General features: G+C 66.7%; 70 protein-coding genes and 1 pseudogene (1 of these 71 only partly in view). 18 read left to right on the top strand and 53 right to left on the bottom strand.

Annotated features, from left to right (window positions below; all coding sequences use genetic code 11):
* The 38 genes from ABD691_RS00955 to ABD691_RS00770 all read right to left on the bottom strand — a co-directional run.
* A protein-coding gene (locus ABD691_RS00955; protein WP_344677377.1) for a hypothetical protein crosses the window boundary here: on the bottom strand, positions 1–149 show its 5' portion. Its footprint begins 46 nt before the window's first position; the window shows 149 of its 195 coding nt (coding positions 1–149); the start codon lies at positions 147–149; its stop codon lies off the left edge, out of view.
* A 45-nt stretch (positions 150–194) separates the two neighbouring features.
* Positions 195–386 carry a hypothetical protein gene (locus ABD691_RS00950; protein WP_344677376.1) on the bottom strand — a complete coding sequence of 64 codons (192 nt, stop codon included), beginning with the start codon at positions 384–386 and terminating at the stop codon, positions 195–197.
* An 87-nt stretch (positions 387–473) separates the two neighbouring features.
* On the bottom strand, positions 474–689 hold the full coding sequence (locus tag ABD691_RS00945) for a hypothetical protein (RefSeq protein WP_344677375.1): 216 nt from the start codon (positions 687–689) through the stop codon (positions 474–476).
* A gap of 82 nt (positions 690–771) precedes the next feature.
* A complete protein-coding gene (locus tag ABD691_RS00940; RefSeq protein ID WP_344677374.1) occupies positions 772–936 on the bottom strand; it encodes a hypothetical protein in 165 nt (54 codons plus the stop codon).
* Between the two features lie 303 nt (positions 937–1,239).
* Complete coding sequence (locus tag ABD691_RS00935) at positions 1,240–1,398, bottom strand: hypothetical protein (RefSeq protein ID WP_344677373.1); 159 nt, start codon at positions 1,396–1,398, stop codon at positions 1,240–1,242.
* A 113-nt stretch (positions 1,399–1,511) separates the two neighbouring features.
* Positions 1,512–1,847, bottom strand: a complete 336-nt coding sequence (locus tag ABD691_RS00930) for a hypothetical protein (RefSeq protein ID WP_344677372.1) — start codon at positions 1,845–1,847, stop codon at positions 1,512–1,514.
* Positions 1,844–2,032 carry a hypothetical protein gene (locus tag ABD691_RS00925; protein WP_344677371.1) on the bottom strand — a complete coding sequence of 63 codons (189 nt, stop codon included), beginning with the start codon at positions 2,030–2,032 and terminating at the stop codon, positions 1,844–1,846. Before ABD691_RS00925 ends, ABD691_RS00930 begins: the two co-directional genes overlap by 4 nt.
* Complete coding sequence (locus tag ABD691_RS00920) at positions 2,029–2,505, bottom strand: hypothetical protein (RefSeq protein ID WP_344677370.1); 477 nt, start codon at positions 2,503–2,505, stop codon at positions 2,029–2,031. Before ABD691_RS00920 ends, ABD691_RS00925 begins: the two co-directional genes overlap by 4 nt.
* A complete protein-coding gene (locus ABD691_RS00915) occupies positions 2,502–2,801 on the bottom strand; it encodes a hypothetical protein (RefSeq protein ID WP_344677369.1) in 300 nt (99 codons plus the stop codon). Before ABD691_RS00915 ends, ABD691_RS00920 begins: the two co-directional genes overlap by 4 nt.
* Complete coding sequence (locus ABD691_RS00910; RefSeq protein WP_344677368.1) at positions 2,798–3,049, bottom strand: hypothetical protein; 252 nt, start codon at positions 3,047–3,049, stop codon at positions 2,798–2,800. Before ABD691_RS00910 ends, ABD691_RS00915 begins: the two co-directional genes overlap by 4 nt.
* Before the next feature lie 16 nt (positions 3,050–3,065).
* Positions 3,066–3,251, bottom strand: a complete 186-nt coding sequence (locus tag ABD691_RS00905) for a hypothetical protein (protein WP_344677367.1) — start codon at positions 3,249–3,251, stop codon at positions 3,066–3,068.
* Between the two features lie 73 nt (positions 3,252–3,324).
* The gene (gene ssb, locus ABD691_RS00900; protein ID WP_344677516.1) at positions 3,325–3,765 is read right to left on the bottom strand and encodes a single-stranded DNA-binding protein; all 441 of its coding nucleotides are present in this window, start codon (positions 3,763–3,765) and stop codon (positions 3,325–3,327) included.
* Positions 3,766–3,776: 11 nt separating this feature from the next.
* The gene (locus ABD691_RS00895) at positions 3,777–4,355 is read right to left on the bottom strand and encodes a WhiB family transcriptional regulator (protein WP_344677366.1); all 579 of its coding nucleotides are present in this window, start codon (positions 4,353–4,355) and stop codon (positions 3,777–3,779) included.
* A complete protein-coding gene (locus ABD691_RS00890; protein WP_344677365.1) occupies positions 4,352–4,741 on the bottom strand; it encodes a hypothetical protein in 390 nt (129 codons plus the stop codon). Before ABD691_RS00890 ends, ABD691_RS00895 begins: the two co-directional genes overlap by 4 nt.
* Entirely contained in the window at positions 4,738–5,016 is a 279-nt protein-coding gene (locus ABD691_RS00885) for a hypothetical protein (protein ID WP_344677364.1), read from the bottom strand. Before ABD691_RS00885 ends, ABD691_RS00890 begins: the two co-directional genes overlap by 4 nt.
* Positions 5,017–5,028: 12 nt before the next feature.
* Positions 5,029–5,220: a hypothetical protein gene (locus ABD691_RS00880; RefSeq protein ID WP_344677363.1), complete on the bottom strand. Its 192-nt coding sequence runs from the start codon at positions 5,218–5,220 to the stop codon at positions 5,029–5,031.
* 79 nt (positions 5,221–5,299) lie between these two features.
* Positions 5,300–5,494 carry a hypothetical protein gene (locus tag ABD691_RS00875; RefSeq protein ID WP_344677362.1) on the bottom strand — a complete coding sequence of 65 codons (195 nt, stop codon included), beginning with the start codon at positions 5,492–5,494 and terminating at the stop codon, positions 5,300–5,302.
* Entirely contained in the window at positions 5,491–5,634 is a 144-nt protein-coding gene (locus ABD691_RS00870) for a hypothetical protein (RefSeq protein WP_344677361.1), read from the bottom strand. Before ABD691_RS00870 ends, ABD691_RS00875 begins: the two co-directional genes overlap by 4 nt.
* Complete coding sequence (locus ABD691_RS00865) at positions 5,631–5,915, bottom strand: hypothetical protein (RefSeq protein WP_344677360.1); 285 nt, start codon at positions 5,913–5,915, stop codon at positions 5,631–5,633. The genes ABD691_RS00870 and ABD691_RS00865 overlap by 4 nt, the downstream gene beginning before the upstream one ends.
* Positions 5,916–6,249: 334 nt before the next feature.
* On the bottom strand, positions 6,250–6,627 hold the full coding sequence (locus ABD691_RS00860; RefSeq protein WP_344677359.1) for a hypothetical protein: 378 nt from the start codon (positions 6,625–6,627) through the stop codon (positions 6,250–6,252).
* Positions 6,627–6,752: a hypothetical protein gene (locus ABD691_RS00855; protein WP_344677358.1), complete on the bottom strand. Its 126-nt coding sequence runs from the start codon at positions 6,750–6,752 to the stop codon at positions 6,627–6,629. Before ABD691_RS00855 ends, ABD691_RS00860 begins: the two co-directional genes overlap by 1 nt.
* On the bottom strand, positions 6,749–6,901 hold the full coding sequence (locus tag ABD691_RS00850) for a hypothetical protein (protein WP_344677357.1): 153 nt from the start codon (positions 6,899–6,901) through the stop codon (positions 6,749–6,751). Before ABD691_RS00850 ends, ABD691_RS00855 begins: the two co-directional genes overlap by 4 nt.
* Positions 6,901–7,107, bottom strand: coding sequence for a hypothetical protein (locus tag ABD691_RS00845; protein WP_344677356.1), 207 nt, complete (start codon positions 7,105–7,107; stop codon positions 6,901–6,903). Before ABD691_RS00845 ends, ABD691_RS00850 begins: the two co-directional genes overlap by 1 nt.
* Positions 7,108–7,227: 120 nt before the next feature.
* Positions 7,228–7,761, bottom strand: coding sequence for a zinc finger domain-containing protein (locus tag ABD691_RS00840; RefSeq protein WP_344677355.1), 534 nt, complete (start codon positions 7,759–7,761; stop codon positions 7,228–7,230).
* Positions 7,758–8,591 carry a hypothetical protein gene (locus ABD691_RS00835; protein ID WP_344677354.1) on the bottom strand — a complete coding sequence of 278 codons (834 nt, stop codon included), beginning with the start codon at positions 8,589–8,591 and terminating at the stop codon, positions 7,758–7,760. Before ABD691_RS00835 ends, ABD691_RS00840 begins: the two co-directional genes overlap by 4 nt.
* Positions 8,591–8,824, bottom strand: coding sequence for a hypothetical protein (locus tag ABD691_RS00830; protein ID WP_344677353.1), 234 nt, complete (start codon positions 8,822–8,824; stop codon positions 8,591–8,593). Before ABD691_RS00830 ends, ABD691_RS00835 begins: the two co-directional genes overlap by 1 nt.
* A gap of 44 nt (positions 8,825–8,868) precedes the next feature.
* Complete coding sequence (locus tag ABD691_RS00825) at positions 8,869–9,552, bottom strand: DNA cytosine methyltransferase (RefSeq protein ID WP_344677352.1); 684 nt, start codon at positions 9,550–9,552, stop codon at positions 8,869–8,871.
* Entirely contained in the window at positions 9,549–9,878 is a 330-nt protein-coding gene (locus ABD691_RS00820) for an HNH endonuclease (RefSeq protein ID WP_344677351.1), read from the bottom strand. Before ABD691_RS00820 ends, ABD691_RS00825 begins: the two co-directional genes overlap by 4 nt.
* Positions 9,875–10,246, bottom strand: a complete 372-nt coding sequence (locus ABD691_RS00815; RefSeq protein ID WP_344677350.1) for a hypothetical protein — start codon at positions 10,244–10,246, stop codon at positions 9,875–9,877. Before ABD691_RS00815 ends, ABD691_RS00820 begins: the two co-directional genes overlap by 4 nt.
* A complete protein-coding gene (locus tag ABD691_RS00810) occupies positions 10,243–10,572 on the bottom strand; it encodes a hypothetical protein (protein ID WP_344677349.1) in 330 nt (109 codons plus the stop codon). Before ABD691_RS00810 ends, ABD691_RS00815 begins: the two co-directional genes overlap by 4 nt.
* Positions 10,569–10,949 (bottom strand): hypothetical protein, encoded by a 381-nt coding sequence (locus ABD691_RS00805; RefSeq protein WP_344677348.1) that lies wholly within the window; start codon positions 10,947–10,949, stop codon positions 10,569–10,571. Before ABD691_RS00805 ends, ABD691_RS00810 begins: the two co-directional genes overlap by 4 nt.
* Before the next feature lie 352 nt (positions 10,950–11,301).
* Positions 11,302–11,502: a hypothetical protein gene (locus ABD691_RS00800; RefSeq protein WP_344677347.1), complete on the bottom strand. Its 201-nt coding sequence runs from the start codon at positions 11,500–11,502 to the stop codon at positions 11,302–11,304.
* A 110-nt stretch (positions 11,503–11,612) separates the two neighbouring features.
* Positions 11,613–12,362 (bottom strand): hypothetical protein, encoded by a 750-nt coding sequence (locus tag ABD691_RS00795; protein WP_344677346.1) that lies wholly within the window; start codon positions 12,360–12,362, stop codon positions 11,613–11,615.
* On the bottom strand, positions 12,359–13,123 hold the full coding sequence (locus ABD691_RS00790; RefSeq protein WP_344677345.1) for a hypothetical protein: 765 nt from the start codon (positions 13,121–13,123) through the stop codon (positions 12,359–12,361). Before ABD691_RS00790 ends, ABD691_RS00795 begins: the two co-directional genes overlap by 4 nt.
* Positions 13,120–13,458 carry a hypothetical protein gene (locus ABD691_RS00785; RefSeq protein WP_344677344.1) on the bottom strand — a complete coding sequence of 113 codons (339 nt, stop codon included), beginning with the start codon at positions 13,456–13,458 and terminating at the stop codon, positions 13,120–13,122. Before ABD691_RS00785 ends, ABD691_RS00790 begins: the two co-directional genes overlap by 4 nt.
* Entirely contained in the window at positions 13,455–13,724 is a 270-nt protein-coding gene (locus ABD691_RS00780) for a hypothetical protein (RefSeq protein WP_344677343.1), read from the bottom strand. Before ABD691_RS00780 ends, ABD691_RS00785 begins: the two co-directional genes overlap by 4 nt.
* Entirely contained in the window at positions 13,721–13,954 is a 234-nt protein-coding gene (locus ABD691_RS00775; RefSeq protein WP_344677342.1) for a helix-turn-helix domain-containing protein, read from the bottom strand. Before ABD691_RS00775 ends, ABD691_RS00780 begins: the two co-directional genes overlap by 4 nt.
* The gene (locus ABD691_RS00770) at positions 13,951–14,211 is read right to left on the bottom strand and encodes a helix-turn-helix domain-containing protein (protein ID WP_344677341.1); all 261 of its coding nucleotides are present in this window, start codon (positions 14,209–14,211) and stop codon (positions 13,951–13,953) included. The genes ABD691_RS00775 and ABD691_RS00770 overlap by 4 nt, the downstream gene beginning before the upstream one ends.
* Before the next feature lie 144 nt (positions 14,212–14,355).
* Between ABD691_RS00770 and ABD691_RS00765 the strand changes: the two genes are divergently transcribed.
* Complete coding sequence (locus ABD691_RS00765; protein ID WP_344677340.1) at positions 14,356–14,862, top strand: helix-turn-helix domain-containing protein; 507 nt, start codon at positions 14,356–14,358, stop codon at positions 14,860–14,862.
* Here the strand turns inward: ABD691_RS00765 and ABD691_RS00760 are convergent.
* From ABD691_RS00760 to ABD691_RS00750, 3 genes are all read right to left on the bottom strand, one after another.
* Positions 14,859–15,134 carry a hypothetical protein gene (locus ABD691_RS00760; RefSeq protein WP_344677339.1) on the bottom strand — a complete coding sequence of 92 codons (276 nt, stop codon included), beginning with the start codon at positions 15,132–15,134 and terminating at the stop codon, positions 14,859–14,861. The two genes, ABD691_RS00765 and ABD691_RS00760, sit on opposite strands and share 4 nt — an antisense overlap.
* Before the next feature lie 968 nt (positions 15,135–16,102).
* Positions 16,103–17,182: a radical SAM protein gene (locus tag ABD691_RS00755; protein ID WP_344677338.1), complete on the bottom strand. Its 1,080-nt coding sequence runs from the start codon at positions 17,180–17,182 to the stop codon at positions 16,103–16,105.
* A 360-nt stretch (positions 17,183–17,542) separates the two neighbouring features.
* Positions 17,543–18,640, bottom strand: a complete 1,098-nt coding sequence (locus tag ABD691_RS00750) for a hypothetical protein (RefSeq protein WP_344677337.1) — start codon at positions 18,638–18,640, stop codon at positions 17,543–17,545.
* A 261-nt stretch (positions 18,641–18,901) separates the two neighbouring features.
* Here ABD691_RS00750 and ABD691_RS00745 point away from each other — a divergent pair, with 261 nt between their 5' ends.
* Positions 18,902–21,568: an AfsR/SARP family transcriptional regulator gene (locus ABD691_RS00745; RefSeq protein WP_344677336.1), complete on the top strand. Its 2,667-nt coding sequence runs from the start codon at positions 18,902–18,904 to the stop codon at positions 21,566–21,568.
* Positions 21,569–21,575: 7 nt separating this feature from the next.
* On the opposite strand, the gene ABD691_RS00740 is transcribed toward ABD691_RS00745, so the two are convergent.
* Entirely contained in the window at positions 21,576–22,472 is an 897-nt protein-coding gene (locus ABD691_RS00740) for a serine/threonine-protein kinase (protein WP_344677335.1), read from the bottom strand.
* Positions 22,473–22,784: 312 nt separating this feature from the next.
* On the opposite strand from ABD691_RS00740, the gene ABD691_RS00735 reads away from it, so the two are divergent.
* From ABD691_RS00735 to ABD691_RS00705, 7 genes are all read left to right on the top strand, one after another.
* On the top strand, positions 22,785–24,182 hold the full coding sequence (locus ABD691_RS00735; RefSeq protein WP_344677334.1) for a PD-(D/E)XK nuclease family protein: 1,398 nt from the start codon (positions 22,785–22,787) through the stop codon (positions 24,180–24,182).
* Complete coding sequence (locus ABD691_RS00730) at positions 24,179–25,231, top strand: pPIWI_RE_Y domain-containing protein (RefSeq protein WP_344677333.1); 1,053 nt, start codon at positions 24,179–24,181, stop codon at positions 25,229–25,231. The genes ABD691_RS00735 and ABD691_RS00730 overlap by 4 nt, the downstream gene beginning before the upstream one ends.
* A 16-nt stretch (positions 25,232–25,247) precedes the next feature.
* On the top strand, positions 25,248–28,586 hold the full coding sequence (locus tag ABD691_RS00725) for a pPIWI_RE_Z domain-containing protein (protein ID WP_344677332.1): 3,339 nt from the start codon (positions 25,248–25,250) through the stop codon (positions 28,584–28,586).
* Positions 28,587–28,588: 2 nt separating this feature from the next.
* Entirely contained in the window at positions 28,589–31,312 is a 2,724-nt protein-coding gene (locus ABD691_RS00720; RefSeq protein WP_344677331.1) for a pPIWI_RE module domain-containing protein, read from the top strand.
* A gap of 164 nt (positions 31,313–31,476) precedes the next feature.
* Complete coding sequence (locus ABD691_RS00715) at positions 31,477–31,809, top strand: hypothetical protein (RefSeq protein WP_344677330.1); 333 nt, start codon at positions 31,477–31,479, stop codon at positions 31,807–31,809.
* A 240-nt stretch (positions 31,810–32,049) separates the two neighbouring features.
* Positions 32,050–35,535: an NB-ARC domain-containing protein gene (locus tag ABD691_RS00710; protein ID WP_344677329.1), complete on the top strand. Its 3,486-nt coding sequence runs from the start codon at positions 32,050–32,052 to the stop codon at positions 35,533–35,535.
* 89 nt (positions 35,536–35,624) lie between these two features.
* On the top strand, positions 35,625–36,935 hold the full coding sequence (locus ABD691_RS00705; protein ID WP_344677328.1) for an amidohydrolase family protein: 1,311 nt from the start codon (positions 35,625–35,627) through the stop codon (positions 36,933–36,935).
* Positions 36,936–36,944: 9 nt separating this feature from the next.
* Here the strand turns inward: ABD691_RS00705 and ABD691_RS00700 are convergent.
* From ABD691_RS00700 to thiE, 9 genes and pseudogenes are all read right to left on the bottom strand, one after another.
* Positions 36,945–37,352, bottom strand: a pseudogene (locus ABD691_RS00700) (transposase); the annotation flags it as partial.
* Positions 37,353–37,355: 3 nt separating this feature from the next.
* Positions 37,356–38,120, bottom strand: a complete 765-nt coding sequence (locus ABD691_RS00695; protein WP_344677327.1) for an HAD-IIA family hydrolase — start codon at positions 38,118–38,120, stop codon at positions 37,356–37,358.
* A 2-nt stretch (positions 38,121–38,122) separates the two neighbouring features.
* Complete coding sequence (locus ABD691_RS00690) at positions 38,123–38,593, bottom strand: nucleoside 2-deoxyribosyltransferase (RefSeq protein WP_344677326.1); 471 nt, start codon at positions 38,591–38,593, stop codon at positions 38,123–38,125.
* 1 nt (position 38,594) lies between these two features.
* Positions 38,595–39,338, bottom strand: a complete 744-nt coding sequence (locus tag ABD691_RS00685) for a class I SAM-dependent methyltransferase (RefSeq protein WP_344677325.1) — start codon at positions 39,336–39,338, stop codon at positions 38,595–38,597.
* Positions 39,339–39,348: 10 nt separating this feature from the next.
* Positions 39,349–40,317 carry a thymidylate synthase gene (locus ABD691_RS00680; RefSeq protein WP_344677324.1) on the bottom strand — a complete coding sequence of 323 codons (969 nt, stop codon included), beginning with the start codon at positions 40,315–40,317 and terminating at the stop codon, positions 39,349–39,351.
* Positions 40,318–40,355: 38 nt separating this feature from the next.
* The gene (locus tag ABD691_RS00675; RefSeq protein WP_344677323.1) at positions 40,356–41,366 is read right to left on the bottom strand and encodes an ABC transporter substrate-binding protein; all 1,011 of its coding nucleotides are present in this window, start codon (positions 41,364–41,366) and stop codon (positions 40,356–40,358) included.
* A gap of 7 nt (positions 41,367–41,373) precedes the next feature.
* Positions 41,374–42,141, bottom strand: a complete 768-nt coding sequence (locus ABD691_RS00670) for an ABC transporter permease (RefSeq protein WP_344677322.1) — start codon at positions 42,139–42,141, stop codon at positions 41,374–41,376.
* Entirely contained in the window at positions 42,138–42,908 is a 771-nt protein-coding gene (locus ABD691_RS00665) for an ABC transporter ATP-binding protein (RefSeq protein WP_425564936.1), read from the bottom strand. The genes ABD691_RS00670 and ABD691_RS00665 overlap by 4 nt, the downstream gene beginning before the upstream one ends.
* A 242-nt stretch (positions 42,909–43,150) precedes the next feature.
* Complete coding sequence (thiE, locus tag ABD691_RS00660) at positions 43,151–43,819, bottom strand: thiamine phosphate synthase (protein ID WP_344677320.1); 669 nt, start codon at positions 43,817–43,819, stop codon at positions 43,151–43,153.
* Between the two features lie 67 nt (positions 43,820–43,886).
* On the opposite strand from thiE, the gene thiO reads away from it, so the two are divergent.
* From thiO to ABD691_RS00635, 5 genes are read left to right on the top strand one after another with little or no spacing between them, the layout of a single operon-like run.
* Entirely contained in the window at positions 43,887–44,960 is a 1,074-nt protein-coding gene (gene thiO, locus ABD691_RS00655; protein ID WP_344677319.1) for a glycine oxidase ThiO, read from the top strand.
* Positions 44,957–45,154, top strand: coding sequence for a sulfur carrier protein ThiS (gene thiS, locus ABD691_RS00650; RefSeq protein WP_344677318.1), 198 nt, complete (start codon positions 44,957–44,959; stop codon positions 45,152–45,154). Before thiO ends, thiS begins: the two co-directional genes overlap by 4 nt.
* On the top strand, positions 45,147–45,908 hold the full coding sequence (gene thiG / locus ABD691_RS00645) for a thiazole synthase (protein ID WP_344677317.1): 762 nt from the start codon (positions 45,147–45,149) through the stop codon (positions 45,906–45,908). Before thiS ends, thiG begins: the two co-directional genes overlap by 8 nt.
* Positions 45,905–46,708, top strand: a complete 804-nt coding sequence (gene thiD / locus ABD691_RS00640; RefSeq protein ID WP_344677316.1) for a bifunctional hydroxymethylpyrimidine kinase/phosphomethylpyrimidine kinase — start codon at positions 45,905–45,907, stop codon at positions 46,706–46,708. Before thiG ends, thiD begins: the two co-directional genes overlap by 4 nt.
* Complete coding sequence (locus tag ABD691_RS00635; protein ID WP_344677315.1) at positions 46,705–47,451, top strand: tyrosine-protein phosphatase; 747 nt, start codon at positions 46,705–46,707, stop codon at positions 47,449–47,451. Before thiD ends, ABD691_RS00635 begins: the two co-directional genes overlap by 4 nt.
* Here the strand turns inward: ABD691_RS00635 and ABD691_RS00630 are convergent.
* Positions 47,420–48,544 (bottom strand): MFS transporter, encoded by a 1,125-nt coding sequence (locus ABD691_RS00630; protein ID WP_344677314.1) that lies wholly within the window; start codon positions 48,542–48,544, stop codon positions 47,420–47,422. The genes ABD691_RS00635 and ABD691_RS00630 overlap by 32 nt on opposite strands.
* A 133-nt stretch (positions 48,545–48,677) precedes the next feature.
* Here ABD691_RS00630 and ABD691_RS00625 point away from each other — a divergent pair, with 133 nt between their 5' ends.
* From ABD691_RS00625 to ABD691_RS00610, 4 genes are read left to right on the top strand one after another with little or no spacing between them, the layout of a single operon-like run.
* Positions 48,678–48,986, top strand: coding sequence for a hypothetical protein (locus ABD691_RS00625; RefSeq protein ID WP_344677313.1), 309 nt, complete (start codon positions 48,678–48,680; stop codon positions 48,984–48,986).
* A gap of 35 nt (positions 48,987–49,021) precedes the next feature.
* Positions 49,022–49,345, top strand: a complete 324-nt coding sequence (locus tag ABD691_RS00620; protein ID WP_344677312.1) for a hypothetical protein — start codon at positions 49,022–49,024, stop codon at positions 49,343–49,345.
* A gap of 11 nt (positions 49,346–49,356) precedes the next feature.
* Entirely contained in the window at positions 49,357–50,109 is a 753-nt protein-coding gene (locus ABD691_RS00615; RefSeq protein ID WP_344677311.1) for a WXG100 family type VII secretion target, read from the top strand.
* Positions 50,110–50,122: 13 nt separating this feature from the next.
* The gene (locus ABD691_RS00610; RefSeq protein ID WP_344677310.1) at positions 50,123–50,563 is read left to right on the top strand and encodes a hypothetical protein; all 441 of its coding nucleotides are present in this window, start codon (positions 50,123–50,125) and stop codon (positions 50,561–50,563) included.
* A 33-nt stretch (positions 50,564–50,596) separates the two neighbouring features.
* On the opposite strand, the gene ABD691_RS00605 is transcribed toward ABD691_RS00610, so the two are convergent.
* Entirely contained in the window at positions 50,597–52,630 is a 2,034-nt protein-coding gene (locus tag ABD691_RS00605; RefSeq protein WP_344677309.1) for a restriction endonuclease, read from the bottom strand.
* Between the last annotated feature and the right edge of the window lie 127 nt (positions 52,631–52,757).

Raw genomic sequence — 52,757 nt, 5'->3', positions numbered from 1 at the left:
AGCGCGGTCTCAAGCTGGGCCGCTCGATCGGAATAGCCAGCGGTCATGAGGTTCCGTGCCATCTCCAGCAGCACGCGATCAACCGCGTCGCGGCTGTCGTGGTCTACGTGGATGCCACACAGTTCGCTCAGCACCTGGGACTCGCTCACTTCTCCTCCTCGTAGTGGTGATGGCGCGTTGGTCAGCACGAGCTATCAGTGGTGCCGCTGGAACCCAGCCGCTCCGCCGGGATAGTGCTCTTCGATCGCTTCGACGATGTCCCGATCCGACGCGGACCGAGGATTGATCATCAGAACGTCGGAGCAGACCTCATCCTCAAGCCAACTCAGCATGTCCTGAAGGGTGCTTTCGTCGTTCAGCAGCGTCGTGATCTCGTTCTCGTCCATTGATGTCCCACTCCTTCTTGCTCTCGATGGCCTCAGCCCGGTTGGCAGACAACTCCCAGCAGACTGGGTGCTCTTGTGACCGCCGGGTCAGTGCTTGAGCGCGGCGAGTTCGTCGGCGCCCAGGTGCTCACCCAGCAGTGCGTCGATCTGCTCGTTGTCCAGCGCCTCCACAATCCCGGTGATCTCCGACTCCAGTTCGTCGGCCGACATCTCCCGGATCGCCTTCTCGGCGTCTGCGGTCGAGGCGTAGTTCCACTCCAGAAGCTGAAGCTTCGCTGCGTTGCTGAGTTCCGTCTTGGCCATCGGGACTCCTGTGGTCGGTGAATGTGGCCCGGTTGGGCAGAAAACCCGCACCGCTGGTGCGGGCTCTCGTGACCGCCGGGAGCTACGCCAGTTCGACCCAGTCGGCGGGGATGTCGTCGACTTCGTCGCCGTGGTCGTCGGCCATGTCGATTTCGCGGATCGTGGCCGGTTCGTCGTCGCCCGGGTTCTCGTAGACGACGACGCGCAGGACGTCGGGGTTGTTGGGATCGCGGAAGATCTTCAGCATTTCGGGCTCCTTGGTTGGTGGTGTTGACCCAAACGGCTCTCATCTCAATCAACACAACCATGATTACACATGTGGATATCCACAGGCAAGATGCTTTTTGGCGCCCGGGCAACTAGTGGATACCCACATGTGATACTTGACCCATGACAGACCGACACCGGCAGCCCAGCATCCTCATCCGCTGCGACCCCGACCTCCGCGACCGCTTCACCACAGCCGCCCAAGAGCGAGGCATCGACCGCGTCGCCCTGATCCGTCAGCTCATGCGCTGGTACGTCGGCGACGGTCCGCTACCCGAGCGACCTACAGGCGCCGCTCCACGAGATCCCCATGCGGGGTCATCCACACATCCGGGTGAGTAGACCGCAGGTACCGCTCGGCATGAGCCCTGACGTACGGGCCGGCGAACGCCACCGCGACCTTGATCTTGTCGTCCCAGTCGAGGAACACCGGGACCGCCACCGGGTCGCCACAGTCTGGGCATGGCACCTCAACGACTTCGGTTTCGTGTTCCTGGGGGTACGGGGCGTCACCATCCATGATCGGAGAGTCCCGCACCCCACCGACATCACGCCTCACTCAACGGGCCCTCGGAGTCGAGCAGGTAGAACCACGGACGCACGCCTTCGAACTCTTGGCTCGTTCCGATACTTCCGCCGATCGTTCGACGACATCCGGTACATACCTTGCCCCGACTTCTGGTGCAACCACACCGCACCATCGAGGTCGGTGACCTTCTTCGGCGGCGGCAACGGAAGCTCGTCACCTGGTCCCCAATGGCGACGGTCGGGATCACGCTCACGACGACGCTGCGCGATCAGAATGCGGGCATCCCGCTGTGCCGTCTCTGAGTCGCTTCCAGCGTCGATGGCGGCGAACACCAGATGGCCCCATTCCTGCGCGTCGTTCACGCCGCCCTCCTCTGCGCGCCCTCGGCCGGGTTAAGCCCGAGCATGTCCAGCAGCATCGCCAGATCCCCCGCGTCCGTAGCCAGCATCGCCGCCTGACGCGTCGCCTGACGCCGATCCGCGGGCGTTACCGGACGAGACGGCGTCTGCGACAAAGCGTCCTTGTCGTACCAGCACTTTCCAGTCACGCTGCTGACTCCTCGCTCGTCCCGTACCCCGCTGCGATGAGCAGCGGCACCAGATGCCCCAGCTCCATGCGCACCGGACGGGTCGCTGAGGCACCCATGTACTCACCCGAGCTACGAGGCAGATCCATCAGCTCGGACACCATGAGCCACGCCCACCAACGAGCCGGATCCGCCTTGCCCGGACGGCGCTGCACCAGAATCCCCACTGCGGCATCAGACTTGAACGACTGCTCGGCGACTTCCTCCATCCATCCGGCGATGTCCTCGCGAGCGGTGTTCTTCACCTGAATCACCACGCCGGGGATACCAGCAATGTCGCCCGGATCAGCGACTTTCCGGCCGCCGGCGTTGAACCCGGTCCGCACAGCCCGCTCCGCCTGCGGGAAACCCACGGTGCGGAGGTAGCGGGCCACAGCACGCTCAGCATCAAGGCCACGACGGCGGTTCGACCTTCCGCGCTCCGACGCGTTCACGATTCCATCTCCCGATCCAGGCGCTCCAGTTCCCACGAGATCTCCGTCATCACAGGACCAACCCAGGCATTCGCCCGCCCTTCCGGCAACTGCCGAAGCAGCCGCAGGTACAGGTCGCGCCCTCGTTCAGTGATCCGGCACGCCCAGATGTCACCGCTGTACTCGATCAGCCCAAGACGGGCGGCATCAGCGCAGAACTTGCTCAGCCGCAGGAAACTCCCGAGGTGTCGGAAGCTCTCGTCTTCCTCGGCTACCGACTTGACCACGGCGGCTACGTGCACGTCACTGGTGATCACCTACTACCTCCAGGCTCCGTCAACTCCACGGTCCCTCCGGCAAGGCTGGCTGCGATTCGCTGGGCCACGTACTGCGTTGCGTCGAAGCCTTCGACATCAGTCACGTGGTCAACACGGATCACAATTTCGGTTCCGTCATCGTTCGCATACTCGCCGCCGATCACGTACGTGCCGGGTTCTAGACGTTCGCCTCCCTCGCCCTGCGGCTCCGTGAGAGTGACGACCTGGTAGACGTCGGTGATGTCCATGTCTCTCCTTCGTTGCTCAAACGATCTCGACGAGCGCGTCCTCATCCATCGGCTCGTCACGCGTGCTGTCGGTAGTGACCAGAACTTGTCCGTCAGGGGCCCCGTCGATAGCGTGGCGCACGCCGTGGACGCGGTCCCATGATTTGTCGGGACGAACGATCTGCTGGCCACTGAGTAGGTTGCGTGCCTTCCGGGATGCCATTCCCTGCTCCTCTCATTGGTCGGGCGGGCAGTGCACCGACCGGAGGCGATGCACCACCCTCTCGACCCGGCGATCAGAAGGGAGGCTCGTCGCTCCAGCCGCCCCGGCCAGCGGGCGTCGGCGCACTCCCCCACGGAGCCGAACCGCCCGACCCGCCAGAGCCGTTGCGCTCGACCTTGTTAACCGTGACCGTCACGAACCTGACGTTCGGCCCGATGGAATCGATCAGCAACGCCGGCGCCGACCGCTTCTGCCCGGTCTCCCGGTCCTCCCACTGGTCCGTCTTCAAACGGCCAGTGACCACGACCTCCATGCCCTTCGACAGGGACTCCGCTCCGTTCTCGGCGGCCTCGCGGAACAGCGTGCCGCGCACGAAGAAGCTGTCGCCGTCGACCCAATTCCCCGACTCGTCCTTCCGGCGGGCGTTGAACGCCAGCGGCACCGTCAGCACCGCCACCCCGGACTGCGAGAAACGGATCTCCGGGTCCGCGGTCAGCCGGCCAACACCGGTCATCGACGGCAAACTCATGCTGATCTCCTGTCCTGAATGACAGACTCCTCGACGAGAAGGGTGATTCGATAGCGGTTCTTGAAAGCCGAGTCGACGGATCGCCACGCGCCACCCCACAGCCCCTGATCGCGAGCAGCAGTGGCCTGATCCCCACAGCGCTGCCGCATCGGGCACCTGGCGCAGTACACGCGGGCAGCTCGACAAGCACGCTCCGGGATCCCCTGCTCGCCCTCTGCGGGGAAGAAGTCGGTGAGGTCCGCGCCAGCGCAAGCAGCGTTCTCAATTACGCCGCGGTCCGCAACGATCGACTGCGGCGCCGTGCCGGGGAGGATGATCGTGTCGCTGCGCTCCTGATGCTGCCTGCAGATCCGGCACCGCCGAACCAACTTCCCGTGCGACATCCGGCGCTCGGTGCTGACCTCAGTCCACGGGTGTCCGTTGATGCAGGTGTTTTCACGGTTTGCCCGCCGTCTGCGACTGACCTGAGCGTTGCGGCAAGTACGGCATCGTGGAGGCAGGGAACCGTTGCTGGCGGTGTTTTCGGGGGTGCGTGGGTGTTCGCAGCGAAACAGCGGGGTGATGGTGGTGGTCATCGCTGGCCACCTCGCGGGGTGTCGCCGTGGATGACGATTCCGAGGGTGTTGAGGACGGCGTCGGTCTGCGACATCCAGCCCTCGACGTGGGTGCGCTCGAGGGTTTCGGCGATCGTGCGGCGAACCACTGGGGAGTACGTGTCGGGGAGGGGGCTGTTGCCGCGGAGGTTCGCGATGAGCCTGTCGTAGGCGGCCTGGAGCCCGGTCAGCGTCTCCTCGAGTTCGGCGACGCGCTTCTCGGCACTCTTGGCGCGTGCGCTCAGGACGTCAACTGCTTCCCGCAGGGCGTCGCTGACGGCTTCCTCGTAGGACAGCCGGTCAACGATGGGCTGCTGTGCGGCGTCTTCCCGCGCCCAGTCGGCATGCGGGTCGTAGGACTGGGTCATGACCGAACCTCCTGTCCCTCCTGGAGGAACAGGCGCATTACCGATGCTGCGGCTTCGGAAAGCATCTCGTCCACGATCAAATCAGCCTCGTATACGTCGCGGATGGTGAACTCGATTGAGGCACGGTCCGGAAGGCGCAGGATGGCCGCGGCGATCTGGTCCTTCGATCGCTGGGAGTAGGCGAACGAGTCCAGTGCTTCCGACACCACTTCCCGGATCTCAGCGGGCAGCGGAGTGTTCGCCAGGTAATCCTTGGTCTCGCGGTAGTCGCTCATGACAACTTCTCCTCAGAAGGTGGAGTTCAGCCGGTACTCGGTGCGGATGGCATCGGCGGCCTGGGGTGCGACTGCGTCGCCGTCGTATGCGGGCATGCGCTTCGCCACTCGACGCCCAAGCATCCACTCGATCTCGTCGCGCACGGTCTTCTCGTTCAGGACGAAGTCGTCGGCGATCTCTCGCGCCAGTTCGGTGACGCTCATGTCGTGCTCCTGTCTCGGGACACACTGGTCCCGTGGTCGGAATACATGGAATTGATCGAAAAGAGGGTTCAGCTGCGGCTCACGCCGCGTTCCGAACCTCGGCTTCGTCCTCGTGCTCGACGGCCGGGATGTGCTGCGGGCACCAGTCGAAGTCCTCCCCGCACCACCAGCCCTCAACCTCAGCGGCCTGCTTCAGATACGGGTTCGAACCAGCCTTGATGTACGTGCGGTCGCAGCCCTCGTGATCACAGCGAAGAACAGACAACGCGGTCACAGCTGCCCCCCGTTTTGCTCCTGCCAGCACCGCAGCATGCCGTACGACTGCTGGGCACGCGTCAACCGCTCCGCCAGTTCTTCCATGGTCAGGTAGGTCGCGATGCCGACGGTGGCGACGATGGCCTGGACGAGGCTCATGGCGTCACCTCGAAAGGCAGGCCGCTGATGTCTGCTTCCGCCAATCGCTCTCCGGCGTTGACGTGGTCCGGGCATAGGGCACGGTTTCCGATGAGCAGCCAGCCATCACTGCGGAGGTACGTGGCTCGGATCCAGGGGACTTCGCGGGTGGTGAAGAGTTGCGGAATCTCGTCCCACGTCTCGTCGTCGTCGTTCCACCACGTCCACAGCCGTTGACACTGGCCGTGCGTGGTGTCCCCGTCGCACCGGATCGCCCAGTGGGACACCTGCTGCCAACCCATCAGAAACCTCCATCTCCGAATTCGAAAGTCATCTGCGAGCCACGGGCGATCCGAACCTCGGCGCGAGCCACACGTCCCTCCTGCTGGCACTTCAAGAGCTGCTGCCAGATGGGATTCCTGTTACGTCGAGCGATAACCCGGTCCGTGCACGCCCCGGTGTCCACGCACATCCACGACACCGACGACACGTCGTTCATCGATCCGCAGTCCAAGCACCGCACGGTCTTTGGACAGCAGGTGCACACGTGGATCCCGGACACGCCGCCTCGGACAGCTCCCGGGCAGTGGTCGTGACGGCGGACCGCGCAGAAGCCGCAGCGGAACGGGCGGCGGTTCACGACGCTTCGCCCATCTCAAGCACGTTCCCGACGACCTGCCACTCGTGAACCTGCCGCCATGACCGCCAACCGTGGCAGGACACATCATCGGGGTCCACGCCGATCACACGCCACGCCCCTTCGCTCTCCGTCAAAGACTTGACGTGGACAGCGGTGAGACCATTGCGAGCCCGGCGTACTTCGCCGATCGGCGGCTGGGAAGGCAGGGGAATCGCCTTGATCCAGGGACGAGCAGCATCGAAAAGGCTTCGGGCAGCCCTGCTAGCTGTGGACGGGTCACCGACCCAGACAGCATTCGGCACCTGGTCGTACTCGCCGACGTAGACGGTGACCGTCTCGCCGACGCGTTCGGCGGTGATGTACCGGTCGGACATCACTCCTCCCCGGTGATGTCGAGCTCGGCGAGCTGCTGGTCAAGCCAGGCGTCCAACTTGGAAACCTGGTCGGCGGTCAGGTCGGAGGTGGTCAGCTCCTCACGCTGCGAGCTCTCGGGGTTCACAGCTTTCCTCCCACGCGCTTGTAGTGTCCCCACCACATCGCGATCCGGCGGGTGACGATCTCGCGGTGCGACTCGTCCTCCCTGACTCGGGCGAGCAGCTTTTCCAACTGGTCGATCCGAGCGAGGCAGAACTCCGGGGTCACCTTCATCACGCCACCGCCTTGTGCGCGGTGTTGTAGGCGTCGACCAGAACACCCGCGTCGTAGGCGTTGGACACGTCGGCGATCTCACGACCACGGTTGTCGACGACCCGGTACGGGCCAGAGTCGGAGGGCTCGACGTGCAGGGGGAAGGCGATCGACTCGCGCCTGGTGTCGAGTACCGCGGCTGCCGCCAAGAGGACGGTGGACTGCATCTCGGACTCCTTGGGTTTCCGGGCGATGCGGCAACTCTAGCGCGAACAATTGCGAACAGTCAAGCATTAGCGCGCTATTCAAGGCCTTCCGACACCCACCACCCAGACGGCGGCACACCGCTACGCGGCACTCCTCTTCGATGCCTGAATGCGCGAGTCGTGGCAGGTCGAGAGCGGCACGAACTCGCCACGACGATGCCCACGGGTGAGCTGGCGTGCGCATGGCCGGCCAGGAGCCGCATGACAATGTGGGCACTCCACGCTCAACGCCTCTGGCTTCTGCTTCGGGATCCGCTGCCATCCCAGACTGTTCGCCACCGACTCAACCAAGGAACGGATCCGCTCCGGCTCCGGAGCTACGTCCCTTGCGGGTCCTTCGATCGCTGCCTGCCGGGACTCATACAACTCCACCCGCTGTTGCCGGCTCCTGGCCTCCCGTTGAGCCGTGATGCGCTTCGTGACCACTGCGGGGGTCAGGAACCCGCCATCGAACGCGAAGTGCTCCTTGACCGCTTCAAGCGCCTCTTCGTACGTCCAACCTGCACGTGCTGCGGAATCGCTCCACGCGTAGATGTCAGCCTCGCCACGTTCGCGCCCGTCGTAGGCCGTGGCGACTTTCAGCAAGCCGACGAGCTGGTTCCGACTGAGGCTCATGCCGCACCTCCCGGCAACGCCCGCAGGTGGGTGCCCGACTCGTCCTCGAGGAAGGCATCGAGAGCGTTGATTCGGTCGTCCTTCGTTGTCGAGCCTGCGCTTCGACGCGGGCCGCGACGCTCAGCGTCCTCCTGAGCCCGGCGCATCCAGTTCCGCCAAGTCGCCGTCCAGTCCCGTTTCGTAGCGCCCTGGCCGCTTCTCCCGCGCCAGTAGTCGACGAACTTGTCAGTCTCGGTGCGGCCGACGAGAGGGGTGTTCTGACGTGCCCACTCGATCATCTCGGCAGTCACTTCGAAGTCATCGGGGATGCGGGTCGCTCGGGTCGTCGTGCGCGTGCCCGCACGCGTCTCCCCCTCCTTCTCCTCTGCTCCTTCTCCTCTCCCCTCCTCTACTACTCCGCCAGTGACGACGCACTGATCTTTCACGGAGTCATCAGTGAAGACTCCGTGATCGGACACGGACGCATCCTGACCGGCAGGATCCTGAACGTGGCCATCCGCCGGCGCAGGGAACTTCGAGCCCTGCGGTCGATTCGGCTTCTGGTGTTCCTTCCAGTTCGTAACCTGCAGGTACGCACGACCATCAACCACGTACCTGACGACCCGCTGGCGCTTCGCAAGCTCCGCCAGATCCGCAGCGACATCGTCAGCAGTCACGTCCGGGTCGAGCGGATAGAGAGCAGCGTGAATCAGCCGCGGGTTGTCCTTGCATCGACCCTCGTCGTCGCAGTGCGTCCACAATCCGATCCACGTCAACCGGGCACGAAGGGTCAGCTCCGCCACGACCTCGCTGGTGAAGAACTCGGGTTTGATGCTGCGGATTCTCGGCATCAGGCGGCCCTCCCGTGGTTGGCGCCGAGCCCGAGCCGGGTGCGGATGCGGCCGACGGTGTAGGTGGTCATGCGGGTGTGGGCGGCGATCTCGATGTCCGTCCAACCGTGGTGGTGAAGCTCGTAGACCAGGCGCTCACGGTCAGCCGGTGCCAAGATCTCCGCGGGCTGCTCGCCCTGGACGCATGCCCGGTAGGCGATGCGGTTCGTGATCGGTCGCGTGTCGGGCCTCATCGCGATCGCCTCCTCTCGTGTCTGGGTGTTGGGGTACGGGGTGATCACGCCGCGTCGTCCAGCTGCAGCGTTAGCTGGCCAACGCGCTCGGCCGGTCCGGCCAGAAGCTCCTTGCCGATGTAGCGCGTGTAGGCCGGCGGGATCGATTCGCAGACCTCATTGATCGAGGTCGTCCAAGGCACTCCCATCACCTCGGCCGCCTTGCGCTGCCATGCCTTGGAGTGCTTGCCGCCGTGGATCGACATGAACGGCGCCTCCGGGGTGGGCAGGTAGCCGTTCCGGATGCACCGAGCCGTGTGCTTCGGATGCGGCGGAGCAAGCAGCGGGAACAGCGGGAACGAGGTTTCGAACCCGCGGTGCCGATACACCTGCAGGCCGAACATCGCGCCGCACAGGATCACCGGGTCCAGAAGCGGTGCCTGCGGGACGTTTTCGATCACGTACGGCAGGCCGGTGGCAACCAGGGCCTTTCGGGTCTCCTCAACTAGATCCGGGTAGACCTTGTGGTTGTAGGCGTTCAACAAGCTGTATGCCTGGCAGGGCGGGCTGGCGTGGATCGCGTCGAACTCGTGGCCGTGCTCCTTGACGAACTCAATCGCGTCGGCCTGATGAAATTCGAACGGGTAGTTCGGCTGCTCGACGATGTCGACACCAACCACTGCGAAGCCGGCTTGGTGGTAGCCCATGCCGGCGCCGCCGGCGCAGCAGAACAGGTCGAGGATCTTCACGCCGCACCCCCAAGGTCGATCAGGGCTGGCGTCATGCCGCCGATGTCGTCGAGGATGACGTAGCCGTGCCATGCCAACCGAACAGGCACTTCGAGCGGGGACTGCCAGGAGCGGACGACATAGCCGCGGGTGGCTGCCTTCGCTGGGTGTTCGGTGATCCATCGGTGGCACTGGGAGCACACGTGCAGACCGTTCGCCGCGGTCCACTTGCCACCCTGACTGCGGTTCTTGCGGTGGTGCCATTCAGTCGCATGCTGGTGGCCGCACCTCTCGCAGACACCAGCGGACCGGCTGTAGACGAGGGCGCGGGCGGTCTTCTGGCTCATGCCGTCCACCCCGGGTTGGAGGCGGTGAACCGCAGCTCCTCTTTCAGGTTGGAGTTGATGGCACGACCGATCTCGGAGCGGTCCCGCAGTGCCTTCAGCTTGTCCTTGCTGGCCTCGACGAGCTGTTCGTGAACCTGGACGGCATGCCAGGAGTCGATAGTCAGCTCCTCGGCGCGACGCCGGCGGAAGTCCATCGAGCCAGAGGTGTTGAGGAATGCCTGCGCGAAGTCGAGACGGTGCGCACGGAGTAGACCGGCGTACTGGCCGCGGAGTCGGACGAGCTCCTGTGTCTCGGTGTCGATGTCCTGCTCGATCTGCCACAGGGTCGCGGCGGCTTCAGAAGGAGAAAGCGGCGGGCGGTCGTTCACGGCTGGCTCCTGTTCTGGCATCCGGTCCATCGGCTGATGCGTCCGGCGTGTCGGCTGCGGCGAGTGGCGCGGCGATTGCCGACGTAGGTGATGAGCCCGGCGCGAGCAGCGCGGGAGAACAGGCTCGGGAGAACATTGGGGCTGTGGGGTTGGACGTCGGCGGGGATCCGCTTGCGGACGTCCTCGGCGTCGAACTCATTGCCCTCGGCGATCAGCTCGGCGAGAGCGATCTCCGCGTAGTGCAGGAAGTCCGACCGGTGCGGCGCGGTAGCGGCGGCGAGGTTAGCTTCGACGCCAGCGAGCTGGAGCTGTTCGCCGGTGGTCATAACCCACCGTCCCGGCCCGGAGCAGCACCCAGGCGGTCGACCTCCAGAAGCAGCATCTCCTGATCGGTGAAACCGACCTGCCGACCGAACAGCCACTCAGCCATCCAGTGATTCAGCAGCGTGTGGACCTGTTCTCCGTCTTCCCATGCCTCGTTCAGCCGGAGAGCGATGGCCTTCGCTCGCTCGGGAGCCAACCGCTCCAGCTCGGCCATGAGCGCAACGACCGCGAGCGCCGAGGAGACCACCTGGCCGCGCATGAACATCTGGAAGAACTCTGGCTCGATTTCCGCACGCATCTTTTTCATCCAGTCATTCGCGGTGGCGGCATTTCCCGCCCGGATGAAGTCGTTGATGATGTCCGCTGGTGTCTCGGCCATGTCGGTCAGTCCTCTCGGATCGCGATGTCTGCGAGCAGTTGGTGCAGGGTGGTGCCGCTGGATCGGGTGCATCGGGCGACGTCGTTAGTGCTGAACCCTTGGTTGAGGAGGCGGCGGGCAACCTCCTGCTTCTCCGCCCACGTCAGGGCTCGCCCGACCGGTTCCCGCTGCCTGATGGCCCTCTCGATAGCGATCTCGTCGCACCACGTGTCCTGGGCTCGGGGCTTCCGTGTGCGGCCTTGCGTCAGGTGTGCGGGAGGTTCCCGGTGCGTGACCACCGGGATCGCCCACTTCCCGCCCCGTTTAGTGCGGCGGATGTCGTGTACTGCGGCGGTGGATCCAACGAGGGGCTTCACGCGGCCTCGCCACCGTCCTGCTGCACCGGCTCGTACCAGTCGCACCAGCAGCGCGGGTCTGGATGCGCGTGGTTCTCCGGCGCGGTCCAGCACTCGCCTGCGTCATGAGCGGATTCGACATGGCCGCACCAGCACACCGGCTCGCTCGTCGTCGCGGCCTCGGTACGTGTGCTGATCTCGCTGGATCGGTTGGTCATTGCGATCTCCCACCCTGTTTTTGGGATGCGAAGGTCCAGCCCACGAATGCGGCATTCGCGGGGAATTGCGGGTTGTGCTCGCCGATTACGGGTGCGGCGTCACCCAGAGATCACGCGACGTGCAGATCAAACGAAGGATCGTCAGAGCTACGCTCCACAGGAGCAACCGAGTCGGCATCCTCGGCCGAGTCCTCGCCAGTCGGCTCCTCAAGCTCAGGCGCGGGGGCAGCAGCCAGCGGCTTCCGCTGCGCCGTGCGACGCGGCCCCTTCGGCTGTCGAACGGCGGGCGACTCGTCCACCGTCACCTCGTCGTCCAACTCTTCCGTCGCGTACGGCATGCCCAGCAGGACGTCAGACGCGATCAGACGGCACACCTCGGCGGTAGCACGGGCGATCAGCATGTGCTGCGGCATCTTCCGCCAGTTCGGCTTGCCCGTCAGCTCCATCTTCTTGGCGCGGTCCATGTCCCACACGACCGTCTGGATCACATCCGAGCCGTTGCGGCGGCCCTTCGCGACCACGCGGGTGTCGCTAGAGTCCTCGATCCATACCTCGTGGCCACGAGACTGCACCAGCCCGCGCAAAGCGTGCGCCCGCATCGCCGGCGTTCCCTGGATGATGTCCAGCGAACGCAGCGCCGACATTGGCTCCAGCCCGATCTCCTGACCGGTGAGGATTGCCGCAGTGATCTCGGCAGGCTTACCCTGCATCGCCTCGGGAACGAACTTCGTGCGCGCCAACGACTGCGCCACGACGTTCGCCTGCTGCGCGTCCATTGCCCACTTACCCAACTTCGACAGGTGGTCGTACTGCTGACGCTCGGCGAGGGTGCTTTCCGGTCGGGTGTCGAGCTCGGTCATGCGGCACGCTCCAGGGTGTTGGGCTGCACGGCGGGGCCGACGAGATCGCGGGAGGTCTTGGCCCAGCGGGCGACGGTGGCGACGTGCAGGAAACGGTTGTGCTGGTACTCGTCGGCGGGAAGCTCGTAGACGTCGTAGCCGTCGGAGCGGACCCAGATGGCGAGTGCGCCGACGATTCCGAGGTCGGCCATCGGCTGCTCGTTCTTGTCTGCGTCGAGGTAGAACTCCGCGAATCTGTATGCCGCGAGCTGAAGCACCGTCTCACCGAAGATTCCGGATCGAGAGGTCTTGATGTCGGCGATCATCCGACGCCCGTCTGGCAGGTCGATGACCATGTCGACGGTGCCGCAGTAGTTCCACTTTCGGGACGCCACCTGGGCTTCGACAAGTACCGGTGCGGGCTGCCAGGTGTCGAGGAACCTGACATAGGACTCGACGTGTCCAGCAAGTTCTTCAGGGACTTCCACCTCGTCGCCCTGGATCAGCTTCTCGGCGAGCTTGTGGACCTCGGTGCCGCGCTTTGCTGCCTTGTCGAGCGCGGCGAACCGGGCTCCCTTCAGCTCTGAGAGCCGCTGGGAGGAAGGCATGTCGGCGAGTTCGGCCCAGTTGTCGATGGCGAACTCGGCGGTGGTGTTGGCAGCCCAGTTGATGAGGGCGGGCTTGGGGACACCGTCGCCGATGAGCTTGGTGACGCCGTCGGCCTTCTGGCCGTCCAGCTTGTACCAGTGGCCCTTGCCGTTGTCGATGCGCTGGAGGGTCATGCCGCAGCACCACCTTGAGTCATCCATTCGCGGTCGTCTTCCCAGTACGGTTCGGTCGGCTCGTCGCGGTGGACCAGCAGCAGCGGCGCTGCATGGGTGATCCATGCCGGGTCAATCGGCCGATTGGTCCCGGCGAGCGCACCGATGAAGACGAACAACGGACGATCTGAGCCAGTGATGTGTCGAGGCAGGGTGATCGCGAGGCACTGCTCGAACGTGTCGTTGCCGCCCGGGTAGCTTCCGGTGATCTCCCACAGCGACTCGGGTTCGGCGGCGTCCCACGGGCGATGCATCAGCATCTGCTGCTCTGCGTGCCGTAGCGGATCGGTGCTCATGCTGCTGCCTCCAGGGCGTAGGGGTAGACGGACACCTCACGGCGGATCACGCTGCCCACCTGGGCGTCATCAGAAGCGGTACGGATCGCATAGCGCAGGCACGCGCCGTCATCGCACACGTTCAGCAGGCCGACCGGCTCATCCTGGGCATCCCAGTAGATGCCGTTCACACCCGCGCACTCAGCCCCGCAGTTCTCGCAGTCCGGCGGGACATCAGTGGTCACGTGCTCGGTCGTGATGACCTGCGGAGAGTTCAGCCAGCTCATGCCGACCTCGGCATGGAGTCCGGGTGACGCATCGGCTCGTCCGCGCCGGCCAGGTACTCGTCCAAGGCGGCCTGCGAGATGATGTACGCCCTACCGGTGTTCCGGCTTCGGATCTGCTTCGTGGTCAGCAGTCGGCGAAGCTGCTTCTCCGTAAGGCCGAGATACTTCGCCGCGGCAGGCACGGTGAATGCCTTCGGCGCGACCTCGTCAGGGTCCGTCACGATCTTCATGCCGCATCACGCGCCACGTCGACCCGGTGACTGATCTCGTCCTCATCCCTCGGAGACGGCTCCAGCACCGACACAGGGACGTTGAGCGCGAGCGCAATGCGCTTGATGATCGGAGGAGTAGGCTGACGCTTGCCCTGCTCCAGATCAGAGAGGTGACCGACAGAGACACTGGTAAGACGGGACAGAGCTTGGAGCGAGAGGCCGTCCTTGGACCGAATGACCTGGAGCTCCAGCCACCCGTCAGGGTGTTTGAGCATGACACGAGCATAGTGCGAACAATCGCGAAGTGTCAAGCATTGCCGAGCATCCGTGGCGCCTTCGCGTTCCTCACATGCAGCACATTTGCGACAGTACGACGTACGCCCGGGTGAGCATCGTCGAGCATGTGTAACACTGACCGCGTGCGCGACGACTGGGAATTCGGACGCGAGTTGCAACGCCGACGTGAGATCGCCGGGCTTTCCAAGCGGGGCCTGGCCGAACGGTCTGGCATATCGGAGGGGCGAATCCGCCAGCTAGAGACCGGGATCCAACGCGTCAACCGCGAGAACGTACCGGCCCGGCCATCAGCTCCCACCGTGTCCCGAGTAGCCAAAGCGCTCGGCTGGGATGTTGATGACGCGCTCACGCTCGCTGGCCTTGCCGATGCTCCACTCGTGCCGAGGGCGGGCCGACCCAGCCGCGGCGACCTCGACGACAAGATGACCCAGCAAATGCAGGAGATCTGGCGACAGATCACGCCAGAGCAGCGAGACGCCGTCTTGCGGGTTATGCAGGCCATGACCTACTCCCCCGGCCTAACCCTGCACTCGACGGCGTCCACGAGCACAGACATGGAAGACCACGTGGATATGCCGGATGCCGACGAACCGACCTATGAACGCGACGGCACGTCGGCCGACAGCTAGTGAATCTGCTCGTCCCGGACGCGGATCTCTTCCTCTACCTGAGCAACGGCCTCCTGTAACACTCGAAGCCTCTCAACCGCTGGCGCCGACACCGGCGCGAGCACGTAGGTGTGCATCAGCTCAGGGTGCTTCCGGTCAGGCGCGTTGAAGGTGACGATCGCACCTCGGATCGTCGATGGGTCAATGCCGTTGGCGTCGGCGCACATCCGCACCGCGAACTCCATCAACGTGTCAGGGTCCGTCATGATCTCGCGCAACTCGTCCAGGCTCACGTGACCCCCTGATGTGATGGGCGGCGACAACGGTAGTTCGGGAGATACCGTTGCCCTCGGGCAATCGAGCGTAGAACGCGGGTTCCCCTGATCGATGGAGATGGCCCCGCTTGATCGATCCGTCCCCTGAACGGACCGCACTACATCCACACGGATGGAGTGCAGACACCAAACGCCAGGCGTGATGTCAACCCGTGCGGTGGATTCAGGATACGCGAACGGGCGATCATCGAACACGAGTGCTATGGAACCTGCCGCCTGTACGCGATGCAAGCCGACACCCGTGCCTGCGCCCCCCGTGTCACACGATCGGCCGCCAACCACGCTGTTGCTCGATGCCGCACGGGAAGGGCTTCAGGCCGCCCAGCGTGCCGCTCCGGCCATGATTAACCCATGGGTTACGTCCCGCAGTGGGGGGCAGCGGCGGGCCGCACAGGTCAACTGCGGCACGTCTCGAAGCAGGTCAGAGCTCCGGAGGTCAGTGCAGGGCACAGGGACCTAACATCCGTCCAGTGTGCGTTCGAATCGCACCGGGGGCACTCTCCGGACTTGTACGAGCGCCCACTGAGTTCGAACAGCAGCGCTGCTCCTGTCAGCGGGATCGGCGTGGGTTGATTGGCTACCACGCGGGCCATTCCGTCCAACGACCGAACCAGTGGTCGTCGTAAGGATCTGCTCCGTAGTCCCATGGGTTTGCTGACGGGGTGGCGTAGTCGATCAGGTCCCAGCCCGGACGTACCGGACCACACATGCTCCGGCTGACCCCCGAGATCCGCAGCATGTAGCCCACCCGCGTCGAACCGTACGAGTGACCGAGTAGCTGCGACCTCGCCGAGATCGGAGTAAGTACCGGGTACGGTCGTCATGACGTTTTGCGCGGTGTCCGGGTTACGGTGGGCGATAATCGCCGACCTGGGATTCTGCTCAGGTACCGCCATGATCACCCGAACAGCGCAGGACGAAGCTGCTTACAGGCCAGTGCCTCGCCGGGCGGTGAGTCGGCGGTATTCTGATTCGCGCAGGGTGAGGATTTCCTTGCGTACGGAACTGATCAGAAAATCCTCGATCGGCAAGCACAGGTCCATCCGCTGGATGCACACACCGACGTGGTACCGACCGGCACGGTCATAGTAGAGCCGCACGCCGTAAAATCCTTCCTGACAATCGGTGCCGTTGTTGAAGCGGCATCCTGCGCAGGTTTCCGGCAACCGTAGACTGCGGATCTGCTTGAAGAACACACGCCGTCCGTTGGGCAAGCGATAGGCCGTACGCATACCGGATACGCCAGCTGTGAGGTAGTGCGCCTCAACGACGGCGCCGCGCTCGGTGAGGATGTGCTCGATGGCATTAATCGAGTCGGTGCCGTGATCGAGCGAGTTGAGCAGCCGCACAGACAGATGCGGCGAGTATTCGTCCAAGAGCCGGTGGACGCGTGGGGCGTGACTGTGGTCCAGCACGACGATGTTGGCGCTGGCCTTGATGTCGTGCATCTCGCAGGTGGCGATCGAGCGCTTGAGCGCGTCGATCTTGCGTTGAGCAAGGGTGGGCTTGCGGTAGCGGGAGTGCTGAACCTCGGCAAGTTCCGTGGGCGTGGTGCCGAAGATCGAGAAGTTGACCCGGTCAAGCCCAGCCTCACCACATCCGGGCAATACTCGATCGCCATGCTCGCCGTTGGATGTCATCCCGACCCGATAGCCTGCTTGTGTCGCGATTCTGATCAAATTCGCAACCGAGGGATGCAGAGTGGGTTCGCCGCCGGTCAGGTGCACCTCGGTGAAGCCGAGCGCGTCTCGTAACCAGGTGAGAACACGACCGAACTCTTCGTCGGCTGGGATCGGTGCCGGCAGAAACGTTGCACCGTTGGTGGCAGCGTAGATCGACACACGTCCGCTGATTCCGGTCGCGGTGAAGTCGCCGACTGTCCGTTTGCGGTTGTCCGACGCAACGGGCGTACCTTCGTTGTGACAAAATGTGCAGGTCATGCCGCAGGCGTCAAGGATCTTCACACGAAGCGTCGTGTCCTTTTCGACGTGGATCGGAATGCCCATGAGATTCATAGCGGATGTATCTCTTTCTGACTCGTAGGGTCGGAGAACCAGGTCACCTGCACATGTCAGGCTCGATCGTTGTTGTACGGGCACCAGCGGGGAGGGGCACCATCCCGGCGCCCCTCCCCTGAAAAGAGCGCTAATGACAGCGATCAGAGCACGCCCGAGCTATCTAGATGGGCGCCCCGTGCCAGATCATTGCACCGGCCAGGTTGCGCGAACGAGTGTCTCCCGTGCTCCCCTCGTCGTCATCGCCCCCTATGTGACGCCCGGATGAGGTGGCGGAGTACTGATAGTGGCGCATGGTTTTCTCCTTTTCCTTCTCGTATTCGCGATCCTGGTGACCGCGAAGTCTGTTCATCAGGAAGATCGGCGTGTTTGGAACGCGATTCCTGCTGCTGGTATTGACCGACAGCTCGGCCTTGTCCGTGGTTCCGGGAGATGGAGCAGCCTGTACACGACCGCCCGCACGAGCGCACCAGACCGCCCCGGGGCCGACGTCAGTTGTGCAGCGATCTCCGCACCGCCTGATGCCGGCCCACTGTCGAGCTGGCGGTGCAACGGCATTGCCGGATTGACCGTGGTCGAAACCTTCGCAACCGCTTCCGCCACCGGGCCAGGTGCGCATCCCGGAGGCCGGCTCCGAAATGTCGCGACAGGTTTGCCGATCGCCGCGGCGTGCGTGATCACCGCCTCGTCGTCACCGACGACTCGGTCGGCAGCGATCAGGGGGATTCGCCAGTCCACCGTCGGGGCGATGACTTCGAGACCACTGGCGTGCGCTGTCCTGATCCACGCGCGCACCCGGCGAACACCGTGCCCGAACCAGATGCCGGGGTGCAGCTGGAACAGGACTCGGTTGCCGTTGCCGAGGAGCTCCTCGGTCAGCCTGGAAAAGAATGCAGGATCGGTACCGAACACCGAGCAGGGGCCACGCGTAGTGGTCGCCAGGATCACTACATGTCCGTTCCTGATCCCGAGCGCACTCCTGTACGCGTCCCGCAGCGGAAGACTGGCTATCAGACGGTCATAGCCCACATCGCCGATCACCGCGGCGTACCGCGCTGCCTCCGGACAGCATTCGTACAGGAGATCACGCTGCCGACGATGCGGCAGGCCGATGACCGCAGGAACCGTGCCCCTCCCAAGGACAGCACGGTGAAGGTCTTCGATCCCGCCGGCTCTCCGCTCCTTCGCAAAGATTCTTCGCTCCGACATGTTGAGCAACAGGAGCACCGGACCGGTCAGGTTCGACGCCTCTGAAGCGGATGCGGTGACGATGAGGTCGAAACGTCGGCGGCACGCTTGCTGCCAGGGAAGGACCAAGGCCCCGGCTTCGGCCAGGAAAAGTTCCGCCCCCGCAGCAGCGGCACCGGGAGCAACAGTGAACATGATCCGGATGTCCGAATCATGTTTGATCCCCGACAAGACATCGAGCACCCGGTTCCCTGCGGTCACGGAATGGACCACGGAAAGGACGTCCCGGCGAGGCCGCATACCTCTGTCCATCTCGGCGGCCCGCCCGAGTGGCAACTGCGCCGACCCAGCGTTCGCTGGCCCGCTTCGTTCGTCGTGATCAGCCACAGCAGCAAGTCTGTCCGGCGTGCGTTGGAGGGATGTTGGAACAAAGCGTTGGAACGGGTTCAACGCCTCTGCTGAACGGGTGGCGTCGCACTGCGCTGACCTGGCTTGTTGTGGTGATGTGGTTCACTGCATGGCGTGGAAGAAAATCTTCGAATCTGTCTTCTCGGCAAAGTCCAGGTGCTGCGTAACGACGAGGCTCTAAAAGCCTTCCCTCGGGTGTTGGCGCTGCTCGCAGTTCTGGCGCTGTCCCCTGCCAAGCCAGTAGCCAGGGACAAGATCAACTTCTACTTGACAGGCGACCCGAACGGGCTTAGCGCTACGACGCTGCGGGGGTACGCCCATGCGTTACGCGAATGCGTTGGGAAGGGGCGCATCTCCAACCCACACCAAGGTGCCCTTCAGCTGGACGTACCGTTGGACAAGATCGACTACTGGACGTTCAAGGACCTTCTTGCACAGGCCGGGAGCGGGGATCTGGCCACCAGGATCGAAACCTTGCGGCAGGCACGGGACTTGTGGACAGATGCGGCCGAGCCGTTGGCTGGACTGGGTGACGTGCACTTCCAATACCAAGTTGCTGAGATGCAACGTCTCCGTCGGGAGATGTATCGCGACCTGGTAGCGGCGGAGGCGAAGCATGGAGAGGTCGCAGAAGCACTGGCAGACGCCCGCCAGGCATGCTGGCTCGTCGGCGACGATGACGGACACTTCTCAAGCACCATCGAGGAACTGAAGAAGAGATCCCGAGTTACACGCGAGCCCGCACGTCTTCAACTACTGCGGTCCTCGCGACCGATAATTTTCGGCAGGGACCAGGAACTGGAGCGCCTCGACGCCTGGCTTGTGCCCGATGCGGAGCTCGTTCGCGTCGTTACTGTCACTGGTCCGCCCGGCGTGGGGAAGACGGAGTTGGCTACTACCGCTGCGCGTAGGGCGCAAAGCCGGTTCGCGGACGGCGTTCTATACGTGGACTTGAACGGATTTTCCGATGACCAGCAGGAATCGATCGACGATGTAAGGCTGTCAGTTCTCGGATCGTTGGACGTGCGCGTCAACGGACAGCTCGCCAAGGATGTCGCCAGCGCCTATCTCTCGGAGTTGGCCGCGCGATCTGTTCTGATAATTTTCGACAATGCCGTGAACTCGGCGCACGTATGGGATCTGTTGCCGGGCGGAGCGGGCTCCGTGGTCCTGGTCACGAGTCGTTCGCGGCTTGTCGAGCTGGCGGTGTCGAAGTCCGTAGATCACCTTGAGCTGGGACCGTTGGATCCTGAAGCGAGCATGCAGCTGCTTGCTGATGCGATCGGTGATGACCGGGCCAGGAACGAGAAGGACGCCGCCGAGCGACTGCTCACCGCATTCGGCGGGATTCCGCTGCTGCTGATCATCGCTGCGGCCCAGGCACGCCGTCATCCTCAAGCGCGGCTGGAATCTCTTCTGGAGGAGTGGAAGAAGGAACAAACACTACTGAAACTCGATGTACCCGGAAATCGGAGATTGGAGCTGCGAACGGTGCTTTCCTGGTCCTACGGAAAACTGTCGAAGAACGCCCAGCAGCTGTTTGGGTTGATCGGTGTCCACCCACTTCCGGTAATCCGGTTCGAGGCACTGACACACATGTCCGGAGTTGCGAGCACCCAGGTACGGACTGGCGTCGCAGAACTCGTGGACGCCAACCTCCTCAACGTGGTCGATGGGCACCACGACCGATACAGGGCGCACGACCTGATCAACGCTTATGCTGCCGAGATCGCTGCGCAGTGGCCTGCCTCAGAACAGGATGCCGCACGCAAGCGGCTGCTGGAGTACTTGGCGCACGCTGGCCGGGCCTGCGACCTGGCGATGGGGTCCGAGCGTGAACTTCCTCTGGGGCCATCGCCGGATACGCTGCCCCTGCCGAAGCCGACGACGAGCTCGGCTGCAAGGAGCTGGTTCGACGCCGAGTACCCGGTCTACGTAGCGGTTCTCAACGATGAGAACTTCTGGAAGTGGCAGGAGTATCGATGGTTGCTGCCACTGACGCTGGTCACGTTCCAATGGCGGCGCGGATACTGGGACGAGGCCGTTCGCTTCCTCCTGGTGGCACGCGACCTGCTTCGGGACGTGACCACCAGCAACTGGGGGCAGGACGAGCAGAGGCTCCTGATAATGACTTATCGGATGCTCGGAGGAACGTACCGGCTTCGCCGGGAATACCCCCTCGCAGAGGGCGCACTGCGGCAGTCGGTCGCCACCAGCGTGAAAGCCGGCGATCGACATGGCGAGGCACTGGGGCTGCAGTCCCTCGGTGTTGTCCATGAGGAACAGGGGAACTGGGCAGAAGCGCGTAAGGAGTTCCCGCGCACGGCCGAGCTTTTCGGCCTGTTGAGCGACCGCCGTGGCCAGTCGCATGCGCTGAACGGCGTGGCGAGTGTGTTCCTGGCGGACGGCAGCCCTCACGAGGCGTTGGAGAAGGCACTAGAAGCGCGAAGTCTGGCCAGTAGGGAGACGGATCCGAACGGTTGGGCTGCGATCCACCGGAACCTCGCCCGCTGCCACGCCGAGCTGGGAGAGGACACCGCTGCCGTCGATTACTACCGGTCGGCAATCGAGGTTTACGTCGAACAGGGCGCGACCATCAAGGAGGCACGGGGCTACTTCACGATCGGAAAATGGTTGCGCAGAAGCGGAAACCTGGCAGACGAACGCCGTTGCCTGGAGAGATTCTGCGAGTTGTGCGACAATCAGCGAAACTTGTCCGAGGTAGATCGCGAACGCATGAAAAAGGCACGGGCCAGGCTGACACAAATCCGTACTCGCTAAGGGGAGATCACTCCGCCGCGAACCGTTGCGGTAGATGTTTCCGCAGCCACCGTTCGGGATCGTATTCGGGAGCCTGCGGATCGAGCCGCGAATCGGGCTCCGGAAGAGAAGACCGGAGACGTTTCAGGACCTCCCCCATGGTCCCCGGTCTGCGGTCCAGATCACGCTCCACCATCTCCCGGACGAGATCGGCGAGGCCTGGACCGAGGCGGCGGGTGGTCTTCTCCGAAAACTCGGCCACTTCGTCGCCGACGTTCCAGTTCACTTTCTTGCCGTAGGGCACGGAGTTCGTAACCATCTTGCAGATCAGGCATCCCAGCGCATAGATGTCGCTCCGCTGATCCACAGCAGTTCCTTTGACCTGTTCCACGGGAGCATACCCTCGACTGCCGGCCGGCCTGGGCTTGTCCCACCAACGCAGGGCGATGCCGAGGTCGAGGAGGTGCACCATTCCTTCGTCGTCCAACAGAACGTTGTCCGGCTTAACATCCCGGTGCACGACCTCCTTCCGGTGCGCGGCCTCGAGGATCATGCCCAGCTGAATCGCGATCGCCGTCGCTGTTCGACGTTTGAGCGGTGAGAAGTTTTGCAGGACCTCGGTCAGGTTCCTGCCCTCCACGAGCTCCATGACAACGAACCACGACTTGTCGATACGGCCGACGGCGTGAACGGTGGGGATGCCGCGGATGCCACGCAGATACTGCCCCAGTCGACCCTCACTGATCAGTCTTTCCTGCTTTTCCATGTACCACGTGGTCGATTCGAGCCATGGATCATGCACGACCTTCACCGCTACCGCGTTCCCGGACGACTCATCGACAGCCCGATAGATCTCCCCCATGCCACCGCGGCTCAGGTGCCCCGTGATCCGATAGCTTCCTTCGAGCAGCGTTCCCGTGCGCACGACAACCTCCCCCAGTTCGTGATGTTGGAAGGATTACCGAGGACAGCGGGTGCCCGCCACCAGATTCACCCACGAAGAGCAGTGGGGTGTGTGCCATGATCCTCAGCACTGGAGGGATACATGTCGGATTGGATTGCGCCGGATGGTGTCGTCGGAAGTCCGCGAAGCATCGAGATCTGGACGGGCGCCGTCGGCTCGGCGGATTTTCGATGCCCTATGGGGGAAGCTCTGCGGGCTCGACGGGGTATCGCGCCGCGGACGAGGCCGTCTCGCAAGAACGAGGTGCTCGAGGATTTTGCGCTGGCACCGTTCATGACCGTACTGGACGGGATCGAGCACGACTTCTTGTCCGAGGCGGAGTCGTTCGCCCTGCTTGGCTCCAAAGAGCGAGGCTCGCGGCGCGTCCACTCGGGTGTGCTGCGCTGGACAGAACACGCCGTCCAGCACTACCTCACGGCGTTTCCGCCGGGAAACCCAGATTTGAACGGGGAGTACTGGCAGCCGGTAAGGAGCAGTTGGACGTATGAGCAGGAGCTCAGCAAGCCTGATCGACGCGGGGTTCGCTCCTACCGAATTCGCGTGTGGGGGCGTTGCTACCGATCAGCTGATGGTCGGGTCAACGAGCTTCGGATGATGTCCTACCGCCGTGACGGCAGGAAGCGGGCGACAGAGGAAGTGGCAATCGCCGCCCACATCGCCGCGAATGCGCAGTCACGGCCTGAGCGCGTACGCGTACGTGAATTCACATGTCTCGATGGAGAGACCGAGCTCCTGTACGAGGGGACTCCCGAACAGGTTGGGGAACTCTACCGGGAGTTCGGCGCGCCGGCGCTTGCCGAAGTAGTCGACGGTTCCGAGTACCGTCCGGGAGAGCCATGCGTGAAGTGTCTCTACCGCGTGGAATGCCCTGGTCTTCCTTCCGCCCCCGGAGTGCTTGGAATCTCCGACCGGAGCAGGCCCAGGCGTACCTGGTCAGTGACGAACGGGCGCAACTACCGTGCATGCCCGGCAAAGGACTTCCTGCGCCGCATGCGGCTGCCCCTTGACCAGCGGATCGAACGAGTTGCGGCTGCCGAACGCGGTCGCGCTCTGCACGACCACCTTCTTCGTAAGCACGCTGCCGACAGCCGCACACCCTGTGCAGCTCGCGCGGAGGAACACTGGAGCCCTCGCCCACTACCTCCTGACGAGGCTGAGGCCGGAGCCGCCATGCTGCGCCACCACTCCGAGGTGTGCCCGCTGCTCCGGTTGCCACCGGGTGCTGTGTTGAAGGCCGAACCTGGCCTCGTGTTCGACGACACCGACGCCGACGTGGTCCTCCTCGTCACGCCGGACCTCCTGTACCAGGACAGGGGTTCCTGGGTATGGCGGGAGGTCAAGACCACCCGTGGCGCTGCCGGGAAAGCGTTCCGCACGCTGGAGTCCGTACCGCAGATCGCGCTTGCGATCGTTCTCCTGGGGCGCGGTCTGCTCGGTGGCAGCCGGGCACGTTCACGCGTGGAACTGGAAGTCCTCCGGCCCGATGGGGTGGACCTGCGGCTGTTCGACCCGTTTGATCGCCGAATGCGCGCGGAGGCGGCCGAAGTGGTCCACGGACTGGTACGCGACTGGCACCGAGACGACGAGTTCACCCCGCGCCCAAGCTCCGAATGCCGGAGCTGTGAGGTCCGTCGTTGGTGCCCAGCAGCCCTCCCGGAGACTGCGGGATGATCTCCGACAAGGACGACACGGCCATCGTTCGTATGGTCGCCCGCGGAATCATCGAGCTCGGTGCGGTGGCGAGGTTGGCGTCGTTCTCGATGCCCTATCCACGGAGCGCGCAGCTGGCGCTGGACAAACTCGTGGCAACTCTGTTGGAAACGCCCGGAAGCGCACCGCTCAGCGTCCCGGGACTCGTCGACTGGGCACGGTACCGGCCGTTGAAGGACTGGCCCCTCAGCATTCCGGACGATCTGCTCACCGGCGACGACCTGCTCATCAGCGCACGGACGGGCAATCCTTCACAGTTGTGCGTTGAGTGGGCGGCAGACCGGGGCGAGTTGGAGCGGAACGCTCTTGAGAGCCTGCGCAGGCTCGCCGACGACTGCTCAACCGCGGACAAGTACCTGCGTCACCTGATGTTCCTGGTCGAGCGTCCGGTCGTGATCGAACAGGAATTGCTGAAACTCCAGGATCGTCGGTTGCTGCGCGTGTGGCATCGAGTGCGAGACCTGTACGAGCCCGTTCCCCAGAGATACGTGTTCCGGGACGCGGCCGCACTGTGCTCTGCCTGCCGCTTCCTGATGGTTCCGGCGGAAGGTATGGGGTGGGTGTGCGAGACAGACGACTGTGCCTCGTACTTCCCGGACGGCGACGTGCACGCGGCCGACCAGCTCTTCAGCCTGCCACTCGGTCTGCGCTGGTTCGTGGCTCATCCGGGGCGGACTGAGCTGGCGCTGCGCGGGTCGTTGGAGTCGCGGGGAGCAGCAATCGACCACCGGCACGACCATCTGGTGGTGACGTGGCAGGACGACGAGTCCTGGGTGCTCATGACGCGGGACCGGCTCAACCCCGCACTGCTGGCGCGGTCGATCGGTGAACGAGCAGCGGATCTCCGGGCGGACCGGGTTCTGGTCGTCGTACCGGGGAACCGGCTCGTTGCACAGCCGGACTACCGCGAGATCTTCGCTCGAAACCTCCCAACGGCGGCCTCCACGGCCGAACTCGTGGGGGACGACGAACTCATCGATCTGGCGTCGGCCCGTTCGTGCCGGCCGTGACCTGGACAGGAAGGCCATGCGGAGCTCGAAACCGCTGTTCGCCGACATCATCGAACGCATCCAGAAGTCTTACCGTGTGTCGACCGGCAAGCTGCGCGACATGTTCATCACCGAACTCGGCCTGCTCTTGGCGGAGCGGGTGATACCTGACCGTCCGGTTGTGGATGCCTGGACCCTGTTTACCGGGTACCCGTTCGCACGTCACGCAGGGCTGGCGGTCTCCAAGGAACAGCAGCGAATGCTCAGTGTCGCGCGGTACGAGCTGTGGACCCGCCGACGGCGCAACGCGTGGCGCGACGCGATCGAAGCGTACAACGAGATCGAGGAACCCCTTCGCGCCTACCACGAGGTCGATCCCACCCAGCCCTTGCGGCGGCGACCGTTGTCGGTGGCACCGGACCGGTTCGAGGTGTACGAGAATCTGCTGGCAAACGCTGCTCCATTCAAGGGAGACCAGCTGCCGATGGCGGGGTCGGGACTCCACTTCTTCAGCCAGGGTCAGGAGATCACCAGTGTCGATCTTCCCGAAGTTGGCCTGCCGCGGCCGGAGGGACACCGGATCGACGAGCCATTGCGCGAAAGTGGCCGACCCCTCTCGGTCCGCAAAGCGGACTTGCTGGTGACCGCGAGAGAGATGGATCAACGCAAGTGGGCGGACTGGGAGGGACGGCTCCGAAAATCCGGTCTGTACACGCGGATGGGCGACCGATACGTCGACAACGGCGAGGACGCCGTACTCACCGTTGACGGTATCCAGCACTTGCTCGGCATCGTAGGCGCGGGGAAGAGCACCCTCCGCGACGTACTCACGGTGCATTGCGTGCGCAAACTGGGACTGCGCGTGACCGTCGTGCTGAGCGACGTCGCAGAGATGCTGAAGCTCGTCGAGCTTCTCCGGTTGCACGGCTGCCATCCGGCTCCGGTCATCGGAATCTCCAACAGAATGCGTCATGCTCAACGTCTGCACCGACGGTTGGCGGGGCGCGGCAGGGAGAATCTGCTCGCGCACAACGATCCCAGCTTCGACTACCTCAGCACCGCATGCGTGTTGAACACCCTGCGGGATGGTGAAGAACCACTCACCAACAACGAGGTACCGTGCGCGTCGCTGCGGACCAGAGACCGGCAGGAATGGGTCGACGAAGACGACGTCGTCCGGATTTCCAGACAGCGTGTGGTCTGCCCGTACTGGTCCAGCTGCCCACGCCACCACGGAGCACGCGAGCTCCTGCAGGCCGATGTCTGGCTCGCGACACCGCCGGGCCTGGTCGACGCCTCGGTGCCGTGGCCGCAGAACGCCGAGCGGATCCGGTATCTGGAGCTGGCGTGCAGGCGGAGTGATCTGGTCCTGGTGGACGAGGCAGACAAGGCCCAGATCCAGTTCGACCAACTGTTCGCTCCGGCGGTGACGTTGGTAGGGCGAGGCAGCAGCTCGTGGCTGGACCAGGTCAGCGCGCACAAGATCCGGGAACTCGCCAATCGCGGACGGGTGCAACTGTCCGACAGCGACGTCCAGAACTGGTCGGCGGCGGTCAGCACGGCCACGCTCGCGACAGACCGGCTCTACGGGCTTTTGGTGCAACGGCACGAGATCCGGAAGTGGTTGCGCTCCGGTCACTTCAGCGCTTGGAGCCTGCAGCAGAAGCTGATACTGGATCGGTACCCAGCACCCGAATCACCAGAGGACAAGGATCCGGACGCGGAACCGAGGCAGGTGCTACGGGGCGTGCTCGATCGCTTCCGCGACAACCCGTTCGGAGATCGTGCCGACCGGGCTGCCCCTGACGGAGACCTGGTGCGCCTAACCATGGAACTGCTGCACACCACGTCATTGCGCAGAGCTCGCACGGAGCTGAGGAGCAAGCTGGCCAACCTGTTGAAGCTGGAGCACTCCCCGTCGGCGGGCTCGCTGCTGGACGTGTGGGCGCCCAGGTTCGAGTTCACGCTGGTACTAGCCGCACTCGAACCCAAGCTTTCGCTTATGACCGCGATGTGGCCGCGCGTGGAAACGGCGCTGAACCTGGAGTTCAACCAGCTGTACAGGAAGCCGTACGACTACGGCCCCGTCGTGCCCGAATCGCCGATGGGCAACGTGCTCGGCTTCCAGTTCCACGCCGACGACCCGGACCACGGCGGATTCCACAGTGGTGAGTTGCAGTTCTTCCAGTGCGTCGGAGTGGGTCGGAAGCTGTTCCAGGCGATGCGGTTGATGCCGGATGCAGACGGCAAGAAGAGCCCCAACGTGTTGTTGATGTCCGGCAGCAGCTGGGCAGGGGCGTCGACGCGATACCACGTGGACGTTGCGGTCGGAGCATTGTTGGCGCCGCCGCCAGGGGACATCGAACGGATTGGCGCGAGCGTCTTCCGGTTCCAGCCGGTGGATTCCGGCATGGGGCCGATCTACATCTCGGGTACCGAGAACCCGGACGCCCGCATCGAAGCGTTGAAGCAGATCGCCTTCGAACTCGGTGGTCCAGGGAGCAACGGCGTAAGTGCACTTCAAGAAGAGCTGGCCGACATCGCTGATGATGACAGGCACCGAATCCTCCTTCTCGTCGGCAGCTATGACGAGGCGGAGCAAGTGGCTGACAAGCTGCACTCGATTCAGCGATGGCGTGGCCGAGTTCTGCGGCTTGTTGCGGACGATGCCGAGATCGGGGTCGCATCTACCGACCGGGCGGGCGTGCTGCGCCGCGGCGACGTCGAAACGCTCGCCGACACAAGCGCGGACCTCCTGGTCGCACCACTGTTGGCGGTCGAACGCGGGCACAACATCCTCAACGAGGCGCACACCGCGGCGATTGGGTCCGTCTACTTCCTCGCGCGGCCAAACCCTCGACCGGACGACCTGATCCTTGCCGTGCACGCGATCAACGACTGGTCCATCCGCGTTCAGAGGGACGGACGCTTCAACGAGTGGGTCACCACGACTGGTTCCCTTGACGACGCTGGCCTCCGGTTCCGGCGCGAAGCCAGGAACGAGTGGAGGCGGGTGCTCCGCCGGAGCTTGGCCTGGAAATGGCTCGGCGATGACCGCGAGTCGGTCACCTGGGACATGCTCGTGGTCATCTGGCAGGTCATCGGGCGGCTCGTTCGCGGAGGCGTGCACGCCCGTGTCACGTTCGTTGATGCGGCGTTCGCGCCAAACACGGCCGAGGGTAGGCCGGATCTCGAAACCGAGGAGTCAAGCCTGCTGTTGAGCATGCACGCGGTACTCGACAAGCACTGCTCGGATTCTGCTGAAGGCTCTTCCACGATTCCGTCGCACGAGCGGCAACTCGTGCACGAACTGTACAAACCGCTGTGGTCAGCGCTCGGTAGCTGGCTGGCCGAAGAAGCGAGGAAGCATCGGTAACCATGAATCCGCTTATCCGCGTCGCCGCGTACGAACCCGTGCAGCCGCTAGCCCATACCTTCCGGACGATCGAGTTCTCCGAACGCTGGCGCCGAGAGTTGGTCTCGGCCTATCAGCGAACGTTCACGCGCGGACGTGAGCAGCGCAACCTGCCCATCGATGCCTTCAATGCGCTGCTCCGCGCTTCAACACCGGAGTTGATCGCCGCGAGAGGCGCGACCGCCGACCCGAACAACCCCTGGCTGTACACGACGGATCCGCCCTCCGATGACGTGCTCGCCATCCTCTTGGAGACCTGGGTCCGCGATCTGCTCACACGCGGGCGAGGCGCCGAGGAGTTTGACGACGACACCATCGCCCACCTCGTGGATGGCCTCGCGGACGCAGTGCCGACATGGTCGCGGACGGAGGTGGATCTGGCGGCCGCAACCCTGACCGAGGGGGGAACAGCGCGCCCGGATCCCCGGCTCTACCAACTCCTGCCCGAGTTCGCTGCCGCCCGTCTTGCCAGTTCCACCTACCGTTTCCGGGGTGCCGAGCTGTCCTTCCGAGTGGTCACGAGCAGAGACCAGGTGGAACTTGTGTCATGGCCGCCGCGTGCACACCGAGCCAAGGGAAAGGACTGGTACCACTCGCTGCGGTTGCGGATCTCGGTACAGACAGTTCCGTTCACCAGCGCGTTCCGCCTGCACGTGACCAGTGGTGTGCGCCGGTGGATCTCCGGTGAACCGGTGAAACTCCGTGACCGGGGAATCACCGCGTACCTCCAGATACCACTTCCCGACCCGCTGCGGTCACCGGGAGTGCCACGTCTGATCGCAAACCGCGTGGGCTACGACAGACAGCAGCGACGAGTGGACTGGGCGCGCAACAGCCTCGCCCGGTTGTTGCCCCACCTCCCTGTTCGGCTTTCGTTGCCCTCCGCGGAGGAACTCCTAGCCGAGCCGGACCGGTGGCGGCATGACGCCCGTGGAGTCACTGCGTGGCTCGTGCACAGCACCACGCTCCAAGCCGACCACGAGGTCGGCGTGGGGCTGCTTCCGGTGGAACGGTCGATGATCGACAGCTGGGTCGAAGAGGTGCTGAGTCCCGAATTCGTCCGGGCCCCTGATCTCATCCGGGCGACGCGGCGGACGAAGCCCCAGTTGTCGGTGTCCCGGACCGATCCGGACAGAAGGAAGGTCCAAGACCGCAGAGCTGCGGTATCGGCGGCCGTTCGAGGTGACCCACTGGTCATCGACATCCGGTTCGAGCACGAGTACGTCAAACGCGCACTGCTCAAAGCCGTGTGCTCGTTGCTCGGGCTCCCACCGACCGGCGGCCTCGAAGGAACGGAGTTCGAGTGGCGGGTCGGTGGTCTGACGGTGCACGTCCGGACTTCGCAGTGGGCCTCGATCCCGGCCGAATTGCGGGTGGCGTCGGGCCTGAGCCGACGGGAACGTGCGGAGGCGATCGCGCTCGCGGTCGAGCAGCGGCGCTCGGAGATCCATGCTCACTTCGGTTCCGTGCCGCTGGGGGCACCAGTCGGGCTCACACTCGTGGAGCTGCGCAACGCCGACATGTTCGGCAGCGACCAGGACCCGAAGACTGCCGTTCGGTTGGGATGCGCGGACGCACATCGAGTCACGCAGTTCATCACTCCCGGGGAGGAGAACCTTTCCGAACGGGCCAAGTCAGCCGTTCTCGATGGACTTCGGCAGCTCGGCGCGGTCATCACCCCGCATCACCGACTTGACGTGGACGTTCCTGCGAACCTCCAGTACGTCGGGATGTGGATGGCACGGAAGAAGTCCTTCACTTCGGGGCGGCGAGGACGGCAAGTACTGATCGCAGTGCGCCATCGCCTGGACGAAGGCACCTACCGCGTCGAGGCGTGGGACGATCTGAGCAAGGACTGGATCCCCTATCCCAAGCTTCTGTTGCAGCTGGCACGTTCCGAAGAATCCGACGCGGCTGGCTGGGGCAGAGAATGGATGACTCGACAGGAACAGCAGGTGCACGCCCAGGAGCGGATCCGGGCGATCCTCTACCAGGTGCGCGATACTCCCACGCTGGTCATGGTTCAAGCGGCCAACATGCGCAGTTCGTGGCCGTGGCTAACCAATCAGCGCGTTGTTCGCGACATGCTCGCGTTCGGCGACGACCCTCCGCAGCGGCTCGGGCTGTACGGGCCGGACCTGCGGTTGGTCCAGATCCGTGATGCCGGCAACCGGGATGAGGTGCCGCAGTGGTACGCGCCCCGCGCGGACGACCGGATCGCCGGGTTCGCGAGCGGACTGTGGCAGCCGAGGAACGCAACGGCGGACAATCGCGTTTTCATGAGCGTCACGGAGGTATCAAAGCAGGGAGTGAGACCGAAGCAGGCGGTCAAGTACGCGGAAGGGCCGACTTCGCCGACGATTCCCGGGTGGAATCCGGAGTACCGCGAGATCGTGGTGCTTGGGTGTCGATCAGAGCCCTTGGTCGAAGCGGAAACGCACGGGCACTCTGCCGACACGCCTCTGGTGTGGGCGACGTTGGCACACCAGCTCCGCCATGCTGACGACTACGTACCGCTCGGTCTCCCGCTTCCGCTGCACCTGGCTGCACTCGCCGAGGAGTATGCACTGGAGGCTCCGCCGGATGACCAAGGGGCCAGCGCGGGCGCGGTGACGACATCTCAAAGGACCTCGTCAGGGCCAACTGGGGCGTTCGGTTCCGAATCGCCCCTCGAGACAGGACGGTGATCCCGCGGTGAGGCCATGAACGGGCACAGCCGGGGTAAAGCGACGAGTCGACCCCAGCTCGGGCGGCCAGCGCGCCTGGCAAGGTTAGTCGTACGTCGCTTGGCAGGTGGTCAACACTGTCGAAGGCCGCCGGTAGCAGGGACGAATCGGCCGCGCTGATCACCTTGGCCTTCGCAATCCCGCAGTACCAATCCGCGCAGGCCACCCTCGAAAGCACGCGCAACCAGAGCGAGCGTCTAGGTGGCATCTACGCCCTCGAACGCATCGCCCGCTACTCTCCACCCGATCACCCTTCGGTGGTCAACGTGCTGGCCACCTTCGCACGCGAAACCTCCCGGACACTCACCTTCTTCGATTTCCGCGGGGTCCGCTTCAGCGGAACCCCAATCTCGGCAGCCAAGCTGGATTACACCATTTTCACAGCCTCTGCCCTCACCGACACCGGACTGATCATCTCCAATCTCGTCGCAAAAGGCGCCACGGTCATAGGCCGTTGAGGCTGGGCTACCGGCGTCCAGCTGGTTCGGGACCAAGCTGCATCAAGTGAACTGGCATCCTGCGAAGGTCATGCGGTGCTCCGTTGCCAAGAGCGATTGTGAGCTGGGTGGCCCGCTGGATCGCCCACCGCTGCCCAGCCGTGTCGAGCACACTGTGCGGATCGATGGAGGGAGGTGGAGCCGTTGGTGGATCGCACTGGGGAAAGTTCGCGCCAAGGCGATGCGGCGCACTCGGCCGGTATGCATCAGACGTTCAGTGGTCAGGCGCACGCCGTGATCCAGGCCGGGCAGGTCCACGGCGACCTCGTCGTGAACGTGGGAGCGGGTCGGCGCGGGCTCGGTGTCGGGTCGGCGCTGCCGCCGCTGCCGGATCACCTCGTGCCGCGGCCGGAGTTGTCCGAGCGCGTGGTGGAGTCGTTGTTGGCCGAGCACGAGATGGCCGTCGCGCTGGTCGGTGTGGCAGGCGCAGGGGGTTTCGGGAAAACGACGCTGGCGGCTTCGGTCTGCCGGGACCGTCGGGTGGCGGACCGGTTTTCCGACGGGGTGCTGTGGGTGACCGTCGGGGCCAACACGCACGGGCCTGAGCTTGCCGGTGTCATAAACGACGTGTCGGCGCGGGTGTCCGGGCATCGTCCGGTGTTCACCGATCCGGAGCAGGCCGGGCAGCATCTCGGCGAGGTGCTGGCCGGTGGGTGGTTCCTGGTGGTCGTCGACGATGTCTGGTGGGCCTCGCAACTGGCTCCGTTCCTGCTCGGCGCGCCGAACTGCCGGCGCCTGGTCACCACGCGGGTCCGCAGCGCGCTGCCTCCCGATGCGATGTCGGTGGCGGTGGACTCGATGACGCCGTCGCAGGCCGAGGCGCTGCTCGGAAGCGGGATGGACGTCAGCCCCGGGGACGTGGCGCCTCTGCTGGCGGCGACGGGTGGATGGCCGGTGTTGCTGCAGTTGGCCAACCGCGCTGTGCGCCAGTACGTCCGGCGGGGGATGCCGGTGGCCGACTCCGTGCGGCGGGTGGTCGAGCGCTTGGCCAACCGGGGCCCGACCGCGGTGGACGTCACCAGCGCCGATCAGCGCAGGCTCGCTGTCGCGGCCACCGTGGAGGCCAGCCTGTCGCAGCTGGCCGAGACGAATCCGGCTTGGCTTGAACGTTTCCTGGAGCTGGCCGTGTTCGGTGAGGACGTGGCCATCCCGGAGCAGACGCTGGTTACCTACTGGGGCGCCACCGGCGGTCTCGATCCCGACGAAGTGCAGCAGCTGTGCTTCGAACTGGACGAGCTGTCGTTGGTCCAGGGCTACCAACTCGGTCCGACTCCCGCGCTCGGCATGCACGACGTGATCGGCGCGTACCTGCGCCACCGTGTCGGAGTCCAGGCGCGGGAGTTCCAACGCGCGCTGCTGGATTCCTTCCGGGGGCACAGCGAAACCGGGGCGGCGTGGTGGGATCTGGCCGAAGACGACCCGTATCTGCGGCGCCACCTCGCTCATCATCTCCGGGGCGCCGACCTGACCGACGAACTCACCGCAGTGGCAACGGACTTCCGGTGGCTGGAGACCGTCCTCCGCCTCGACGGCCCCACCGCCGCGGAAGCGGATCTCGCCCACGTCGAGGGGACGTTGGCCGCAGCGCTTCGGCGCGCGATCACGCAGAACGCGCATCTGCTCCGCCCGATCCCGGGCGCGAACGGTGCTCTGGGTGCAACCCTGCTGTCCCGCCTGCACGGCTATCCCGAACTCGCCGACTGGGTTCTCGACGCGCCCCGCCCCGACCTGTTCCCCGCGTGGCCCATGCCGGATGCCCCGCACCCCGCCCTCCACCGGGCCCTGCACCACGACGGCGCCGTGACCGGGCTGGCCATCAGCCCGGACGGCACCTGGCTCGCCACGAGCAGCCTGGGCGGCGCGGCCCGGCTGTGGAACGTTGACGACAGCGCGGGAACCACCCTCGCCGCCGACGACGCTGCCGCACACGGTGGTCCGATCCGGGGTCCGGGCTGGAAGACCTGGTTGGGCACCGGCGGTGTCGTGACGGGTGCCGCGATCGCACCAGACGGCGGCTGGGTGGCCATCGGCTGCGCCAACCGCGCCGCTCGCCTGTGGAACGCCGACGGTTCGCTGCTTGCCACCCTCATCGGCCACACCGAGCTGGTGACCGGTCTGGCGATCAGCCCGGACGGCACGTGGCTGGCAACCAGAAGCTTCGACGGCACGGTGCGGTTGTGGGACGTCGACGGACGGCCCCGAGCCGTTCTCGTCGGCCATTCCGGTGCCGTGAGCCAGGTGGTGATCAGTCCGGACGGCAGTTGGCTGGCAACCGGAGGGGACGACGGCACGGTGCGGCTCTGGGGCGCGGACGGCAGCCCCCGAGCCGTTCTGGTCGCCCACACCGAACTCACGATCGTCGGCCAGACCAACCAGATCAGGGTGGTGGCGATCAGTCCGGACGGCGACTGGATCGCCACCGCGTGCGACGACGGCACCGCCCGGATCTGGAACCCGGACGGGACCGTTCGCGCCGATCTGACCGGCCACTACCGGAGCGTGCTTTCCCTGGCGATCAGCCCGGACGGGACGTGGCTCGCGACGGGCGGATTCGAGGGCACCGCACGGCTGTGGTCTCCCGACGGGAGCCTCCGAGGCGTCCTCAGCGGGCACGAACGCGGCGTGACCGACATTGCGATCAGCCCGGACGGGACGTGGCTGGCCACCGGGAGCTGGGATCGCACCGCCCGGATCTGGGAGGCGGACGGCACACCACGAGCAACCCTGACCGGCCACACCGGCAGCGTGCTTTCCCTGGCCGTCAGCCCGGACGCGAAGTGGCTTGCCACCGGAAGCGACGACGGCACCGTGCGGATGTGGGATGCGGACGCCCCGGCTGACACCCCCATCGGCAACCCCACCTCGCAGCTGTGCGTGGCGTTCAGCCCTGACGGGACCCGGTTGGCCACCGGCGGTCACGACGGCATCGTCGTGTGGGACGCCGACGGCGATCCGCACGTTGCGATCACCGATTTCGAAGGCACTGTGTGGGATGTGGAGTTCGGCCCGGACGGGGCCTGGCTGGCGGCTTGCACCCTCTACGGCACCGCCTGTCTGTGGAACACCGGCAGCTACTCGGATCCCATCGTCCTCCGGCACGACCTCGCGCTCCGGAACGCGGCTTTCAGCCCGGACGGCGACTGGCTCGCCATCGGCGACGAGAGCGGAAACGTCGGGTTGTGGAACACCGACGGCAGTTTCCGCATGACTCTCCCCGGCCGTGGGGAAGGTGTGCTGGGCGTGGCGGTCAGCTCCGACGGGGGTTGGCTCGCCATCGCCAGCAGGGACGGCGCGGTCGGGTTGTGGAGCGCCGAAGGTGATCATCTGGGCACATTGACCGGCCATGACGGCGCTGCGTGGAGCGTGGCTATCAGTCCGGACCGCACCTGGCTCGCGTCCAGCGGTGCCGATGGCACGGTGCGGGTGTGGAACACCGACGGTTCGCACCGCGCCACCTTGACCGGTCACAGCGGCACTGTGTGGAGCGTCGCGATCAGCCCGGACGGCACCCTGCTCGCCACCGCGGGCGACGACGGCACCGTCCGGCTGTGGAACACAGCGTCGCACGACTGCGTCGCCGCGTTGCGGACGGACTCCCCCTTGCAGCAGGTGGCATGGCATCCGAACAGGTCCCGGATCGCCGTCGTCGGCGAATCGGGCCTCTACGTGTTCCAGCTCGGAACGTGACGCCCAGAAACCCCCACGCCGCAAGCGATTTACCCCCGCGCCCCCGAAGAGTACGTTCGTGCGGAGTCACGAGCGGAGGGGGAACCGACTTGTCCGACGCACTGGTCATCGCCAACGGCATCGTGGTCACTATGAACGACTCCGGCGAGGTGTTGCACGGTGGCACGCTCGTCGTCGAAGGCGGCCGGATCACCGGGGTGCATCCCGCCGGGGAGGCCGTCACCCCTCCCGCCGGGGCTCGGGTGATCGACGCCCGGGGCAAGGCCGTCATTCCAGGGCTGGTCGACCTGCACTACCACACCGCGCTGGGCAAGGGGTACAGCGATCACCTTCCCCTGCTGGAATATCTGGAAACCTGCTGGTATCCGATCATCCGGGCGCTGGACCCGGAGGCCGCCTACTGGGCCGCGCTCGCCAGCTACAGCGAATCGCTGCGGTCCGGGGTCACCACGGTCAACGACATGTACCGCCAGCTCGACGCGTTGGGCCGTGCCGCCGAGGAGATCGGCATCCGGGCCGTGCTGTCCAACGACGTGGCGACCGACGAGCACAACCTGGATACGTTGGCCGACAACGAAACCGCTCATCGGCAGTGGCACGGCAAGGCGGGCGGGCGGATCGAGGTCCGGGTCGGGATCGAGTGGTTGCCGCTGGCTTCTCCGGAACTGCTGCGCGACGCGCGCGGGCTCGCCGACCAGTTGGGCACCGGGATCCACATCCACCTCAACGAATCCCTCGGCGAGGTGGAGACCGTGCGCGAGCGCTGGGGGCGCAGGCCCACCGAACTCGCTTACGAGACCGGCGTTCTCGGCAGCGACTGCGTGGCGGCGCACTGCGTCTGGTTGTCGGACGCCGAGATCGCCCTGATGCGCGAGACCGGCACCCAGATCTCGCACAACCCCAGCTCGAACGCCAAGCTGGGCAACGGGATCGCCCGGGTGCCGGAGATGCTGGCCGCCGGGCTCAACGTCGGTCTCGGGCACGACGCCGCCGAGTGCAACAACAGCCGGGACCTGTTCGAGGTGATGAAGTTCGGTTCGCTCGTCCACCGCGCCAACCGGGTGGACGCCGGACTGTTGCAGGCCCCGCAGATGCTGACCATGGCCACTCGCAACGGTTCCCGCGCGCTCGGGCACGAGACCGGCGAGCTGTCCGTGGGCCGGAAGGCCGATGTCGTGCTGGTCGATCTGCACGACCAGGCGTTCACCCCGCTGGAGCCGGGCAACGCTGATCACCTGTACTCGCACCTGGTTTTCGCCGCCAACGGGTCCGCCGTTTCCACGACGATCGTGGACGGCGTAGTGGTCTACGACGACCGGGTGTTCACCACCGTCGACGAGGACGAGGTGCTGGCCAAGGCCAACGAGTCCTTCCTGCGCATCCTGGAGCGCATCCGTTAGCGGGTGTCCTCAAAGCCAGGTGATCAGTGAGGCGAGGTTGATCACGGTTTGGTAGGACTGGGCGGTTTTGTCGTACCGGGTGGCGATGGCGCGGTAGTGCTTGAGGTGTTGGAAGCAGCGCTCGACGACGTTTCGGCGTGTGTAGATGCTGGGGTCGAAGGTGGGTGGTCGGCCACCGGTGCGGCCTGTGCGCTTGCGGTTGGCTTGTTGGTCGGCGCGTTCAGGGATGGTGGCGGGGATGCCGCGCCGCTTCAGGTATCCGCGGATGGCGCGGCTGGAGTAGCCCTTGTCGGCGATGACCCGGTCAGGGCGGGTGCGTGGCCTGCCCGGACCGTGACCCTGGAAACGGATTCCGGCCATGACGTCGGCGAACCTGGTGCAGTCGTTGATGTTTTCAGCGGTGAGCACGACCGACAGCCCCTAGCGGTCTCCCAGCAGGCCCGCCAGGTCCGGTAGCACGTGGTCCGGGCGGACCAGGTCCGCCGGAGTGGCGCCGCCGACCAGGATCGTCGGCAGGCCCGCCCGGCGTCCGCCCAGCACATCCGTGTCCGGGCGGTCGCCGACTACCGCGACATTTCCCCCTCCCAGCAAGGACTTCGCCACTTCGAAGATCTCCGGCTCCGGTTTGCCCACGCTGGTCGCGGTTCGTCCCAACGCCGTTTCGACCGCTGCCAGGATCGCTCCGGTCGCCGGCCACGGGCCGTCCCGCATCGGGAACGTGGCGTCGCGGTTGGTGGCGTACAGTTCCGCGCCGTTCTCCCCCGCTCGGCAGGCCGCGCGGAGTTCGTCGTAGTCGAAGCCCGTGTGGCCGGCCACCAGGATGCGGTCGGCCGAGCCCGCTTCCGCCGCGGAGAGCACCCTGCCTCCTGCCAGGGTCACCTCCGAGCGCAGTTCCTCGGAGCCGATCACGTACACCGCCGCTCCGCCGTCGGACACCTTCACCGCCGCCGCCCAGCCGGAGGTGACCACCGACTCCGCGGGCACTTCCAGGCCGAGGCCGGTCAGCTTCGCGGTGATCGCCGTGCGGGCGAACTGCGGGTCGTTGGTCAGGTAGACGACACCCTTGCCGCGCCGGTCGAGTTCGCGCAGTGCGTCCACCGCGCCGGGGATCGGCTCCCATCCGAGGTGGACCACCCCGTCGAGGTCCACGATGAATCCGTCGAATCCGTCCGCGATGCTCGGCATCGTCACGCGCTCCCGGCGGCTGCGAGGTCGGCGGCCCGGACGGCTTCCACGACCCGGTCGGTCGGGTCCTCGCCGGGGGCCAGGGTCAGTTCGGTCACGTTGGCGACCGCGTGCAGGCCGCGCACCAGGAAGGCGTACTCCGCTCCTTCCTCCAGCAGCAGCACCACCGGTTTGCCCAGGGCCGAGGCCCAGCCGATCTCGATGTGCGTTCCCGGTGAGGCCGGGGCCCCGGGGAAGGCCACGAACACCGCGCTGTCCGAGATCTCCTCGAAGTCCAGCCTCGTGCACTCCTCCGGCGGCAGGAACTTCGAGCCCCAGCTCTCCCGGCGGTGCGCGTTGTACACGTTGTACCCGGCCGCCTCCAAGCCCGCGATCAGCTTCTCCAGCCTGTCGCGCTCCTCCGGCCGCATGTTGCCGTCCGCGTCGACCAGGGCCTTGAACGGACCGCCGAGGAAAACGCTGCGTGTGCTCAACTCACTTCACTCCTGTCACGATGAGGAACGGCGCTGCTTCGGCCTCCGCGGGCCGTCCGGTGTCCAGCAGCGTGCCCGCGACCTGCGCGCCGGGGATGTCGCCGAGCACCGGGGTCGAGTACTCCACCGACGTGAAACCCGCGTCCGCGAGCACTTCTCCGTAGGTCTGCCGGGGCCAGTGGTAGTCGGACAGCTCCAGCACCTCGCCGTCCGGACGGTTGAGCAGCACCTGCCTGCGCTGCCCCTTCGCGTAGTCCAGGCCGGGCTCCCCGTTGCGGAAGGTGGAGAACTGCACGCCGGTCGTGTCCGGGTTGGTGTCCAGCACCGCGTACCGCCCACCCGGGCGGAGCACCCGGTGCACCTCGGCCGCGATCGCGCGGATCACGTCCAGGTCGCCGATGTTGATGTAGACGTAGCAGGAAATCGCCGCGTCCACCGACCCGTCGCCGAGGAACGGCACCCGCCCGGACTCGATCCGGCGGTAGTCCACCCTGGGATGCGGGCGGACCTCCCTGGCGATCTCCAGCATTCGCTCGGAGATGTCGACCCCGATCACGTCCACGTCACGGGCCTCGGCCAGTCGCAGCGCGACCTTCCCCGGCCCGCAGCCGTAGTCCAGCACGGTGCGCACGTCTTCGCCGAGGCGGTCGAAGACCGTCGCGTAGCCCAGAACCCGCTCGGGCAGGTCGTCGTAGGCGTCGAAGCCGTCCGCGACCGCGGTGCTGTGCTTCCAGTCGGTGCCCAACCCGTCCTCCTCAGCTCGTAGGCGCCACCGCGGCGCGCCGCAGCTGCCAGTTCTCCACCAGGTACCGGTACAGCGGCCAGAGCGAGCCGAGCAGCTCCTCGTCCAGCGGCTCCTCGGCGCGCACCCGGCGGTGCACCTCGAACAACCGCACCACCTGGTCCCAGTACTCCGGCAAGTCCACTGTGGAGCTCACTCGGTGCCCGCCGGTGCGCAGCAGTTCCTCGATGCGCAGGACTTCCCGGATCGCGGGCCAGTTGTCGCCCTCCGGCATCTCCGGGAAGCGCAGCGCCGGATCCTCGTACGCGGCCGGGTCGGCCAGCACCCGGTCCACCCGGTCGCTGTCCACGTCGTACACGTGCATCGACCCGACGCTGTGCACGTACTCCCCGACCCGCAGCCCCAGTTCGCGGGCCATCACCTCCTGGAGGAAGGTGAAGGAGAAGACGTCGCTGCTCATCCCCCGGTAGGCGTCGTTGGCCCGCATGAAACCCACCGCGTGCAGCGCGCCCTCGCGGATCAGGAACTGGAGGCCCAGCGTGCACGACACGTCCGGGTTGGACGGGACCTGGAGCTCCTCCCCGCGGAAGATCTGCAGCACCGCCCGCTTGCTGTCCGGGTCCTCGCGCAGCTGCTCGACCACCGTGCGCCACTGGTCGCGGCCGAAGATCGCCTTGCCGTAGGCGGTTCCGGTCAGCCGGACCCCGTCCGCGGAGTACTTGGCGATGCTGGGCGCGTAGGTCGCGATGAACTCCAGGTCGTCCCGGCCGGACAGGTACCACAGCGACTCGGCGAGGTTGAACACGATGTTGAGCCGCCGGGCCGGGATCACCGGAACCCGCTGGGTCGCGTCGCGCAGCACGTACTGCACGCCGAGGCGTTCCCGGCTGGCCGCTCCGCGCGGGGCGTTGCGGTAGGTCGGATCCCCGGCCACCGATCGCAACGTCGCCGCGTAGGCGTGGTGAAAGGTCTCGAACTCCATACCGCGTACCTCCAGGCACGTCGAGGTGGAACGTGGGACTACCCGGCAGGCACGTAGTCGTTGGTGACCAGCGGCCCCGCGTCGATCTTCTCCTTGGCCATGCCCGATGCGTGCAGCCAGTCGGCGAAGGCCTGCCACTTCGCCGGGTCCATCCGGCCGAAACCGCGGGGATTGGTCAGCAGCGGCGTGGTCGCCTCGACCATCCGGTCGATCGTGGCGGGCTCGAACCCGGTCGCGACCTTGCGCATCGACTCGGCGGCCGACTTCGGATCCGCCTGCGCCGCCGAGACTCCCTGCCCCAGCGCACCGATGAACCGCTTCACCGCGTCCCGGTACCCGGGGTCGTCGCGCAGCCGGTCCCGGTTGGCCACCACGACCAGCTCGTCGTACTCCGGCACGCCCGCGTCGGTCACCGGCACGATCGTCGGTGCCTTGCCCGCGTCGGTGAGCTGCACGCCCTCGATGTTGCGGTAGGCGCCGATCGTGGCGTCGACCTGGCCGGAGAGCATCGCGGCCACCAGGTTCGAGCTGACGTTGACCTTGTTCACCGAGTTCAGGTCCACCCCGTGCTTGGCGGTGATCTGCTTGAGGTAGACGTCGTCGGAGGGCAGCCCGGCGGTGCCGACGGTCTTGCCGGCCAGGTCCGCCGGGGTGCGCACCGGCGAGGTGTTGACCGACATCAGCGAGTTCAGCGCGGTCGGCACCAGCGCGGCCACCGCGGTCACCGGCAGGTCCTGCTCGGCGGCCATCAGCACGTCCGGTTCGTAGGAGATGCCCAGCTCCACCTGCTCGGCGGCGACCAGCTTGAGCGGGTCGGCCGGGTTGGACGGCGGGGTCAGCGTCACGTTCAGGTTCGCCGCGGTGAACATCCCCCTGTCGTTGGCCGTGTAGAGGCCGACGTGGTCGGGGTTGGGGAACCAGTCCAGCAGCACCCGCACGTCGGCTTTGCCACCGGGCGGCGCGGTCTGCCCGCCACCGGAGCAGCCGACCGCGGTCAGCAGGACGGCAAGGACAGCAACCGCGGCGCGGACAGGCAGTGTGGCGCGCATCCGGCGCTCACCTCCGGTTCCATCTGAGGATGATCTTCTCCAGCAGGCGCACGAACAGGAACAGCGCCACCGTTTCCGCGGTGAGCACGACGATCGCGGCGAACACCAGCGCGGTGCGCAGCTGCGGGGTGGCTTGCAGCATCACGAATCCGAGGCCGTCGGTGGAGCCCGACCACTCGCCGAACACCGCGCCGATGGCTGCGTAGGTGACCGCCAGCCGCAGGCCGGAGAACAGCTGCGGCAGGGCCGAGGGGAACTCCACCCGGCGGAAGATCGCCCACCGGCTCGCGTCCAGGGTGCGCATCAGCCGCGGCAGGTCCGGGTCCACCGACCGCAGCCCGTCCAGGGTGCCGACGGCCAGCGGGAAGAAGCAGATCAGCGCGACGACGACCAGCTTGGGCAGGATGCCGTAGCCGAAGGCGATGGCCAGGATCGGCGCGAGCACCACCACCGGCACGGTCTGCGAGGCGATCAGCAGCGGCAGCACGGTCCGGCGCAGCAGGACCGAGAAGTGCAGCGCCACCGCGATCAGCAACGCGACCACCACCGCCAGCAGCAGGCCCAGCAGCAGTTCCTCGGTGGTCACCCAGCTCGCGGAAGCGAGCAGCTCGGCGTTGTCCACTCCGGCCCGGACGATCGCGCTCGGCGCCGGGAAGAGGTACTCGGGCACGTCCACGAGACCGCTGACCAGTTCCCACAGCCCCACCAGCACCACGACGAGCAGCGCGGCGGGCCACCACTTCGCCGTCGCGCGCTGGTTCGCCGGTGCGGTCACGGTTCCGCCCGTCCCGAACCGAGCAGGGACAGCACGCGGGCGCGCAGCGCGGCGAACTCCGGATCCGCCACGGTCCGCGCCCGCGAACCGCGCGCCGGCAGTTCCACCGGCATCCGCGCCACCACGGTCGCGGGTCTCGGGGTCAGCACGACCACCTCGTCGCACAGCAGCAGCGCTTCCTCCACGTCGTGGGTGACCAGGACGGTGGTGCGCGGTTCCACGTCGAGCACTCCGCGCAGCCAGTCCTGCATGTCGGCGCGGGTGATGGAGTCCAGTCCGCCGAACGGTTCGTCCAGAAGCAGCACGTCCTTGTCCGCCACCAGGGTGCGCAGGAACGCGACGCGTTGGCGCATTCCGCCGGACAGCTCGTGCGGCCAGTTGCGCTCGAAACCCGACAGGTGGAACCGCTCGAACAGCGGGGCGACCCGTTCGCGGGCCTTCTTGCGCGGCACGCCGCGGTTCTCCAGCGCCAGCGCGGCGTTGTCGATGGCCCTCCGCCACGGCAGCAGGAGGTCCTTCTGCGGCATGAGCGCGCAGGCGGCCAGCCTGCCCGCCGGATCCTCGGCGCCACCTGCCCGGACCGTTCCCGCGGAGGGCTCGGCGAGTCCGGCGATGAGCGAGAGCAGCGTGGACTTGCCGCAGCCGCTCGGGCCGATCACCCCGAGACTTCGGTGCTGCGCCACCGCGAAGTCCACATCGCGCAGGACGTCGACGGCTCCGAAGCTCTGCGCGACCCCGTCCAGGGTGACCCCGCCCCCAGTAGGCATCACGGCAAAGCCCCCCATCAACTGATCACCGCTGCACACCGTACTCGTCGCGTCCATCCCGCACCACGGCCAGGGGCCGCAAGAACGCCCGGATGCCCAAGCGCTGCAAGGAAAGCGCTCACCAGTTCAGCCCATTGACGTCCTGGCTGGAGTGTGGAAATCATGCTTTGCGGTGCGGTGGACCGCACCGTCCGAGAGGGGGAAGCTTGTCCCTGCACGGCATCGCAGAGCTTTCCCCGGCGTCAGGCCGAAACCAGCGCCGCCTTCAGCTCCGCCGCGGCGGCACGCGGGTCGGCCGCGCCGTTTATCGCGCGCACCACGGCGACCCGGCTCGCACCGGCTGCCAGCACCTCCGGCAACCGGTCCACATCGATCCCCCCGATGGGGTAGAACGGCCGGTCTCCGGCGACTTCCGCGGCCACCCGCACCAGGTCGAGCCCGGCCGGAGTCCGCCCCGGCTTGGTCGGCGTCGCCCAGCACGGGCCCACGCTGAAGTAGTCCAGACCGGTCTCCGCCGCGGCCTGCCTGGTCTGCTCCGGGTCATGAGTGGACCGTCCGATCAGCACGCCGTCGCCGAGCAGCGCGCGGGCGTGCTCCAGCGGCAGGTCGTCCTGGCCGAGGTGCAGCACGTCGACCCCGGCCGCGGCGGCGATGTCGGCCCGGTCGTTCACCGAGAGCAGCGCGCCGTGCCGATCGCACGCGGCGCGCAGCACGGCCAGGGCTTCCAGTTCCTGCCGGGCCTCCAGCGGACCGAACCGGCGCTCGCCCTCGGAACCCTTGTCCCGCAACTGGATCACGTCGACTCCGCCGGCCAGCGCAGCGTCGGCGAACTCGGCGAGGTCCCCGGTCTCGCGGCGGGCGTCGGTGCACAGGTAGAGGGTGGCGGCGGCGAGGCGCTCACGGATGTCCACGCTCGCAACATAGAGGCCAGTGGCGGAAAAGGCGATAGCGACCAGGATGCGGGCAGGAGACGGTGAAGTGGGCGGGGAGAAGCTGGCGGTGGTCGGCGCCGGGGTCATCGGGCTGTCGGTGGCCTGGCGCGCGGCGTCGCGGGGCTGGTCGGTCACCGTGCACGACCCGGACCCCGCTCGCGGTACCTCCTCGGTGGCGGTCGGGATGCTCGCACCGCTGACCGAGGGCTGGCACGGCGCGGAGGGCCCGCTCGCGCTCGGCGCGGAATCCTTGCTGCGCTGGCCTTCCTACGCCGAACAGCTCAGTGTGGACGCGGGCGAATCCGCGGGGCTGCGCACCGAGGGCACGCTTGTGGTCGCAGTGGACTCCGCAGACTCGGGCGCGCTGCGGGAGCTCGCTGGCCGGCTGACCGAACGAGGTCGTGCGGTGGAAACCCTGACCGGCCGCGAGGTCTGGAGGCGGGAACCCGCGCTGGCGCAGGGAATCCGGTCCGCGCTGGACGTTCCCGGCGATCTGGCCGTGGACAACCGGCAGCTGCTTTCCGCGCTGCGGCAGGCGTGTTCCCGGGCGGGCGTGGAGTTCAGCCAGGAGCGCGTCGAGGACCTGTCCGCGTTGAAGGCCGACCAGGTCGTGCTGGCCGCCGGTCTCGCCTCCGCCGCGCTGCACCCGCTCGCGGCGATGCGCCCGCTGAAAGGCGAAATCCTGCGCGCCCGGGTGCGTCCCGGCGCGCTGCCGCCGCCGGGTCGCACCGTGCGCGGGCTGGTGCACGGCAGGCACGTTTACCTGGTTCCGCGCGACGACGGGCTCGTCATCGGCGCCACCCAGTACGAGGCGGACCACGACCTGTCGGTGACCCTGGCCGGTGTCCGCGACCTGATCGCCGACGCCGAGGCGGTGCTGCCGGGGATCGCCGAGTACGCGCTCGGCCCGGCCGAAGCCGGGCTGCGGCCCGCCACCGAGGACGACCTGCCGCTGATCGGCAGGGTGGACGACCGCACCACGATCGCCACCGGGCACGGCCGCAACGGACTGCTGCTCGCGCCGTTGACCGCCGATGCGGTGCTGGCCGAGCTGGCCGGTGCACCGCTGCCGGAGGTGGCGATCGCCGCACCAGGCAGGAACGGGAGGGGACCAGCGTGAACGTGACGGTGAACGGAAAGCGGCACGACGTGCCGGAGGGCTGTACCGCCGGTGAGCTGATGGACCGGTTGGAGCTGCCGAGAACCGGGGTGGCCATCGCCGTGGACGGCGCCGTGCTGCCGAAGGCCCGGTGGGCCTCGGCGCTCGCCGACGGTGCCGCCGTCGAGGTGCTCACGGCGGTGCAGGGTGGGTGAGCAGCTGGAGATCGCGGGCCGGGTGTTCGAGTCCCGGCTGATCATGGGCACCGGCGGCGCGGCGAACCTGTCGGTGCTGGAACGCGCGCTGGTGGCCTCGGGAACCGAGCTGACCACGGTGGCGATGCGCCGGGTCGACGCGCAGGGCGGCACCGGCGTGCTGGATCTCCTGCGGCGGCTGGACATCGCGGTGCTGCCGAACACGGCGGGCTGCCGGACCACGGCCGAGGCGGTGCTGACCGCCCGGATGGCGCGCGAGGCGCTGGAGACGAACTGGGTCAAGCTGGAGCTCGTCGCCGACGAGCGCACGCTGCTGCCGGACGTCACGGCGCTGGTCGACGCCGCCGCGCAGCTGGTGGACGACGGGTTCGTGGTGCTGCCCTACACCACCGATGACCCGATCGTGGCCCGCAGGCTGGAGGAGGTCGGCTGCGCCGCGGTGATGCCGCTGGGCTCGCCGATCGGCACCGGCCGGGGCATCTCCAACCCGGCGAACCTGGAGATGATCGTGGCGGGGGCCGGGGTCCCGGTGATCCTCGACGCGGGCATCGGCACCGCCAGCGACGCCGCGCAGGCGATGGAGCTGGGCTGCTCCGGGGTGCTGCTGGCCACCGCGGTGACCAGGGCCGGTGATCCGGAGCGGATGGCCGCGGCGATGGCCGACGCGGTCCGCGCCGGGCTCGGCGCGCGGCAGGCGGGCCGGATCCCCAAGCGGTTCTGGGCGCAGGCGTCCTCGCCGGGGATGGGCTCGTGATCCCGGCGGTGCTGACCATCGCCGGGAGCGATCCCAGCGGTGGCGCGGGCATGCAGGCCGACCTGAAGGTGATCTCGGCGCTGGGCGGCTACGGCTGCGCCGCGGTCACCGCGCTGACGGTGCAGAACACCCTGGGCGTGTTCGGCCTGCACACCCCGCCGCCCGCGTTCGTCTCCGCCCAGGTGGACGCGGTGCTCGACGACGTCCGGGTGGACGCGGTGAAGATCGGTATGCTGGCGACCGCGGCCACCGTGGCCGCGGTGGCCGACAGCCTGGCCCGGCACCCGCGGGTGCCGGTGGTGCTGGACCCGGTGATGCTGGCCAAGAGCCAGGACCGGTTGCTGGCCGCCGACGCCGTGGACACCCTGCGGAGGCGCCTGTTGCCCCTGGTGGACCTGATCACCCCGAACCTGCCCGAGGCCGCCGAGCTGCTGGGCACCAAGCCCGCCGAGGACGAGGACGGCATGCGCGACCAGCTGCGCCAGCTCGCCCAGCTCGGGCCGCGGGTGCTGCTCAAGGGCGGGCACCTGGACGGTCCGGACTGCGTGGACCTGCTCCGGGTCGACGGCGAGGTGCACCGGTTCACCGAGCGGCGGGTGGAGACCACGAACACCCACGGCACCGGCTGCGCGCTGTCGGCGGCCATCGCGACCCGGCACGCGCACGGATCGGACTGGCCCGCGGCGGTCGGCGAGGCCAAGTCCTACCTGACCGGGGCGCTGCGCGGAGCCGACGACCTGGACATCGGCGCCGGGCACGGGCCGCCGGACCACTTCCACGGCCGACGGTCGGCGACATGAGCCCGTTCCTCGAACTGGACGGCTGCTTCAACTTCCGGGACCTGGGCGGGCACCGCGCGCAGGACGGTTCGGTGGTGGCCCGGGGGCGGCTGTACCGCTCGGACGGCCTGCACCGGCTGACCGCGGCCGGGCGCGCGGCCTTCGACGAGCTGGGCGTGGTGACGGTGCTGGACCTGCGGTCGAAGGGCGAGGTCGAGCAGAAGGTCTGGCGGCCGCCGCCCGGCTGGCCGGGCCGGTGGCGGCACGTCCCGCTGCGCGAGCAGACCCCGGACTGGTCGGCCGACGACCGCGCGGTGCTGGACCAGGACGGCTTCGCCGTGACGCACTACCTGGACATCGTGCGCGAGGGCGGCGGGTTCCTGCGGACCGCCGTGGAACTGCTGGCAGAACCGGGCGGCCTGCCCGCGGCGTTCTACTGCGCGGCGGGCAAGGACCGCACCGGAATCCTGTCCGCGCTGGTGCTGCGCCTGGTCGGGGTGTCGGCGGAAGCGGTGGTGGCCGACTACGCGCTGAGCGAGGTGGCCACGGCCCGCTGGGCCGCTTCGGTGGCGGCGGGCGGCGTCGACGACACGGCGGCGGAATGGCCTTACGTGCCGCCTTCCCTGCTGCGCGCGGACAGAAGCACCATGCGGGAGTTCCTGCGCGAGCTGGACGCCGAGCACGGTTCCGTCGAGGGTTTCGCCGAACACCTCGGCATCGGCCCGGACACGATCAGCCGGCTGCGGTCCGCACTGCTGCGGTAGCGCCGAAGACGATCACCAGGGCGAGCACGACGAGCGTCACCATGCCGAGCCGGAGCCCGGCGGCGGTGGCGAGCGCGCCGACGATCGGCGGACCGGCGAGGAACCCGAGGTAGCCGATCGTGGAGACCGTGGAGATCGCGGCGGCGGGGTTGTCCCGGCCGCGCACGGCGGAGCTGAACAGCGTCGGCACCACCCCGGCGAGCCCGAGCCCCAGCGCGCCGAACCCCAGCAGGGCCGAGGCCGGGGTGGGCCAGAGCAGGGACGCGCCGAAGCCGAGCCCGGCCAGTGCCCCGGCGCCGCGCAGGAAGGCAACGGCCCCGACGCTCGCGACGAGCCGGTCGGCGGCGAACCGGCCCGCGGTCATCGTCAGCGAGAACACCGCGAACCCGGCCGCGGCCACGCCCGCCGAGCCGCCGAGGGTGTCCTGGACGTAGACCGCGCTCCAGTCGTTGGCCGCGCCCTCGCAGAGCAGGGTGCAGAAGGCCAGCAGCCCGAGCAGCACGAGCCGGCGGTCCAACGGCCCGCGCTGCTTCTTCTCGGCCCGGCCACCGGGATCGGGCAGCGCCCAGAACGAAGCGACCAGCCCGGCGCAGGACAGCCCCACCGCGGCGACCGCCATATGCGTCACCGCAGGAATGCCCGCGCTCGCGGCAGCGGTGCCCACGACGGCCCCGCCCAGCCCACCGAAGCTGAACAAGGCGTGGAACCCGGCCATGATCTGCCGCCCGTGCGCGCGTTCCACGTGCACCGCAGCGGTGTTCATGGAGACGTCGAGCATCGCGTTGCCGATTCCCAGCCCCATCAAGGACAACGCGAGCAGCACGACGCTCGGCGCGTGCGGGATCCAGGCCAGCGCCCCGGCGTAGACGAGCAGCGAGGCCCGCATCATGAACACGCTGCCGAGCCGGTTGGTCAGCCATCCGCCGAGCGGCAATCCCGTCACGGCGCCTGCGCTGAGCCCGAAGACCACCGCCGCCAGCTCCCCCGGGCTCATCCCCAGCGGACCGGCCACCGCAGGCACCCTCGTCGCCCAGCTGGCGAAAACCGCGCCGTTGACGAAGAAGACCACCGAGACCGCGATTCTCGCCCCCACTCCGGCGAGCCTAGGGCATCCGGGGGTGGGGTGGTCGTTTCGCCTTCCGCGCCGCGTTCGCGCCGTTACGATGCCGGGCGGAGTGATCAGAGGCTGCCGTTGCCCACGCCGCCGGTGGAACTCGGAGGAGCGGATGAACGACCACAGCACACCGCCTCGGCGCGGCAACGGCGGCGGAGACAGCGAAGAGGACCCCCACGACGACGATCAGTTGATCCCCTTCGACCGTTCAGGTCCCGAGCCCGGGGGAAAGAAGCCGCGGCATCGGGACATGACTCCCGCCCAGCGGCGTCGTCTGCTTCCCGGGCTCCTCGGCTGGAGGTACTTCCGCGACACCCCGGGGTGGCCGGTCCTGATCGCTCTCGCGGTCTTCCTGTTCCTGGCGCTTGTCATCTTCCTCCTGCGACAGCTGGCCGAACTCTACATGGGCATCTTCTCGTAACCGTCCGGTCCGAACGCCAGAGAGGAGCACCAGAGGTGACCGGCTTCCACGTACACCCACCCAGCATCCAGTCCTTCTCGGACCTGATGTACCAGTACGGAAACGACGTCAACGAAGTGCGGAAGTACCTCGTTCAACACCGCGACGAGTTCAGCGAGACATACGGCGGGATCGCCCTGATGGACATCGCGAAGTACCTGGTGCCGCCGATCGACGTGGTCAACCAGCTGATCAACGACGTGACCACCTGCTACCACCTGACCTCCAGCCAGCTGGAGTCCACCGGCAAGAGCTACGAGTCGATCGACCAGGAACGAGCGAGCCAGCTCGATCAGACCTATCCCGGAGCTCCGCGCTAGGAAGAAGTCCCATGCCCCAATTCACGCACACCGTGGACGTCGGCGCGTACCTCAGGCCACCGGAGGCGCCTGCCGACGCGATCGGGAAGATCGTGCAGGAAAACGCCAACTGGATCACCGGACCCGTCAACGACTTTCTCCAACAACTCACCGGCCGCGATCTCGCTTCTGACCTCCAGGACCTGATCGTCGGTGACTGGACTTGCGTCTACCGGCTCCGCGACGCGGTCGGATCGAGCGCGCAGGCCCTGTCCCTGGTCCAGGACGCGGCGTTCCGGGACACCTTGCGGCTGCGCGAGGACTGGAGCGGGAACGCGGCAGAGGCGTTCGTTCACTTCATGGGGATGCGCCACGGAGAAATCGAGAAGGTCTGCCAAGCACTGGTCGACCTCAGGGAGATCATTTCCCGGACTATCAAGGGACTGGAGGATCTGTGCGCCATCCTGGTCTCCCGTCTAAATGATCTTTCCAACGCGATCGCCGGGGCGATTCTGATCGCCGGGGTCGGCGGGCTCGCCGCACTCGCCGGCGGCGCTGCGGCAGGCCCTTTCGGTGCCGCTGCCGCCGGCATCATCGGCGAGGTCATCACGGGCGGTGTCTGGGCCGTGTACCTGATCTACGACACCATCAAGACGCTGATCGGGGACATCCCCAAGGCCATCGAGGCATGGCAGATAGGCAGCGAGGTCAAGACCAACGCGCCCAACATCACAAAGGGCCTGGACATCGGAAAGCCGTACGGCGGGCCGGAGAACCCGTACTGACGAGGGACCAGAGATGGGCGACCTGCAACCTTCCGATCGGATCAACGAAATCCTCCGCGGGATCGACGGAGTCGTCGAATCCGCACACCAGGCAGACAGGAGCAACCCGGTGGAGCGCTACGACAGCCTGCTCCACGAGCACGGGTACTCGAACATCCACGACTACCTGCGGAAAGCAGGTCGACCCGAAGCGCTCGACCACGTGGAATCGTCGACCATCCAGGACTACCTGAACGGAACGATCACGACTCAGACGCTCGTCGAACAGATGTCGACGAACGAGCACATGGTTGATCTGTTCGGTGCGATAGCCGGATTCGTCAACAGCGAGCCGGTGGACGAGGAACCACCGCAGGTGCCCGACGCCGCGGCCTCGAGCACTCCTGCGTGGGCCGAAGACGACGGGGACTTCTCCGACGAAACCTGGCTCCAGAGCGGGGTGTCGTACGACTAGCGACCCACGCATCGCCGACCCGCCGCCCCCCGCTCACCGGCCGTCCAGCCCCACCCCGAGCCCGGCGAGCCGGCGCATGATGTTGACCGGTGCGTCGGCGAGCTTGTACCGGCCGCCGTTCTTCACGGCGCCGCGCACGAGATCGTGCGAGAGCAGCTGGAGGCACTCCTCGACCGCGTTCTGGCTCGGGCGCGGTGAGAGTTCCTTGCGCAGGGCGTAGTTCACGTTCTCCAGGCTGATGTAGCCGTCCAGCAGCGGGTCCTCCTCCCTGGCTTCCTCGTGCAGCAGGGCCACGATCCTGGCCAGCAGCTCGGCCGACCGGGCGGACTCCGCGTACAGCTCCTCCACGTCGGCCAGGTCGTCGCCGTCGGTCTGGAACAGCACCCGCAGGTCCGTCAGCGAGATCGGGTGGACCGCGTGCCGGGTGAGCAGGTTCGCCAGGTCTTCCACCGTCATCAGGGAGAAGTTGTTGTTGGCCGCCCATTCCCGGACCCTGCCGCCGAAGTCCGGGCCCACCACCATCCCGAAGTCCGCGCGGTGGCGCTTCTGGTGGTCCTTCAGCGCGTCGAACTTGACCGCGTTCTCCGCGATCGTGCCGCTGGAGGACGCCTTCGCGTCCACGATCACCCGGTACGAGTCCTTCGCCGGGAGCTCCGCGTCGACCACCACGTCCGTCCGCCCCGAGCCGCCGGTGTGCTGGGAGCGGAACCCGAGGAAGCCGAACGCCGCGGCCACCGCGATCTCGAACTCCTCGCTGCGCTCCCCGTTCCGCCCGTACCGGCGCAGGTCCGCGATGATCTGGTCGGCCTGCGCCGCGTCGGTGGTGCTCTCCGCGGGCTCCACCGACTCGTCCGCGGCCACCTCGCCGGTCGGCAGGTCCAGCCGCAGTTCGTCGGCGAGCAGCTTGCCGGTCGCCGAGATCCGGTACCGGGTCCAGTCGATCCGCTCCACCAGGCCCGCGTCGGCCAGGAATCCCATCCTGGTGCGGACCTCGCCGTTGTCGATCCGCGCCAGCCCGAACTCCTCGTTGGCGATGCGGGCGACCTCGGGGACCGGCGTGGGCTCGTCGAGCAACGTCAGGATCTCGCCGACGAACGAGTAGCGGGAGTGCAGGTAGCGGACGAAGTCGACCTCGCTGCCCAGGTTCAGCAGCTCCGCGACGTCGGGCAGCGGGCCGTACTGCCCGTAGGCGACCATGTCCATGACGCCCATCTGCCGCATGGTCTGGATCGTCTGGGTCGCCGACGCCTTCTTCAGCCCGAGCCTGCTGAAGCAGCGCCGGTGGTACTCCTCGACCCCGACGCCGTCGCCGACGAGGTCGAGCAGGTTCCGGATCGCGTCGAACGGGGACTGCGGGCCGGAGGTCGAATCCCGGTCCGGCGCCTTCCGGCCGCGCGGGATGTAGCCGATGATGTCCTTGCGGGAGTAGGAGTTCTTCGACGTCAGGTTCAGGACGATGTCACCGGGCTCCGGCAGGGTCTCGGTCTCGTCGGCCGCCGAGGTGGTGGTACCGGTCGCCTCCTCCGGGGACACCAGCGCGGCGCGGGCGAGGAACTCCCGCCCGCGCTCGGTGACCACGAACTTGTTCGGCGCCCAGCGCTCCACCAGCCCCAGCACCTCCAGCCACGCGACCCGCCGGTACAGCTGGTCCGTGCTGGTCCAGGTCAGCCCGAACTCGTGGGCGATGGCCAGGAACCCGTCCTTGGACCGGGCTCGTTCGATCCGGCTCAGCAGCTCGCCGAACAGCTTCACGTTGTCGTGGATGTAAACCGCGAACGCCACGTCGTCCTGGTTCTCGAGCCAGGACTTCGCCGCGTCGGTGGCCACCCACCGGCCGTCGGGTTCGCGCCGCACGAGCATCCCGCAGGACAGCTGGTTGCCGCAGATGTCGTCGACCGGGCTGGTGACGTCCTCGCCCGCCGCGTTGCGCACCGCGATCGACGAACCCGGCGCGGCCGGGAGCTGTTCGAGGATCCGGCGCAGGATCTCCCTGCGTTCGGACTTCTTCCCGGGGACGAAACCGATCGTGTTGGACCGGTCCGCCCAGGACGGAATCTGCTGCGCCACCAAGTTCTCCTGCTGTCGTCGGCCTTACCGAGGGTGAGGCCGAACGTACCAAGCGTGTCCGACAGCGGCTCCGGTCAGCTGGTGGCAGCGCTGCCGCGGCGGGGCATCGCCAGCGCCGCGACGGGCG

Origin of the sequence: Saccharopolyspora taberi (assembly GCF_039534165.1) — a bacterium.
In the GTDB taxonomy this organism is placed as follows: Bacteria; Actinomycetota; Actinomycetes; order Mycobacteriales; family Pseudonocardiaceae; genus Saccharopolyspora_D; species Saccharopolyspora_D taberi.
The sequence above is the reverse complement of the archived record's forward strand: the minus strand, read 5'-3'. Positions and strand labels throughout refer to the sequence as shown.

Excerpts from the sequence above, each read along its gene's own strand:
- ABD691_RS00950 (WP_344677376.1), bottom strand. The coding sequence starts at position 386 with ATGGACGAGAACGAGATCACGACGCTGCTGAACGACGAAAGCACCCTT.
- ABD691_RS00945 (WP_344677375.1), bottom strand. The coding sequence starts at position 689 with ATGGCCAAGACGGAACTCAGCAACGCAGCGAAGCTTCAGCTTCTGGAG.
- ABD691_RS00940 (WP_344677374.1), bottom strand. The coding sequence starts at position 936 with ATGCTGAAGATCTTCCGCGATCCCAACAACCCCGACGTCCTGCGCGTC.
- ABD691_RS00910 (WP_344677368.1), bottom strand. The coding sequence starts at position 3,049 with ATGGACATCACCGACGTCTACCAGGTCGTCACTCTCACGGAGCCGCAG.
- ABD691_RS00905 (WP_344677367.1), bottom strand. The coding sequence starts at position 3,251 with ATGGCATCCCGGAAGGCACGCAACCTACTCAGTGGCCAGCAGATCGTT.
- ssb (WP_344677516.1), bottom strand. The coding sequence starts at position 3,765 with ATGACCGGTGTTGGCCGGCTGACCGCGGACCCGGAGATCCGTTTCTCG.
- ABD691_RS00895 (WP_344677366.1), bottom strand. The coding sequence starts at position 4,355 with ATGACCACCACCATCACCCCGCTGTTTCGCTGCGAACACCCACGCACC.
- ABD691_RS00890 (WP_344677365.1), bottom strand. The coding sequence starts at position 4,741 with ATGACCCAGTCCTACGACCCGCATGCCGACTGGGCGCGGGAAGACGCC.
- ABD691_RS00885 (WP_344677364.1), bottom strand. The coding sequence starts at position 5,016 with ATGAGCGACTACCGCGAGACCAAGGATTACCTGGCGAACACTCCGCTG.
- ABD691_RS00880 (WP_344677363.1), bottom strand. The coding sequence starts at position 5,220 with ATGAGCGTCACCGAACTGGCGCGAGAGATCGCCGACGACTTCGTCCTG.
- ABD691_RS00870 (WP_344677361.1), bottom strand. The coding sequence starts at position 5,634 with ATGAGCCTCGTCCAGGCCATCGTCGCCACCGTCGGCATCGCGACCTAC.
- ABD691_RS00865 (WP_344677360.1), bottom strand. The coding sequence starts at position 5,915 with ATGGGTTGGCAGCAGGTGTCCCACTGGGCGATCCGGTGCGACGGGGAC.
- ABD691_RS00860 (WP_344677359.1), bottom strand. The coding sequence starts at position 6,627 with ATGTCCGACCGGTACATCACCGCCGAACGCGTCGGCGAGACGGTCACC.
- ABD691_RS00850 (WP_344677357.1), bottom strand. The coding sequence starts at position 6,901 with ATGAAGGTGACCCCGGAGTTCTGCCTCGCTCGGATCGACCAGTTGGAA.
- ABD691_RS00845 (WP_344677356.1), bottom strand. The coding sequence starts at position 7,107 with ATGCAGTCCACCGTCCTCTTGGCGGCAGCCGCGGTACTCGACACCAGG.
- ABD691_RS00840 (WP_344677355.1), bottom strand. The coding sequence starts at position 7,761 with ATGAGCCTCAGTCGGAACCAGCTCGTCGGCTTGCTGAAAGTCGCCACG.
- ABD691_RS00835 (WP_344677354.1), bottom strand. The coding sequence starts at position 8,591 with ATGCCGAGAATCCGCAGCATCAAACCCGAGTTCTTCACCAGCGAGGTC.
- ABD691_RS00830 (WP_344677353.1), bottom strand. The coding sequence starts at position 8,824 with ATGAGGCCCGACACGCGACCGATCACGAACCGCATCGCCTACCGGGCA.
- ABD691_RS00820 (WP_344677351.1), bottom strand. The coding sequence starts at position 9,878 with ATGAGCCAGAAGACCGCCCGCGCCCTCGTCTACAGCCGGTCCGCTGGT.
- ABD691_RS00810 (WP_344677349.1), bottom strand. The coding sequence starts at position 10,572 with ATGACCACCGGCGAACAGCTCCAGCTCGCTGGCGTCGAAGCTAACCTC.
- ABD691_RS00805 (WP_344677348.1), bottom strand. The coding sequence starts at position 10,949 with ATGGCCGAGACACCAGCGGACATCATCAACGACTTCATCCGGGCGGGA.
- ABD691_RS00800 (WP_344677347.1), bottom strand. The coding sequence starts at position 11,502 with ATGACCAACCGATCCAGCGAGATCAGCACACGTACCGAGGCCGCGACG.
- ABD691_RS00795 (WP_344677346.1), bottom strand. The coding sequence starts at position 12,362 with ATGACCGAGCTCGACACCCGACCGGAAAGCACCCTCGCCGAGCGTCAG.
- ABD691_RS00790 (WP_344677345.1), bottom strand. The coding sequence starts at position 13,123 with ATGACCCTCCAGCGCATCGACAACGGCAAGGGCCACTGGTACAAGCTG.
- ABD691_RS00785 (WP_344677344.1), bottom strand. The coding sequence starts at position 13,458 with ATGAGCACCGATCCGCTACGGCACGCAGAGCAGCAGATGCTGATGCAT.
- ABD691_RS00780 (WP_344677343.1), bottom strand. The coding sequence starts at position 13,724 with ATGAGCTGGCTGAACTCTCCGCAGGTCATCACGACCGAGCACGTGACC.
- ABD691_RS00775 (WP_344677342.1), bottom strand. The coding sequence starts at position 13,954 with ATGAAGATCGTGACGGACCCTGACGAGGTCGCGCCGAAGGCATTCACC.
- ABD691_RS00770 (WP_344677341.1), bottom strand. The coding sequence starts at position 14,211 with ATGCTCAAACACCCTGACGGGTGGCTGGAGCTCCAGGTCATTCGGTCC.
- ABD691_RS00755 (WP_344677338.1), bottom strand. The coding sequence starts at position 17,182 with ATGGGCATTCCGATCCACGTCGAAAAGGACACGACGCTTCGTGTGAAG.
- ABD691_RS00735 (WP_344677334.1), top strand. The coding sequence starts at position 22,785 with ATGACCGTACTGGACGGGATCGAGCACGACTTCTTGTCCGAGGCGGAG.
- ABD691_RS00730 (WP_344677333.1), top strand. The coding sequence starts at position 24,179 with ATGATCTCCGACAAGGACGACACGGCCATCGTTCGTATGGTCGCCCGC.
- ABD691_RS00725 (WP_344677332.1), top strand. The coding sequence starts at position 25,248 with ATGCGGAGCTCGAAACCGCTGTTCGCCGACATCATCGAACGCATCCAG.
- ABD691_RS00720 (WP_344677331.1), top strand. The coding sequence starts at position 28,589 with ATGAATCCGCTTATCCGCGTCGCCGCGTACGAACCCGTGCAGCCGCTA.
- ABD691_RS00710 (WP_344677329.1), top strand. The coding sequence starts at position 32,050 with ATGCATCAGACGTTCAGTGGTCAGGCGCACGCCGTGATCCAGGCCGGG.
- ABD691_RS00695 (WP_344677327.1), bottom strand. The coding sequence starts at position 38,120 with ATGCCGAGCATCGCGGACGGATTCGACGGATTCATCGTGGACCTCGAC.
- ABD691_RS00680 (WP_344677324.1), bottom strand. The coding sequence starts at position 40,317 with ATGGAGTTCGAGACCTTTCACCACGCCTACGCGGCGACGTTGCGATCG.
- ABD691_RS00675 (WP_344677323.1), bottom strand. The coding sequence starts at position 41,366 with ATGCGCGCCACACTGCCTGTCCGCGCCGCGGTTGCTGTCCTTGCCGTC.
- ABD691_RS00665 (WP_425564936.1), bottom strand. The coding sequence starts at position 42,908 with ATGCCTACTGGGGGCGGGGTCACCCTGGACGGGGTCGCGCAGAGCTTC.
- ABD691_RS00635 (WP_344677315.1), top strand. The coding sequence starts at position 46,705 with ATGAGCCCGTTCCTCGAACTGGACGGCTGCTTCAACTTCCGGGACCTG.
- ABD691_RS00625 (WP_344677313.1), top strand. The coding sequence starts at position 48,678 with ATGAACGACCACAGCACACCGCCTCGGCGCGGCAACGGCGGCGGAGAC.
- ABD691_RS00615 (WP_344677311.1), top strand. The coding sequence starts at position 49,357 with ATGCCCCAATTCACGCACACCGTGGACGTCGGCGCGTACCTCAGGCCA.
- ABD691_RS00610 (WP_344677310.1), top strand. The coding sequence starts at position 50,123 with ATGGGCGACCTGCAACCTTCCGATCGGATCAACGAAATCCTCCGCGGG.